Source organism: Steroidobacter sp. (genome assembly GCF_036402275.1).
In the GTDB taxonomy this organism is placed as follows: domain Bacteria; phylum Pseudomonadota; class Gammaproteobacteria; order Steroidobacterales; family Steroidobacteraceae; genus Steroidobacter.
Map to the genome: position 1 here is coordinate 115,344 of NZ_DASWTF010000018.1, position 42,668 is coordinate 158,011.

The window sequence follows — 42,668 nt, forward strand, 5'->3', positions numbered from 1 at the left end:
GCGCGTCGGGCACCAAATTAATGACGACGCTGGTCTACGCGCTCAAGCAACGTAACAAGCGCTATGGCCTGCAGACCATGTGCGAAGGCGGCGGCATGGCGAACGTGACCATCATCGAGCGCTTGTAAATCAACTCTCTCGGCAAGGTAGCTATGAAACTCGATTCTTCGATCTCGGCCGTCGTCACTGGCGGCGCTTCCGGCCTGGGCGCGGCGACGGCTCGGGCACTGGCCGCGAACGGCGTCAAAGTCGCGATCTTCGACATGAACGTGGAAAAAGGCGAGGCGCTCGCCAAGGAACTCGGCGGCGTGTTCTGCAAGGTCAACGTCACCTCGGACGCCGATGTCGATGCGGGGTTCGCCAAGGCTCGTGCGGCCATCGGCCAGGAACGAATCCTGATCAACTGCGCCGGCACCGGTAACGCCGTCAAGACCGCGAGCCGCGACAAGACCACGGGCGAGATCAAACACTTTCCGCTGGACGCGTTCGACAAGATCATCCAGATCAACCTCGTCGGTACGTTCCGCTGTATCGCCAAGTCCGCCGCCGGCATGCTCACGCTCGATCCGGTCGATCAATACGGCGAGCGCGGCGTGGTCATCAACACTGCGTCCGTGGCGGCACAGGATGGCCAGATCGGCCAAGCCTCGTACTCCGCATCCAAAGCCGGCGTGGTTGGCATGACATTGCCGATCGCGCGCGATCTCATGGGCGAAGGCATCCGCGTGAACACCATTCTGCCCGGCATCTTCGATACGCCGCTGATGCAAGGCGCGCCCGAGAATGTCAAAGCGGCGCTCGCTGCATCCGTACCGTTTCCGAAGCGCCTAGGCGCGCCGGAAGAGTACGCGTCGCTCGCGCTGGAAATGTGCCGTAACGGCTATTTCAACGGCGAGTCGGTCCGCCTCGACGGCGCCATTCGCATGGCGCCGCGCTGATTTCACCGTAAAGGACTCGCATGCGTAGAACGATCTTCGAGCCCGAGCACGAACAGTTCCGTGAATCGGCGCGTCGATTTTTTCAGAAGGAAGTCGGCCCACACGGCGAGCGCTGGCGCGAGCAGGGCTCGGTGGATCGTGAGGCCTTTCTGAAGGCCGGCGAGCAGGGCTTTCTGTTGATGTGGGCGGATCCGGAGTACGGCGGCGCCGGCATCTCCGATTTTCGCTACGAGCAGATCCTGATCGAAGAGAACGGCCGCTGGGGCGAGAGCGGCTTTTTCATGACGCTGCACTCGCGGCTGGTCGCGCCCTATCTCGGCCATCTCGGCACTCCGGAGCAGAAGAAGCGGCTGCTGCCCCGTTGCGTTTCTGGTGAAGCCATCCTCGGCATCGCCATGACCGAGCCTGGCGCGGGCAGCGACCTCGCCGGCATGAAAACGCGCGCGGAGGATCGAGGCGACCATTGGTTGTTGAATGGCTCGAAGACTTACATCTCCAACGGACAGATCGGCGACGTCTTTATCGTCGCCGCTCGCACGGATCCGGCGCGCAAGCACGGACTGAGTTTGTTCATCGTTGAGCGCGGCATGGAAGGTTTTCGCCGCGGTCGCAATCTGAAGAAGATGGGGTTGAAGGCGCAGGATACGTCCGAGCTGTTCTTCAACGATGTGAGGGTGCCGAAGGAAAATGTGCTCGGTGAGGCTGGCAAGGGGTTTCAGTATCTGACCACGTTCTTGGCTGAGGAACGCTTGATCACCGCCGTGGGCTCGCTGCAGGCGGCGCGGACGGCGTTCGAGATCACGCTGGAGTTTGTGAAGGAACGCAAGGCGTTCGGCCAGCCAGTCGGCACGTTCCAGAACTCGCGCTTCAAGCTGGCGGACATGCAGGCGCAGATCGACGCCCTGCAATGCTTCATCGATCAATGCGTGATGGAACACAACGCCGGCCGCCTCGACAGCGTCACGGCCGCAGAGGCGAAGCTGCTCACCACGGAGTTAGAAGGCCGCGTGGTCGATGAGTGCGTGCAGCTCCACGGCGGAGCTGGTTACATGGACGAATATGCGATCTCGCGCCTCTACACCGGCGCACGCATCAGCCGCATCTTCGCCGGCAGCAACGAAATCATGCGCGAGATCATCGGCCGCTCGCTGGATCTCGACGACCGCAAACTGCCCAAAGGTTCGTAGTGCCGCCGCGCGTGGATAATCCCGCCTCATCCGGTCCGCGAACGCTTTAGTAGCGCTTCGATCGCCCATGCGTGGTCGTAAGTTTCGCCGTCCCAGCGAGTCGCGGCCGTGTGGCGGTCGATGTGTAACCCTTGTTGTTTATGTGTGGCGACCAACTGGTGCCAGTCGCTGAGTGGCTGCGTGTGGTTTGGTAGCGTGCTGTCGAAGGATTCACCGGTGGGTGTCACGAAACGAATCGCGCCGTCGTCGAGGACCAGGACCACGACGTTGCCCTCGTGTACCCGTCGGTGGTGAAAGCGGCAGAGACTTACGAGGTTAGAAAGCTTTGTCTCTCCGCCATGTGCCCAATACTGGATGTGGTGGCCATCGAGATAGCGCGTGTTCGGGCATCCCGGGAAGCGACAACAGCCGCGATCACGCGATCTCATCGCGCGGTGGAGTGCCGGCGGGATACTGCGCGTTTTCCGGCCCACATTGAGCGGCTCGCCGTCTTCGTTCTCAACGATTGGAACAACGCTGCAATCACAGGACAGCCTCCGCGCGGTTTCCGCAGCAACGCTCGGCCCGTGCTCGAAGTGACATTGCCCGGCCGTACTGTCTCGTAGCGTTTCGGCATCCACATACACCACGATGTGATTGCGCTCGCCGCCTTTGAGCGCTGCTGGGCCTTGGGCGAGGAACGTTTCCGCCATGATGGCGAGGGCATCGACTTTGCGGGCCGATGAATGGATGCGCCATTTAACAGATGACGTTTCCGCAGAAACGTCCTCCTCCGTTGGGATCTCTTCGCACGCGGCCTCGATGGCTTTGATAAACATCTGCCCCGCCTCGGCGGGCAACCGCGCCTTGATCACAAGCATGCCATCTTCATCATGAAACCAAGTGAGCTTCCGGTCGAGCTGCTGTTGCGCCTCGCGCCCCAATTCCTCCGCTTCCTTGCAGCGGCGGAAGTCACGCACGATGCGCTCTACATGCACGGCCGTGCCATGCAGCGCGTACATGAGTAGCGTGTCTTCAGTGTTGGGGCATGCGACGCGGGTCAGCGCGCGTACCTTCGCATAGCTCAACTGCCCGCGCTCCATTGCCGCTGCAATCTTCGGTAGGTTCAGCAATGCATGCGCCGTGCGCACCTTCTCGCGCGCCGCGCCCATGTCGATGCCGCACTTCCAATTAAGCCAGTGCGCGCAAGATGCGCTGGCGCCATCGCTCCAGCCTTTGCGGCGGTCCCACTCGGCGATCAGCATTAACAAACGATAGTTGGCCGCATTGAGATGGCCGGCGAGCTCGACGATTTGATGGCCGAGGTTCTGGAGCGATTGCCAGTCGGCCGCCCGGGCTTCGTCTTGCTCGGTTCGGTGAACACTTTCCATACTCATGGTGCAGTCTCCGCAGAACTTTTCGTTCCCATCTCCATCGCGCCTCTGCCGCCACGTTCAGATCGGCAACAGAGGCGCGACTTGGCGTCAACACCTCACGCCATGTACACAAGCCTCGGCTCTCTCACCTGATACAGCCCACGGCTCGCGGGCTCCGACCCGCCTTCGCCTGGCTCTCCACCGCCCCGCTGCCGAAGCGCCTCGATCAACGGCTTCAGGTTCACGAGATCCAACATCACCGCCGCCTCGTCCACCCAGCCTTCCAGAGCCTTCGCCACCTCGGCGTGCAAGACTCCGTCATCGACATCCGAGTACAGCAATACGTCTGATAAGCAATGAAGCGTCGCGCGCACCTGCATCAGCAGGCTTCTCACGTTCTCCACGGCTTCTTCTAAGGTGCGCGGCTGACTTGGCGGTGGTGGTGCTAGTGGATCGCCACTACTGAGCGGTGCCGTGCTCGGCGTCACGGCGGTGGTTGTGGATTGTTTGCGTCGTGAACGGCGCGGCTTGGAAGTATGATCGCTCGTAGCCATGTCATCCTCCTCGAAGGGTGATTTGGTTAGGCGTTCGGCGGTGTTCTAGCACCGTCGAGCGCCGACTTTGATGCATTGAACTCACTCGCTGGATCGACTATGCAGGCCGCTCGAAAAGTAAGGATGGGTTTCGGGCGGAGATCGATGTGCCTAAGATCAGGCACGGGTTCGATCGTATCTCGGCGCTTCGTTACTGTATATAACAACAGACCGCAATCGAGAAAAATGTTTCATCGCTCCGCGCACTTCGCGCGCGCGACTACGCGTGAGAGCGCGCACAAAGAAAATCGACCTGTCCCCTTTTGCCGTATTTTGGGGGTTACCGTCGGATGCCGATCCGTACTACATTGCTCCTGCAGGCGGTTGGAGACCGAGATGAATCAGAGCGTGACATTGGCAATGGCGTTGATCTTCGGAGCATCCGAGGTGTCGCTGGCTATCGCCAAAGGTCGCGGCAGGCAGGATGCTGCATCGGATGCAGGGTCACTCCGGCTCATCTGGATCATCGTGGCCGTGAGCCTGACGGTGGCGTTCCTTGTCGCAGGCTCATCCCCGAGGGCCGATTTCGCGATGTCGAGCTGATGCGGGCATTGGGTGTCGTCATCTTCGTTTCCGGCGCAGCCCTCCGCTGGTATGCCATCTTCTATCTCGGGCCCTACTTCACCGTGGATGTGCGCGTCGGCGACACGGGGCCGTATCGGTTCGTTCGTCATCCCAGTTATACGGGGGTACTCCTGGAGTTCCTCGGGTTCGCGCTCTTCATCGGCAATGCTTGGTCGATGCTACTGCTGGTGCCGGTAGCGATTGTTTTCTCGTATCGGATTCGAGTCGAGGAGCGCGCGCTCGAGCAGGGATTGGGGGAAGCGTATGCGAGCTATCAACGGCGGACGAAGCGACTGATCCCGTTCGTGTACTAGTCAGGATGCTTCTGCTATACCTCGCAGGCAGCTAAATGACTGGGTGCGGGAAAATTACAGATCGGCTCAAATCGATTTAGTCGAAGGGATACTCGCAGTGCCACGTTTGAGTAAACCTTGCGGCGTCTGTTTTTGTTGTTTCACATATACGGTATAGCTCTTCCTCCGTATCAAAGGCATACAAAACGTAATTTCTAAAGTCCGACGGGTTCAGGCCGTCGTTCTTTTCAAATACTCGTTTAGCGATGCTGAAACATACAAAACAATACCTGTTATTCTTTGCAAGCTGGATGAAATCGTACGATTGAGACGTTATATTGTACTTGCCAATCACATGCACTGCCGCCCATGAAACAGTTGTTTCATTGTCTTCTGTTTTTTGGGCTATCGCAGAATATGAATCATGACTAAAAAAAGCCATGTGAATCCTTTCGTCTAATTTATTCATTGGTAAGTTGAGGTAGCGCGGCCGAGCCGCTTTTCCCGCCATCAGGTATGAAATTGTAGATATGACCCGAATGCACGATCGTCCGTCTGAATGTGCGCGTCGGTAAGCTCGAGACTCGGAAGTATGGCTGGTGGCGGCGTGGAAATAAACCTGCGCCCATTTTTGTATCGAATCAGTCACGGCGATCGCCGAGTAAGCGATGAGCGGCGGCTGAGAACGGGGACAGATTTGATCGGTCCCCTTTTGCCAAGCTCCTGTCACTGACCCGCGGCAGACGCGGCGTCAAAAGAATTTAGCCGTATGTCGGCGAGGCGCACCGCCGACCGTCTTTCAGACGTGGCAATGTTGCTACGTACAATCCAAGGAACCACAGCGATGACTCAGCCCTCCCCTGCAGCCCTCTGGACCGGGCGCGTGCTCAAGGGATTATTCGCCCTGTTCATGCTTGGTGCCTCAATCGCTCCGAAGCTGCTGAATCTGCCCGTGGCGCATGAGACCATGGCGCAGCTCGGATGGCCGCCGGGCTACGTGATGATGATCGGACTCATCGAGCTTACGTGCGTCGTGCTTTATCTGATTCCGCGCACCGCACTGCTGGGTGCCGTGCTGACGATGAGTCTGCTGGGTGGCGCGATGGCGACGCAGATTCGGATCGGAAACCCGCTCTTTAGCCACATCTTGTTCAGCACATATTTGGCGCTGTTCATGTGGGGCGGGTTGTGGCTGCGGGACATGCGGGTGCGGACTGTGCTTCCGCTCCTCAGATAAGCTGGTACGGAGTTACTTACCGTCCAGTGCTCGTCCCAGAGCCACACTCGGCCATGTTCCTCGTAGAGTGAAGCCCATGAGCACCGCAACTGAAATACAGTTCGGCCGCTCCGTTCTTGCAAGTACCCTGGCTTACTTCGCTTTCCGAACGGGCAGCGGCACGCTGCAGACGTCGATGCGGCCGGCGGGGACTTTGTACCATTCGTCCTGCCGATTGCGACGAGACTCCACCAAATCCGCGAACGTGTGCGTATCCGTTCTCAACACCTCAAGGTTGGTGCGCTCGGCGGCCGGAACATCGGCGGCCAGGCGAATCTGCATGATGGGCGTGCGTTCTTCGGGTTTCTGATAGAAACCCATCGCGCCTCTCCCGCGCGGCATGGTTGAAAGCACATCCATGCCTTGGAGCACACGACCGACCACTGCGATATTCCGGTCGAGCATACGAATGGCGTGGCCGTTGACGACATACAGCTCCGCACCGCTGCCAGTGTTCACATCGTTGTCGCGGCCGGCGCCGACCATGCCATAGCAGTGAACAAGCCATGCGGATCCCTGCGCTGACTCACGCGCGGCGGGGAAGCCGTTAACGAAACCGGTTTGCGCCGCATAGGTGTCGGGATCAGGTAGCGCGGTGAACTTGAGGCCCGCAGCCGGACGCGTGAATTCTGGCGTCAAGGTCGGCTTCGCCTCACCGAACGATTTCTGCGCGTTCGCCTCGCCCCACTGCACGACGAAATTGTCTTGCGAGCGCGTGATCGCGAGACCATCGAAATACTTCGCTCGCGTCAGCGCGCGCAAGTTGGCCGCATGCTTTGGCGCGAACTCTGGCTGCAGCTCGATCACGATGCGGCCCGCCGCCAGGTCCATATACAAAGTATTTTCCGGATCGACAGGCCGCCAGTCCGACGGCTTCGACGCGGCGAGCACGTCCGCCATCGTGCGGCCAGCGGCACTCGACGGCAACGACGCAAACAGCAAAGGCAGAGCAGCGAGTACAACGAGGCGCAGAGGTTTGATCACGGCCAGTTCCTTGTGAGAAGTGGCCGTGACTATCGCATCCGCGCCTCGTTCAAATCAAACCAGCGGAACGACGATCATGCGGCGAATCGAGTCGCGACATGGCCGCCGCCGAAGCACTGATCAAGAAGCCTGACTGCGCATCGCCTTCAAGCTGCCCGCCTTGTAACCGCCCGCCGGAAGATTGAATGCGATGTTGAGCCGATTCCAACCATTGATGCCCACCACCGCCATGGTCAGACGCACCAGCTCTTCGTCACTGAACTGAGCCTTGGCCTGATCGTAGACCTCGTCGGGAACGTGCTGATGCTCCAGCCGAGTCACCGCCTCGGTCCAGGCCAGCGCCGCTTTCTCGCGCTCGCTGTAAATGGACGTTTCACGCCAGACGCTGACCAGATACAGCCGCTGCTCGGTCTCGCCTTCCAGACGTGCATCCTTGGTGTGCATGTCCAGGCAGTAACCGCAGCCGTTGATCTGCGAGGCGCGGATTTTGACCAGCTCGAGCAATGGGTGCTCCAGCGTGGAATTCTCGTACGTGGTCGCCAGATTCAACATGGCCTTGAGCACGTCGGGATGCTTCATGATGTTGTACGGACGGTTCTGACTCATGGCGCTCTCCTCATAAAGGGTTGTTACGCCCCCTAGACGAACGAGCCCCGCGAGTTGTGACAGCCCCCCCCCTAGGACGACCAACGCAAAGAGCCGACGTCGAGCAAAAACGCCTTCTGATTGACGGAATGGTCCTCGTCATCTCCGGCCAGCGTCACGATCGTGCCGCCAGTGATCCGGATGACGCCCGAATCGAGCAACTGCGCCCGATGGCTGTAAATCCACCCCGGCGCGGCGCCGGTCGCCCTCAGCCGCTCGATATGGAAGTCCTCCAGGTGCAGCCGGAAGATCGGCGTCTCGCCATAGCGGCGTTGTTCGAGATAGCCGAGACCGCCAATGATGTAGATGCAGTCCTCGAACAAGGTCGCTGTGTGAAAGTCCGTCGGCGGAAACTCGGCTTCGCGATAACCGTAGATGCGAATGGCCCCGTTGCGTTCGTGCACGAAGACATCGTTGTAGATGCAGAAGTCCGGATCGTAGTGATCCTCGTGCTCGCCGCCGATCTGAACGATGCGGCCATCGGGTAGGAACGTCATCGACTGTCCGAAGCGTCGCGCGCACCACACGGGACGCTCATGTTTCCGGCCCGTAGCGAACCACTCCGCCGCCGCGTAGGCCGAAACCCCGGCGCGGATCATGCTTTCCCAGAACGGCTCGTGGAACTGCTCCGGGTTCCCACGCCCGAAACGACGTGTCATGGCGCGCTCGAACTGTTCCTGCGACGCGGTCAGCAAATAGACATCGGGGTCGGGATCCAGCCCAAGAAACGCCCTGCGGCTCTCGTCCGAAATCCGGGCCGGATCCGCGCCGGCGCGCAGCAGTCGATACGCGACGTCAGCCGAGGTGGCCGAGCGCAGGGCCGTCGATCCATATTGCTCCGCCTCGATGTCGACACCGAGTTCGAGCAGAGCGTCGACGCAATTCGCCGCCCCGTGCTCGACCGCGTGAATCAGCGCAGGCGTGCCGAATTGATCTGTGTCACTCACGTCGCATCCGTGTCTCAGCAACCAGCGCAGCACGTCGGGTCGATCGATTTCGATGGCGTGGAATATGGCAGGCGTTTCGCAATGACTCCGCGCGGCCACGTCGGCTCCGGCATCGCGCAACAGCTCTGCTTTGGCGATATCGCCGGCACGGATCGCCAGCAGATAAGGCGTCATTTTCCAGGTGTCCCGCCGCTCCAGATCGCCGTCGTGCAAGTGTGCTTGGACATCGGACAACGACCCGTAGGCCACCGCATGCATCAACGGCGTCCATTTCAAATGCGCGGGGTCGGCGCCGGCTTCGATCAAGAATCGAACCGCATCGAAGCGCCCCATCCTGGACAACACCCGCAGAGCCGTTTCGTTGTAGTCGGAAACCCCGTTGAGTGGCGCGCCGTGAGCGATGAGCAGCTTCAGTGAGTCGATCAGGCGAGCATCTCGATATACATCGCGTCCATGCACGGCGGTAATCAACGCGTCGTAGCCGTTCGCCGCGGCGGATTTCACATCGAGCCCGGCCGCGAGTAATGCAGGCAGCATTTGCGGATCGCCACCCGCGAGCGCCAGCGATAACAGATTCTGTTCGGCGACGTTGAGCCACGCGCCGCGCCTCAACAGCTCTTGAACGATGGGCACACCGCCGGTCGGCAGCTGCACCGCATACATCAGAGGGGCTTTGCGACTCGCATCGAATTCGTTGAGCTCGCGGGCGGACAGTGGCGGCAAAGCCCGGATGGCGGCGAGATCGCCCGCACGCACCAGTCGATGCAAACGATATTTGTCAGGCGCCGGCACGCGTAAAGTCCGCCAGCTTGTCCGGGTTGGCGACGGTGTAGTAGGCGTAGATGCGCTGGCCGTCCGTATCCAGGGTCGAGACCGAGTGCAGCTTGCCGTTGAACGAAGTGGCCAGACCAAGCTCGCCGTTGATGCGCACGATGCGTCGGTCGACCTGCAGAGATCTGCGGCGGAAGATCATCGCGAACAGCTGCGCGATGCGCTCGGCGCCGTGGAGGATGCGACGGACCGCGACTGCCTTGCCGCCGCCGTCGGAGATCATGCGAGCGTCGGTGGCGAACAGCGACTTCAGCTCGTCGATGTTGCCGTCATTGGCGGCAGTGATGAACCGTTCCAGCATGCGCCGGCGGGTTTGTTCATCGACTTGAAAGCGGCGGCGATCGGCGGTCACGCGTTCGCGAGCGCGATGCACGAGCTGCCGGCACGCAGCCGGGCTCTTGCCGAGCATCTCGGCGATATCGTCGTAGTCGCAATCGAAAGCGTCGTGCAGGACGAAGGCCGCCCGCTCTTCGGGCCCGAGGCGCTCGAGCAGGTTCAGGAAGGCAATGGAAAGATCGCTCGCCTGCTCGGCCTTCGATTCGGGCGTGACGGGGTCGATGTCCGCCAGCGGCTCGGGCAACCACGGGCCGATGTAGACCTCCCGCTGCGCCTTGGCCGAGCGCAACCGGTCGATGGACAACCGGGTAACGATGGTGGTCAACCAAGCCTGCGTGGAACGCAGTTTGTCGTGCTCCGATTCAGTCCAGCGCAACCACGCATCCTGCAAAACATCTTCCGCGTCCGCGCGCGAGCCCAGCATCCGATATGCAATACCGAACAGCCGCGAACGTTCAGCAGCGAAGGCATTGACGGTCGGATCGGCGCTCATGTTTCAGCTCCCGACGCCGCCCAGGGTGGCGGCGGCGCTCTGAACGTCACCGGTTGGCGGCTCACTGGATGCCTGAACGTAATCTCAAACGCATGCAGACACAACGGCGGCGCATCGACGCCGAGCGTCTGCGTCTCGCCCACTTCGCTGCCTGCGAAATAGGCAGGATCGCCGCACACCGGCCAGCCGAGATGCGCGGCATGAATGCGAATCTGATTGGTGCGCCCGGTGCGAGGGCGTGCTTCCAGCAGAGCCGTGCCATCTGCGAAACGCTGCAGAACGCGGAAGTCGGTATGAGACGGTAGCCCGCTGACTAGATCGACACTACGCGAGCCAATCTTCCCTGGCTCCTTGCTGATCGGCGCGTCGCAAGCGAACTCATCGGCCTCGGGATGGCCGTTGACGCGGACCAGGTACACCTTGTCGACCTGCGCCTGCGCGAACTGATCCTGCACCAGCGCGGCGAAATGGCGAGTCCGAGTCAGCACCTGCACGCCCGTGGTATTAGCGTCCAGACGGTGCGCGGGCCGCAGCTTCTGCGGCGAGTACACGTCGTGAAGCAGCCATTGCAAAGTATTGCGATAGAAGCGCCCGCCAGAGTGAATCGGCAGCGGCGCGGGCTTGTTCACGACCACGATCGCTTCATCCTCATGAAGGATGCGCACGTCCATATTCACCGCGGGCTCGATGACCGCCGGCAAGCGATGCAAATAACGCTCGCCCGTCTTCACTCGATGCGTGGCGGCGACCGGCTCTCGATCCGCCGTGAGAATCAAGCCGTCCGCGCACTTCTGTTCCCAGACTTCGATGGGAATGTATCGGACGACTCGGTACAGCGCCTCGACGACGGTCTTGCCATCGCAATCCACCGGCACATTCACTGGCTTGAAGTGATCGTACGGCTGACTACCGGGCAGCGGCGTCACGAGCTTGCGGATAGTTTCATGCCGCCGCGAGATATTCACTGCCATCTGCTCGGCCGGCGTCTTGAAACAATAAGGACAGGAACGGCCCGGCACATAGTGCGGATGTTCCTGCTCTTCCTGCGTCAGCGGCGACTGGCACTGAAAACATTGCGCCGACTGCGTTTCGCTCAGCTTCGGATCGAGCCCCACGCGCTGATCGAACACGAAACATTCACCGTCGTAGTGCTCGCCACCCACGTCCTCGAAATATTTCAGGATGCCGCCATCGAGCTGCAGGATGTTCTTGAATCCCGCCTGCTCCATGTACGGCCCGGCCTTCTCGCAGCGGATGCCGCCCGTGCAGAACATGACCACCGTCTGCTCTTTCAGCTCCTCCGGCAGCTTCGCGACCGCCTCGGGAAAATCACGGAAATGATCGATGCCGATAGGCAGCGCGTTCTTGAACGTGCCGAGCTTGATCTCGTAGTCGTTGCGAGTGTCGAGCAGCGTGATCTTTCGACCTTCGTCGAGCCATTGTTTCAGCTGCGCGGCGGGGAGCTTCGGCGAAGTGCGCCTGGCAGGATCGATGCCCGGCACGCCGAACGCGATGATCTCTTGCTTGATCCGCACCAGCATGCGGCGAAACGGCTGATGATCCGTGTGGCTGAGCTTCGGCTGCAGATCCTCGAGCCCCGGCCAGCTGCGCAACTCGCTCAGCAGCCGTTCGATCTGCGGCCCGGCGCCGGCCACGAACAGGTTGATGCCTTCCGGGCTCAGCAAAATGCTGCCTTTGAGCTCGGCCTCGGCGCAAAGCTTTTGCAGTTTCGCGCGCAGCGACTTCAGGTTGTCGAGCGGCAGAAACTTGTAAGCGGCGATGTTGACGATGGGGTTCATGGAGGGTGCGCATCTTACGGGCTTTGCGGGCCGGCATGGTAATGTGGCCGACCTGGCCAACCCGGCAACGTAGGGTTGGCGCTACACTTAATTTAGGGGAAATTAATGCAGAGAACCAAGCTGCTCGCGACCCTGGTGTCGGCCTTGTTGCTGCCGTCCCTGGCGCCTGCCCAGGAACAGGCGACCCGGCCGAATCCGGCCCAGACCAGCCAGACTAGCCAACCGGGTCGCTCGACCGTCGACGCCTTTTTCGCGCGGTTCACCGACGAATGGGTGCGCGCCGATCCCGACCTGGCCACCGGCTCTAGATACTTTTCCGGCGAGGAGCAGAACCGGCTCGAGCAGCAACTCACACCTCGCACGCGCGCCCATACGCTCGAACGCATCAAGATGGCGAAGCGCGGCCTCGCGGAGCTGCAGAAATTCGATCGCAACAAGATGAACGATGCTCAGCGCGTTTCCGCCGAGTTGATGCAGTGGCAGCTCGAAAACGTGGTCGCGGGCGAAGCCTACCTGGACTACGACTTCCCGCTCGATCAGTTCAGCGGCGCCAATGTCGGACTGGTGGAATCGCTCACGCTGCGCCATCCGTTGGTGAAGCCCCAGGATGCATCCAATTACGTGACCCGCATGAAGCAGGTCGGCACGCGTATGGACGAAGCAGTGGCTGAAGCGCGCCAGCTGGTCGCCAAGAAAATGCTGCCGCCCCGATTCATCGTACAGACCACGCTGCAGTCGATGCGCACCTTCAGCGACGCGGCCCCGGCGCAGAACCCGCTGGTGACCGCGTTCGCCCAGCGCATTCAGAACATCGAAGGACTCAGCACGGCGCAACGCTCCGAGCTGCAGGCGGAAGCGACTCGCATCGTCACCGAGCAGGTGTATCCATCCTGGCGTCGCGCCATCGCCCTGTTGGAAAGCATTCTGCCGAAGACGACCGATGACGCCGGGTTGTGGCGTTTCCCGGGCGGCGACCAGGCTTATTCCTATGCGCTCGGCCGCTTCACCACCACCAAGCTCACGGCGGATGAGATTCATCAGATCGGTTTGCAACAGGTGGCGCGCATCGAAGGCGAGATGGACAAGATCTTCCGTCAGCTCGGTCGCACCCAAGGCACTGTTGCGGAGCGCGCCAAGAAGCTGCGCGACGACTTGTCTTATCCCGATCCCACATCGGACGCGAGCCGCGCCGCCATCATGCGAGACATCGACGGCATGATCGCCGACGCGCTCAAGCGCAGTCCTACTCTGTTCGACCTGCAACCGAAGGGACCGGTCGTCGCGCAGCCTTTCCCCCGGTTTCGTGAGGCGGCCGCCGCGGCGAACTACAACCGCGCGCCGCTCGATGGCTCGCGCTCGGCGATCTTCCAGATGCCGCTGCGGCCTCAGCGCATGACCAAGTTCGGTCTGCGCACGCTCGTCTATCACGAAACCGTTCCGGGCCATCATTTCCAGATCGCCATCGAGCAGGAAAACACCGATCTGCCGAAGTTCCGGCAGGCGCGCGTGCTGGGCGGTATTTCGGCGATGTCCGAAGGCTGGGCGCTGTACGCCGAAAATCTGGTCGCCGAGAACGGCTGGTACGAGGGCGATCCGGAAGGATTGCTCGGCATGCTGGACGCGCAGTTGTTTCGTGCGCGGCGACTGGTCGTGGACACCGGACTGCACGCCAAGAAATGGACGCGCCAGCAAGCCATCGATTACGGCGTCGAGGCCAGCGAGGTCGAGCGCTACGTCGTGTATCCCGGCCAGGCCTGTTCTTACATGATCGGCCAGCTCGAGATCCTGAAGCTGCGCGATCGGGCTCGCGCCGCGCTGGGCGATAAGTTCTCGCCTCAGCAATTTCACAACGTCGTGCTGCGTACGGGCACTGCGCCACTGGAGCTGCTGGGACGCGAAGTCGACCGCTACGTCGCGGGCGCCTCAGCGAATTGAAATGGCAGCTCAGGACTGGCGTCGATCATGACGCCAGTCCTGTTTCGACTTCTTAGCTGATCGTGCGGGAGATGACGTTCGAGAGCTTGCTCTCGTCGCCCGTCGCGGTGAATGCACGGACGGCGAAGTAATAAGTGCCGCGCGGCAGGTTCTGCACGGTGAAGGTATTCTGACCGGCGCTCGCCACTTCGACCGAGTTCACCATCGCGTTCTGGTTGGTGCCGTAGTGAATGCGATAGCCCGCCAGATTCTGCAGCGTCTCGCCGGACTCGGTGCGGGTCGGCACATCCCAGGAGAGCGACACACCCGGACCGGAAGCAGCCTGCGTGGGCGTCGTGCCCGCCGCGCCGACGCTGATCGAGAACGCCGTGAGCGAAGCGCTGGCCTTGCCATCGCTGACCGTGATCACGATGTTGTCGGTGGTGGTCTGCGCGGACGGAGTGCCGGAGAGCTGGCCGGTGGCCGTGTTGAACTGCGCCCACTCGGGCTTGTTCTGAATGGTGAATGCGAGGGTATCGCCGTCGGCGTCGGTGGCTTGCGGCGCCATCGAGTAGTTGGCGCCGACGCTGGCCTGCGTGACCGGGGAACCGGAAATCGTCGGAGCGGTATTTGCACCGCTGCTAGCGGAAGCATTGGCGGAGCCACCGCCGCCGCCACCACCGCCACAGCCGGCAGTCATCAATCCTGTAACGACCAGCGCAACCAGCCCGCCACGCTGCGCCAACTTCCCGAGATTCGCCTTCTGCATCTGACAGCCCTTGTTACATCTGCCGGCGCTTCCGCGCGCGGCGTGAATTTCCAAGGGCGTGACGCGGTCGCTCTCATCGCGACCTGACGAATCATCGGTGTACTTGCGTACACATAGAACAGCCGTGCCTCCTCGGCACAGTGTGTTCTCGCTAATTCGGCAGCCCCGCTGTCATCGGGCGTGAGCCCTTTAGACCGGTAGCTTTGCGTCCCCGACTTTCGACGGGTTTGCCCTTGACGGTAGCGAGCCTCGAATACTCCCTTCGAGGTGGCGATAGCCTATGGTTGCGCGCACACACGCGCCGCCGGCACGGCTGTCACCTGTTTTCAGTCAGACGAAAAGCTTTCTAAACTCCTCGACCCGCTGCGGCACTCGCAATCCATGCAAGTCCTGTTAGTGATCATTGGCAGCCAGTTTCGCGCTTTCGCGGCCCTTTACCCATCGGGGAGGCGACCAATGTCTTGACGCGGGATGGAGCATAGCGACCCCCGGCGAATACTCAATCCTGTCTGCGAATAGCGGCAACGTCGCTGTAAGCCGACGTTTGCGTGGTCGAGGAAACAAACATCGGCGCTGTGGATTGTGAGTCAGGGTGCCGGAGAAATGTGGCTTAGGTCACATTTCTGCGGTGACTCGCTAACAGGATGAGCGCGATTTGAGCCTGCGTTTATAGGCCTTTTCGCGATGACAGGCGGCTCGCACCGTGTGGCGCGGGCCGCTGTTTTTCAGCGACGACGGTTGGTATCGCGGGGGCCGCGGGGCTTCGGCTTCGCGCCCCTCGATTCGGTCTTACTGCGAAATTTCGGCGCGCTCGGACGCTCACGTCGGAGCTTTTCGACGTGCGTTTTCAGGGCTCGGCTTAACTGCAGCGGCTGCCCGGCGACCCGGACTTTCTGCAACGTGCGGAACACGTCTTTGGGCATGCCCGCGGGCAGGTCGACGAAGCTGTGATCGTCACGAATGACCACGCGACCGATATGCCTTCCGTCCAGGCCCGCCTCGTTCGCAATGGCGCCGACGATGTTGCCCGCCTTCACACCGTGCGCGTGGCCGACTTCGATGCGATAAGTCTCAGTGTCCTCGTCCCCACCACGGCCGCGGCTTTCCCGCCTGTCCTCGCTGAAGTCACGAGATGGCCGGCGCTCTCGCGCCGGCTCGTCTTCGCGCGATCGACGCTTCGCCGCGCGCGGCGCGGCGGTCTCTTCGCTACCGGCGTCGGCATTGATATCGCGAGCTACATCAGCTTGGCCACTCTCAACCTCACCTTGGCCAGCAGGTGCCTGACGATCGGCGAACTCCAGCGCCCGGCGCTCGCGGCGATTCAGCGGCCGCGGTGTTTGCTCAGCCTGCTCCGCTTGCTCAGGCCAGGCGGCTTGTTCTGATCGGCCAGCCGGTTGGTGCTGATCCTGTTCGGGCCACGCTTGCTCGGAGCGCGCGGCCTTTTCTGATCGGCGGGGCCGCTCGGGCCGCTCCGATCGCTCAGACCAGGCGGCTCGTTCGGACCGACCAGCCGGTTCGTGCTCAGCCGGTTCGACGCGTTCCGACTCCAGCCGTGCGGCGCGTTTGGCGTATTTCTCATCCCGCGAGGCGCGGTCTGGGCGCGGGGCGCGCTCGCGGCGTGGGCGGGAATCGGAAGTGTCCTGTTCGTAAGGCCGTCCAGAAGGTTCGAGCAACAGCGGGGTTGCGCCTTGGGCAATGCTGGCAAGGGCTGCCGCGATCTCAGCGGCAGAGACATTGTTGTCCCGCTCGTAACTCTCGATCAGCGGCAGGAACGCCTGGCCTGCATTGGCCGCGATAGCGGCCGTGAGCTTCTCATTGAACTTGGCAACACGACGCTCGTTCACATCCTCGATCGTCGGCAGCTGCATCTGTTCGACGTTCTGCCGCGTGGCGCGCTCGATGATGCGAAGCATGTTTCTTTCGCGAGGCGCGATAAACAGGATCGCCTCGCCACTGCGCCCCGCCCGCCCCGTGCGCCCGATACGATGCACATACGATTCGGGATCGTAAGGAACATCGTAGTTCACGACGTGACTCACGCGCTCCACGTCCAACCCGCGGGCAGCCACATCGGTTGCAACGACGATATCGATCTGCCCCGACTTCAGCCGCGCAATCGTGCGCTCGCGCTGAACCTGCGCGATGTCGCCATTCAAAGCTTCGACAGCAAAGCCGCGAGCAGACAACCGTTCCGCCAGCTCCTCCGTCGCGATCTTGGTGCGGGTGAAAACGATCATCGCGTCGAACGATTCGGCCTCGAGAATGCGCGTCAACGCATCGAGCTTGTGCATGCCGCTGACGATCCAATATCGCTGCCGGATCTGGCTCGCCGTCGTTGTCTTACTCTTAATCGTGACTTCCGCGGGATTGCGCAGATGATGCTGAGCGATGCGTCGAACCTGCGGCGGCATGGTGGCCGAGAACAACGCGATCTGCCGCTCGGCCGGAATCTGCTCCAGAATCCATTCGACGTCGTCGATGAACCCCATCCGCAACATCTCGTCGGCCTCGTCGAGCACGAGATGACGCAAGGACGAAAGATTCAGCGTGCCGCGCTTGATGTGATCCATCGCGCGCCCCGGAGTGGCCACGACCACGTGCACACCCCGGCGCAGGCTGTGCAGCTGAGGCGTGTAGCTCTGGCCGCCATACACCGGCAGTACGTGAAATCCCTTCATATAGGTGGCGTAGCGCTGGAACGCTTCGGCGACCTGGATCGCCAACTCGCGCGTCGGCACCAGGACCAGCGCCTGAGGCACAGCCTCGCTAATGTCGATCTTGGACAGGATGGGCAGCGCGAAGGCCGCCGTCTTGCCGGTGCCGGTCTGCGCCTGGCCGACCACGTCGCTGCCGGCAAGGAGATGCGGAATGGTGGCCGCCTGAATGGGCGAAGGCGACTCGTAACCTACGTCCTTCAGGGCCTTGAGCACGGCTTCGGCCAGGGCGAGGTCACTGAAAGCGGGGCTTTCGCCCGGGGTCTGATCGGAAGGAGCGGGCAAGGAAACCTCGGACTTCGCGGGCGCGGACTGCGGAAAAGGCGCGCGAGTTTACACATCCGGCGGCCGGTCCGCAGGAAACAATCAATTTCGCCGGCCGTGCGGCCTTATGACAGCCCGTCCTCGAGCCTCAGCGCCGCACCATCTTCTGCAACAACTGCTCGAGCACCCGAGAAGGTTCATCGCTGCGGCCCGTGTGCACCGAGGAGGTCTGAATCATCGTGCTTCGCGGGGCCACCAGCCAATGAAAACGCTCCCGCGGCGTCATCCGGCCGATGGGGCCCGAGCCCGCGCAGATCGCCGGAATGCTGGCGAGATTCTCGCGAACCAGGTCGAGATCGATATCCGGAGCGAGCGCACGCAGGCGCGCCTCGTCCAGCTCGATGCGTGCGGCCAGGTACTCCAACGCCGGACACGACACGATCACGCCGACGTTGACGAATTCTTCGCGCTCGACCCGAGGGACGACGCGAATGATGGCGTAGTCATACGAGCACGGAGCGCGCACGCTTCACCTCGTCGAAAAACAAGTGCGGGCCCTGCAGCCGACGCAGCAGATATTCGCTGTAAGCGGTTCGATATTCGGCTGCGCTCGAAAAAGTCGCATCCCCGCGCAACAACGCGTCCGGGATCAACGCGACGATGTGTTGAATGACTTCGGGCGTGATGCGAGTGAGCATGGCTTCATGCGCTTCATCCAACGCGCTGGCGAACGGCAGCAGGACGTGATCGCGAATCATGGGAAACGCATCCCGACTTCGCTCCAGATATTGCGCCCAGGAATGATGAAAGTACAAAGCCGCGCCGTGATCGATGAGCCGCAGCTGGCGATGCCACACCAGCATGTTGGTATTACGCGCGGTGCGGTCGACGTTGGTGACGAACGCGTCGAACCATACGATCTTCGAGGCGAGCGCCGCGTCAGGACGAAACACCACCGGATCGAACGTGATCGCGCCGGGCAGATAATCCAGCGCCACGTTGAGTCCGCCGCTGGCGCGAATCAGGTCCTGGATCTCGGGATCGGGCTCAGTGCGAGCCATATCGGGATCGAGCTCGATCAGCACGATCTCCGGAACGGGTAACTCGGCGGCGCGGGCGATCTCACCGGCCACGAGCTCGGCGATCAGCGCTTTCGGCCCCTGCCCCGCGCCACGAAATTTGATGACGTACATGCCCTCGTCGTCGGCTTCGACGATGGCAGGCACGGAGCCACCCTCGCGCAGAGGCGTGACATAGCGGGTGACGACGACGGTTCGCAAGCTGGGATCCACACTGCCGGCGGGCGGCCGGCAGTATAGGCCAGCGTGTGCAGTTAGACGATGCCGCCGCCGAAACTCTGCGCCGCGGGCCGCCGTTCCGCGCAACCGAGGCGATACTGACTCCGGCGATAGGTGCCGATCGGATCGATGGCCGCGCCCTTCTGCAATCGGGCGCGAGCAAGAATGGGCTGCACGTCGGTAGTGAAAGCGCGTTTCAACGTTTGCGCGGCCATCAGCGCATCGTTTTGCTGCTGGTAATCGGCGAGTGCCTGGCGGTCCACAAGCAGCGCCTGCGCATAGGCCCGCTGCAACTCGATGGCGCTGGTCATCAGGCTTTCGATGGGATCGGTGACGTTGTGCGACTGATCCAGCATGTGCGCGGGATGGAAGTCCGGCGCCTGCCGCCACTGCGCGTCCACCAGCTCGTTGAAGATCAGGAACAGCCGGTACGGATCGATGCACCCTGTATCCAGATCGTCGTCGCCGTATTTGGAATCGTTGAAATGAAATCCGCCCAGGCGTCGTGCATGCACCAGCCGGGCGACGATCATCTCGATGTTCACATTTGGTGCATGGTGGCCGAGGTCGACCAGGCAGAACGCCTTCGGGCCGAGCGTTTGCGCGGCCATGAGCGAGCTGCCCCAATCCTGAATGACCGTGGTGTAGAAGGCAGGCTCATACATCTTGTGCTCGATGAGCATGCGCCAGTCGGACGGCAACGCCGCGTAGATCTGCGCAGTCGATTCCAGATAACGTTCGAACGCGCGAGTCAGGTGCTGCTGCCCGGGGAAGTTCGCGCCATCGCCGATCCACACTGTCAACGCCTTGGAGCCGAGCAACTTGCCGATGCGAATGCAATCGATGTTGTGCTCGACGGCCTGCGCCCGCACGTCCGGATCGGTGTGGGTGAGGCTGCCGTACTTGTAAGAGAGCTGCTGCCCGGGACGATCCTGGAACGTATTTGAATTGACCGCATCGAAACCGAGGCCCAAGGCCGTCGCGCGCTGACGTAGCGCCGGCATGTCGTCCGTGTGATCCCAAGGCAAATGCAGCGATACCGTCGGGGTCGCGCCAGTGAGGCCGTGAATGACGGCGCAGTCCTCGAGCTTGTCGAACACATTGCGCGGCTCGCCCTTGCCCGGAAAGCGTGCGAACCGAGTGCCGCCGGTACCGACGCCCCACGAGGGAATCGCCACTCCGAAACTCGCTACATTGGCGGTAACCGCCTCGATGTTGACGCCGCGACGCTGCAGGATCGCACCGAGCGCTGCGTAATCGGCGTCGAGGTCCCCTCGTAGTCGAGCGTTGTCCTCTGCGATGAAAGCACGATCGCGCGGATCCGCGTAATTATTGGCCATGACATCCCCCCTAATCCCTCACGAGATCGGGCGGGACGCTAGCTCGTCCGATCTCCCTATCGCAATACTCGGCAACTAACGCGTGAACGCGGCCGCGTTGCCGGCATCGACATTGATGATATTGCCTGTCGATTTCGCCGCGCGTTCCGACGCGAAAAACGCGACGGCTTCAGCCACGTCTTCCGGAAACACACTGCGCTTCAGCAGGCTGCGCTCACGATAAATCGTTTCGAGCTCGTCCGTGCTGGTTTTGTACTGCTGAGCGCGCTGTTGCGCCCACTCACCCTGCCAGATGCGCGAGCCGCGCAACACTGCGTCAGGGTTAACGACGTTGACGCGAATCCCAGCTGGCGCGCCTTCCAGCGCCAGACAGCGGGCAAGATGCAACTCAGCAGCCTTGGCCGTGCAGTAAGCAGCAGCACCCGGCGAAGCCGCCAGCGCGTTTTTGGACCCGATGAACACGATCGAGCCGCCGATGTTCTGCGCCTTCAGCAACTGGAACGCCTGGCGCGAGACCAGGAAGTAGCCTGTGGACAGGATGTCCATGTTCTTTTGCCAGGTCGCGAGACTGGTCTGATCCACCGGCGAAGCCGAGGCGATGCCGGCGTTGGAAATGCAGATGTCGAGGCCGCCGAATTTCCACGCGCTGTCGCGGAAGCTGGCGATGACTGCGTCTTCACGCGTCACGTCGACCCAGCAGCTCGACACCACATCGTTGCCGTATTGTTTCTTCAGCCCGATCTCTGCCTCATGAAGCGCGTCATGATCGATGTCACAGAGCACGACGCACGCGCCCTCGTCCATCAATCGTCGCGCGGTCGCAAGCCCGATGCCGCCCGCACCGCCGGTGATCAACGCCACCCGACCGGCCAGCGGCTTTGGCTTCGGCATGCGCTGTAGCTTGGCCTCTTCGAGATCCCAGTATTCGATGTCGAAGGCTTCCTGCTCGGGCAAGCCGCGATAGATCGACACCGCAGCGGCTCCACGCATGACGTTGATGGCGTTGATATAGAACTCGCCAGCGATGCGGGCCGTGGCCTTATCGGCCGCGAAGGTGATCATGCCCACGCCGGGCACGAGATAAACCACGGGATTGGGATCGCGCATCTTCGGCGAGCCGGGGCGTTTGCAGCGCTCGTAATAAGCGGCGTACAGCTCGCGATATTTCTCGATCGCCGGCTGAACGCGAGCGGCGAACTGCTCGACCGATTCGTTGGCAGCGTCGAACGGCAGCACCAGCGGCCAGATTTTGGTGCGCAGGAAATGATCGGGGCAGGACGTGCCCAGGTCGGCGAGCGCCTGCAGCTTTTCGCTGCCGACGAATTCCAGCACCGCGGCGCTGTCGTCGAAGTGACCGACCTTGCGCGTGGAGCTCGAGATCAAGCCACGAATGCGCGGCATGATCGCCGCCGCCACTTCGCGGCGCTTTTCCAAAGCCAACGGCTGAGTCTTGAACGCGCCAAACGGCTGCTTGCCGCTGCTCTTCTCGGCGAGCCACAAGGTCGCGCGATTGATCACGTCGAGCGTGTTTTCGTAACACGCCTTGGCCGTGTCCGCCCAAGTGAAAACACCATGCGCTTCGAGCACCACACCGCGCGCTTTTGGGCTCTCACGAGTGAACTTTCGTAGCGCGAGGCCAAGCTCGTAGCCGGGACGGATCCAGGGCAACCAGCCTACTTCGTCGCCGTAGATTTCTTTGGTGAGCGCCTTGCTGTCGGCAGCCGCGGCAATCGCGATCAACGCGTCAGGGTGCATGTGATCGACATGCGCGCGATCCACGAGACCGTGCAAGGGAGTATCGATGCTCGCCGCGCGCGGGTTCAGATTGAACGTGCAATGTGAATACAGAGGCACCAGGACGCTGTCGCTGTCCGAGCCTTTGTAGAACGGCTCGAGCGACAGGAACTTGTCCATGTACAAGGTGGCGAAGCCGTCGAGCTTCATGGTGCCCAGGTCGCCGCCCGAGCCCTTCACCCACAGCACCTGAACGTCCTTGCCGGTGAGGGGATCCTTTTCAACGACTTTGGCGGAGGTGTTGCCGCCGCCGAAGTTGGTGATGCGCTTGTCCGAGCCCAGCAGGTTGGAGCGGTAGAGCAGCAGCTGCGCCGGCGTCATTCCGGCTGCCACCGCATCGTTCCAGCGGCTTTCGAGCAGCAACGAAGACGACTCGGCTTGCGCCGGCTGGACCACACTCATCTAATCTCCCCCGCAGGCAGTTGAGCGCGTTCCGGGCAACAGAAATCATCCCGGAGGGCGTGAAAAGCCTGTTTACCACACGAATCGATCATATACAATCAGATGCAAGCATATTCGATCAGCGGTGTGACCGAACCGGTTTTTCGCGAATCGATGCTTGCGCAGGAGGCTCCATGCTGGAACGAGAGCGCCATAGCCTGATTCTCAAGCTCGTCGAAGAACGCTCCATCGTCAGCGTCGGCGATCTGTTGGATTTGCTGGGCGCGTCCGAGGCGACCATTCGCAGGGATATAAACACCCTGGCCGAGCGCGGCGAGGTGAAACGCATCCGCGGAGGCGCGGAAGCCGTTCGTCCCCGACATCAGCCGCATCTGGTCGGCATGCCGTTTTCATTGAGTCAGGACATCAGCGTGCCGCAGAAGCGCGCCATCGCTCGCGCGGCGGCGGAGCTCATCACTCCTGGTGAAAGCATCATCATCAATGGCGGAACCACCACGTTCGCGTTGGTGGAATTTCTGGCCGAGCACGATCTGGACATTCTCACCAATTCGTTTCCGATCGCGGCCAAGCTGCTCGCCACCAGCCGTAATCGCATCACCCTGCCGGGCGGCACCATCTTCCGTGAACAGAACATCGTGCTGAGCCCGTTCGACAACGACACCATCGAGAACTTCTGGGGCAACAAGCTGTTCACCGGCTGCTACGGCCTGAACCGCTTCGGCATCATGGAAGCCGATCCGTTGATCGTGCAGGCGCAGACCAAGCTGTTGAAGCGCACCGAGGACGTGATCGTGATGGCCGACAGCAGCAAGCTGCGGCAGAAGTCGTCGATGATCGTCACGGGCCTGGAGCGGATTTCCACCATCGTCACCGACGACGGCGCGAAGCCCGAAGAGCTGGATGTTTTCAAGGCGGCAGGCATCAAGGTGATCGTCGCCACGGTGAGCGAGGAAGACGGGTTGCAGAAACTCGCCTGAGTTGAGATCACGACAGCACCGCAAAAACGGGCTGTCGAAAAAGCGGGGGATGAGGATGCGTAGAAGAGCAATGCTCATGGGCGCGGACGAAGCGGCCGCCGAGCTCAACGGTGGGGCCGGCCGGCGCGGACCTGATACACCTCTATGTCGCAACCTCTGATCGCACTGCTCGACATCGGTAAGACCAACGCCAAGCTGTGCGTCATCGATCCGCAATCGGGGGCTGAGATCCGGGGCAGCCGGCGCGCCAATGCTGTGATTCAAGGACCGGTCACGCGCGAACTGGATGTCCATGCGATCGGCGAATGGCTGTTGGAGGCACTGCGCACGGCGCCCCATCGCGAGAGGATTCGCGTCATCGTACCCGTGGCGCACGGAGCGGCGGCGGTACTGCTCGACCGTGACAATCGCGTGATCGCGGCGCCCGATTATGAGGATCCATGCTTCGAGCAAGTGAACGCGACTTATCGAGCGCAGCGGGATTCATATGAAAGCTCTTGCTCGCCGGATTTACCTTTGGGGTTGAATCTAGGGCGGCAACTGTTCTTCCTGCAGGACGCACAACCGGAGTTGTTCTCGCGGGCCGCGCATGTGCTGTTGTATCCGCAGTACTGGGCGTGGCGATTGTCTGGCGTAATGGTCAGCGAAGTCACCTCGCTCGGTTGTCATTCGGATTTGTGGCTGCCGCGCGAAGCAAGCTTTTCCAAGCTGGCGCGGCATCGCGGCTGGAGCGATTTGTTTCCTCCGCTGCGACTTGCTAACGATGTGCTCGGGCCAATCTCACCGGCGATTGCCGCCGCCACGGGACTGGATGCGCAATGTCAGGTTACCTGCGGCATTCACGATTCCAACGCGTCGTATTTGAAGTTCCTCATTGCGAGGGATCGCGAGGAGCCGTTCACGGTCATCTCCAGCGGCACATGGACCGTGGTCATGAGCAATCGCGCGGACCTGTCACGGCTCCGAGAAGATCGGGACATGCTCGCGAGCGTCGATGCATTCGGCTCGCCGGTCGCTACCGCGAGATTCATGGGTGGTCGCGAGTACGAAACAATCGCTGGATCGGACACGCGGCCAAACCTGCCCGCGCTGCTCAACGTCATCGAGCGTCAGGCCATGGCGCTGCCCGCGTTCGCGAGCGGCGGACCGTTTGCTGGATGCCAAGGCCGCTTGTTGAATGCAGAGAACCTGTCGGGATCGGAGCGGGCTAGCGTGGCAACGCTCTACGTGGGACTGACGAGTGAGTTGCTGATCGAGATGTTGGGTGCGGAAGGCGACGTGCTCATCGACGGGCCGCTCGCGACCAATGAGTTGTTCGGCTCGGTGCTCGCCGCCTGTTTGCCAAACCAATCGGTCTGGCTCAGCCCGGGCGACGGTGGCAACACTCGGGCGGCCTGTTACCTCGCTGGATTTCCAGACGCGCCGACGCAGCACATGTCGGCTGCCGCGCCGCTTGCTGCCAAGTCGCTGGCGGCGTATCGCGACGCCTGGCGAAGAGCGATATCGCGCTGATGCAGCTAGCTATCCGTTAAGTGTCCCGCTTCGGCCCGAACGTTGGCTCTTTGGACTCTCTTTCTTTTTCGCCATCGCCATCGGCTTTGGAATCTTTCTCTTTGCTCTTTTTCTTGTCCTTGGCATCCGCCGCGGGCTCACCGATCTCTCCGAGGTTCTCGCGCACGGCTCGCACCGAGATGCTGCCCTCGAGCGAGCGCGCGAACGCGCTGACGAAGGCGTTACGCAACACGCTGACGATGGTTTCCATGATGCTCGTCTTGGGATTCTCGATGGTGCCAGTAAAGGGAATGCGCGCGGCGACCTGTTCCTTCTCGTCGTTCTCCAACACGTTGGCGGCGAAGTCGACCAGGCCTTCCCAGATGCGCTTCAGGAAGTTCTCCTCGGGTTCTTCGCTGCTGTAGATGTTCACATTCTGGAGCACGGGCTTGGCGTAGCCCTTGAACTTGCCGTCGGCCGCGGCGAGCTCCAGGTACAACTCGAAGTCGCCCGCCTCGGCATCCGCTTTGATGTATTGACGCAGCCAGGGATTCACCTGGGGCAGCTTCACGTTGCGCAGCTGCAGATTCACGTCGAACGTTGGTTTCGGCGCCAGCGGATCGACACTGCCGCCGATGCGCGCCGATCCACCGTCGAGCACCTCCGCGTCCGCCTGGAAATTCGCGAATGTTTCTTTGCCGGTGTGGGCCACGTTGGTCAGATTGGTCAACTCACCCTGGACCTTGGTGGCCTTGATGGCGTCGGCGGTGTCGATGCCAGGCGCGGTAAACGTGATTGTGCCGTTGTGGACGCGCACCGTATTGAAACGGAACGGGAACAGCTCCTCGAAGCGCTCGGCCCAGTTCACGCCTTCGCCGGTCTGCGATTGCTCCTCGGTCTTGCCCTGCACGAAGTTCAGATTGGGCGAGAAAAACTGGCCTTCGGCGACCAGCGAGCCGCGCATCAGACTGCGCCATTCGACGGAGAAATCTATGCGATCGCTGCTGAAGAATGGGACGGGCTGCCCGGAGCCGGTTTTCACGATTTGTATGTTATCGATGCGATAGGCGCCGCGGATGAGCGAAAGGTCGACGTCGCCGACGTGGCCATCGTAGTCTTCCAGCGCCATGAGCTGGGCGTTGACGCGATCGCGAACCAATGTAGGAAGCGCCGCGCGGATGGCGATCGCAACGACGACCAGCACCAACGCCGCAATCAACCATTTGTCCCGCCGCCGCATGATCACACCTCAGCGTCTGCCGCCGACGCCCCGTCGGTGATAGCCGCTGTCATGTAACTTCGTCACGCCGTCACCGCGCCCGATTTGGAGTCCCAACGCGCGCCATGAGGCATCGGTTTCGGTGTAGGGAGACTTTGCCGCCGCTTTCCCGCAAACTTGCGCCTTTCACTGGCCATTGGATCAACGAGGTTTGCTCATGAATGCAAGGCGTCTGGCAATACTGGCGCTTGCCACCAGCGTGGCGTTGGCGGGCTGCGGCAAGAAGGAAGGCTCCGACTCGGCTGCCGCGCCTACCGGCAGAGATGCGCCGGTGATCCGGATCGACGGCTCCAGCACCGTTTTCCCCATCGCCGAAGCGGTGGCTGAAGAGTTTCAGGTTGGAGAGCGTGGAGCGGTGCGCGTGACCGTGGGCTTGTCCGGCACTGGCGGCGGCTTCAAGAAGCTGTGCCGCGGCGACATCGATATTTCCAATGCGTCGCGTCCCATTCTCGCGGAAGAAATGGAGATGTGCCGCGCAGCCGGCATCGGCTTCATGGAGCTACCAGTCGCGTTCGACGCCATCACCGTCGTGGTCAACGTCAAGAACGACTGGGCGAAGTCCGTCACCATCGCGGACCTGAAGAAAATGTGGGAGCCGGCCGCGCAGGGCCAGGTCGCCCGCTGGAATCAGATCCGTCCCGAGTGGCCGGATGCGCCGTTGATGTTGTTCGGACCGGGCGCGGACTCGGGAACATTCGACTATTTCACCGAGGCCGTCATGGGCAAAGCGAAGTCCAGCCGCGGTGACTACACCGCCAGTGAGGATGACAACGTGCTGGTGCAGGGCGTGGAGAACAACACGAACGCGCTCGGTTATTTCGGCTACGCTCACTACGCCTCGCACAAGGACCGCATGCGCGCCCTGCCGATTCAGAAGGACGACGGCACGCAGGCATTGCCGAGCAATGCCACCGTGCTCGACGGCACCTATCAGCCGCTATCGCGACCGTTGTTCATTTACGTGAGTGATAAATCGGCGCAGCGCCCGGAAGTGCGCAAGCTGATCGAATTCTATTTGACCGAAGGCCCCGCCCTCGCGGAGCAGGTCGGTTTCGTCTCGCTGCCCGAGCATGCGGCGCAGATGTCTCTCGAGCATTTCAAGGCCAACCGGCTGGGCACGGTATTCGGCGGCGTGCCCGAAGTCGGCGTCACCATCGACGAACTGCTCAAGCGCGAAACCAAGCAGTGATCGTCGGCGACGGCTTATAACGGATCTCTCTCAGTTACTTGCCGCTGGTCGCGGTGGCCGGCGGCTTTCTCTTTTCGTCTACACGGATGTACTGGCGTCGCGGCTCCAGGGCGGCTGCTTGAGACGTGCCCTATCCCGAGTTTCGTATTAGAGTCCGGCACGCCGGGGAAAACTAATATCAAGCGGCACAGACAGCGAAGGAATCCGCCCATGTCCGAGAATAAAGCCGAGCGAACTACATTCAACGAAGTGTTATGGACCGAGCTGCAGGCGCTGCGGCCGGAGTACTGCGAGTCGCATCCGTTCCAACCGGCGAAATTCGATCCGCAGCGGCCCGACGACGCCGGCACCGATCCTCAGTTCCAGGAGAACCTGCGCGAGCTCTATCGGATGATCGGCACCCTCGACGCCGACTCCGACAGCGGCAAGACGCAGCCGCCGTTGTCGGCATTGTGTCTGTCGGGCGGCGGCATTCGCAGCGCCACCTTCAATCTCGGCGTGTTACAGGCGCTGGCCAAGCACAAGCTGTTGCCCGAGTTCGATTATCTGTCCAGCGTGTCCGGCGGCGGCTATATCGCCAGCTGGCTGCAGGCGTGGATGCATCGGCAACAGGAGCAGGCCGGCACGGCCAAGGAAGTGTTCGAAGAGCTGGGTAATCGCAGCGAGCAGCCAGTGAATCCGCTCGCGCCGGAGCCGAAGCCCGTCGATCATCTGCGGCAGTTCAGTAACTACCTCACGCCTCGGCTCGGCCTGTTCTCCGGCGACACGTGGACCGCCGCGGCCACCGTCATGCGCAATCTGCTGCTGAACTGGCTGGTCATCCTGCCGTTGCTCGCGGCGATCGTCGTCATTCCACAAGGCGTGTATCTGCTCGTGCAGAGCACGGTCAGCCCCGGCTTGGGCCGGCAACTGATGTACGCCTCGCTGGTCGCCGAGTTGCTGGCGGGTTTCTCTGTTTACTATCACCGCCGATTCGTGCGCGACCCGGACACACCCTCGTCTCGCTACGCCGTGTTGTGCGTACTGCCGGTTGTCGCAGCGGCCGCGCTGCTCTCGTTCACTGGGTTGGGTTATGCGAATGGACCGGCCGTCGTGCTCGACGCACCCTTCTGGTCGGAGGCCAATGGTCCGATCCTGATGTTCTCGGCGCTCTGGTGCATGGTGGTTCCGTTGCTGGGTTGGATGGTGGTGGAGTTGTTCTATCGACTGCGCCATGACATCGCGCCAGAGACTCGGCACACCGAAAAATTCGAGCTCGCCGCGCTGGTGATTTCTGGCCTGGCCATCGCTCTGTTGTTTGCTGTGACCGTGCGCGGCTTGTTGCTGCCGTTCTACAATCATCCGGGCCTGTACGTCATGCTGACGTTGCCGGTGCTGCTCGGCTTGTATCTGCTCGCGCGCACGTTGTTCGTGGGATTGGCCAGCATGGCCGAAACATTCGCTACGGGTGCGAAGCCCGCGCTGGTCAATGACGGGGACCGCGAATGGTGGGCGCGAATGTCGGGCTGGATCCTGGCAATTGCCCTGGGCTGGATCGTCGTCAGCGGCCTGTGCCTGTTCGGCCAGTTCCTGCTCGACAAGGTCACCGACGCGGCCAAACCTTTCGTCGCCGCGGCGGGTGGCATCTCAGGCGTGGTGGCCGCGCTGCTCGGCAGTCGAGACAGAACGTCGACCGAATCCACCGAACCTTCCCTGATGCAGCGAATCGGTCTGGCGTTGGCCGCGCCGATCTTCATCGTCTGCGTGGTGCTCGCGATGTCATGGGGCACGGCGACACTGGGCGGCTGGATCGTGACCAATGCCAACGTGGCCGCGGAAAGAATCTTCACCGATCCCATGCTGCGTCAGGCGGGCTTGCGCAACACCGGCTTCGAATGGTTCTGGGCGCTGCCATGGCTGTTGCTGCTCGCCGCTTTGACGATGGGCCTGGTCGTTAACGTGAATCGCTTCTCGTTGCATGGTTTCTATCGCAATCGTCTGGTGCGCGCCTATCTCGGCGCCTCGCATACCGATCGCAAACCGGATCCATTCACGGGCTTCGATGCATCGGACAACTTACGCATGCACAAGCTACGGCCGGGCAAGGGCGCGCAGCGACTCATGCCGCTGATCAATGTCACTTTGAATCTACTGCGCGATGGCAACCTCGCGTGGCAGGAGCGCAAGGCCGAATCTTTCTCCATCACGCCGTATTTCTGCGGCAACTTCCATGAAGGCTATCGGGCGTCGGATGCGTACGGTGGCCAAGGCGGCATCTCGCTCGGCACGGCTGTCACGATCTCGGGCGCTGCTGCGAATCCGCACATGGGTTACTGCTCGTCACCGGCGCTGGCGTTCGTGATGTCGTTGTTCAACGTGCGCCTCGGCGCCTGGCTGGGCAACACCAATGCGCAAGGCGAAAAGGTTTATGACCTGCCCGGTCCCCGGCAGGCGCTCTCGCCCATGCTCGGCGAGTTGTTCGGCTACACGACGCCGGACTTCAAGTACGTGAACCTGTCGGATGGCGGGCACTTCGACGATCTCGGCTTATATGAAGTAGTGCTGCGACGCTGCCGATACATCGTGGTCAGCGACGCCGGCTGCGATCCGGACGCCAAGCTGGGCGACCTGGGCAACGCCATTCGCAAGATTCGTATCGATTTCGGGATCCCCATCCGTTTCGAGAAGGAAATCGAGATCTATCCGAACAGCAACGCCAAGCAGGGCCTGTACTGCGCCACTGCGCGGATCGAGTACGACGCCGTCGACAAGGGCACGCAGCCGGGCCGGCTGCTGTACATCAAACCCACGCTGCGAGGCCGGGGCGAGCATCCTGTGCCCTACGACGTGTACAGTTACTCGAGAACGGTGGACGCGTTCCCGCACGAGCCCACCAGCGATCAGTGGTTCAGCGAATCGCAGTTCGAGAGCTACCGCGCGCTGGGATTCCATTCGCTGGAGCAGATTCTGCGAGGCTCGTCGCCGCAGGATTTCGCTGACCTCTTCGCTCGCGTCGCCAACTATATGGGTCCGACAGGCAAGCGGCGCGCGTTCAAGGAGCGCGAGACGCTGCCGCTGTCGCGGACGTTGTTGGATGATGAATGATGGTTGTCGGCCATGCCCTCACGGCGCGACATTCTTTGGTTGTTCGGAGTGGCAGCGTTGGGTCTGCCCAAGAATGGTGAATCTGTGACGATGGCGAACCCGGTGCGAGTGCGGACGATCACGGCGGGCGTGGAGCTCACGCCGGCTTTCGAGTTGGATCGCGTGGAACGAGCCGTTGGGTTCCTGACTCGCAGTAAGGCGACGTTCGAGGCCGCCGGCTACGAAGTGCAAACGATTCGAGTCGCAACCAACCCCGTCATAGCATCGCTTTCTCCGGCTGCACGCGCGAAGGCATTGGATCAGCTGCGTCGAATCGATGAAGTGGTCGCTGCGCAGGGTGCGATCTTCAACATCGGACCTGTTCTCACGGAGAATCGCGCTGACGACAGCCTCGTCGAGTGGTCACAGGAGTTGGTGCGTGCCACGCAGACCATCAGCTTTTCCACTGCCATCGCTACTCCCGATGCTGGCGTGATGCCAAACGTCGCCGCGACGACGTCGAAGATCATGGTCGCGCTGGCGCGCGCGTTGCCCGATGGGCTCGCCAACTTCCGTTTCGCAGCGGCGGCAAACATTCCCGCGGGGACGCCGTTCTTTCCGGTGGCTTGGCATCAGGGCGCCGAGTCGTTTGCAATCGGCATGGAGTCGGCCTCTGTTGTCGAACGCGCCTTCGCGTCGCTGCGCGAAGGCGACGATGCGAGCGAGAAACTTCGGAACACGTTGAACGAAGTCCTCGCGCCCGTCGAGAAGCTCGCCGCCGACATCGCGCAACGCGAGCGTCGCCAGTATCTCGGCATCGATACTTCCCCAGCGCCCGCCAAAGATCGCAGCATCGCCGCCGCCATCGAGGCACTGACTCACTCACCTTTCGGCACGGGCGGGACGCTGGAAGCGTGCTCCATCGTTACCGCTGCTTTGAAATCAGTGGCCATTCATACTTGCGGCTATTCCGGTTTGATGTTGCCCGTTCTCGAAGATCCGCTGCTCGCTCAGCGCGCCGGCGAGAATCGCTATGGCATCCGCGACGTGCTGCTCTATTCCAGCGTGTGCGGCACCGGACTGGACGTCGTTCCGATTCCTGGCGACACCTCCGCCACGAGCATCGCTGGTCTGCTGCGCGATGTCGCCTCGCTGGCCACTCGTCTTCGCAAGCCGCTCTCAGCCCGACTGTTCCTCGTGCCCGACAGAAAAGCTGGCGAGATGGCCCGCTTCGATGACCCGGTATTGACCGACTCGGTCGTGATGAAACTGGATTAACTGGAAGCAACAGCCCGCGATCGCGCCCGAGCGCGCGACACGCGAGCGGCGATGCGCAGTCCGAGGGTGAACACGATGAGCGCGGCGGCGGGAATGTAGGCGGGAATAATTGCCGCGCGAGACAAGTAGCTGTTGGCGAAGATGAACCAGATGTAGTACGAACCGACAGTATGCAGCGTCGTCCATGCGCGGCGGCCGATGAGCCGGGCGGTGGCATCGAAAGAAGTCGCCGTCATCAGCGCAATGAAAACATACGCGATGCCTCCGAAAATCCAGGTGACGGAATCCGCATGCGCAGCCAGCTCGGCAGGCGCGATCCGGCCGAGAGCGAGAATCGCAAGTAGATGGACAAAATGAGACACGGCGAAAGATACGCCAAGGTAGCGGCGGTTGCGCAACTGCCAACGGGTCCAGGCATTGGGCCAGAAGTGACGAGCCGCGGAGGCCGTGAAGGCCAGAGAAAACAAAGCGAACGAGGTGCGCGCGGTCGCACGAATGATGCCGCGAATGCCTTCCACTGGAGCAGACGCGGTCATCGCCTCGATGGTGACGACCAGAATCAGCGCGATCGCGACCGCGCCGACAATGGACCAGCCCTCCCAGGCTCTCGTGGACCTGGACCTGTCGTCCATAAGCCTCCGCCACCCCATCCGCTGGGCCTCCTCGATGTTTGAACATCCCCCCTCTTGTGCTAACGCATCATACTCGTTTCACCGGCACCTGCTCGCTGTTGACCGACTGTCCATGGCGCGCCCTTCGCCGTCGCTCTAAAGTTGCCGCGCTCGTCACGAATTCGAGTCTGCAGCCACTGTCACGAAGTGACGACGGAGGATGGATGAGGACCCTTTTTGTCAGTCTCACGCTGGCGTGCATGCTCGCCCTCTCTCTTCCTGCCGACGCGGCCACGGCCAACTCCCCTTCGGAAGAAAGCGTCACCGCCGTTTGGAAGGCGCAGCAAGTGAACTTCGAATTCCGCGGCCATAGCACGACCTACTCGTGTAGCAGCCTGGAAGACAAGCTGGTGATGATCCTTCGCACGGTCGGCGCACGCGAGGACGTGCAGCTGCATAGTTACGTTTGCGATGAGCAGTTGGGCGTGGCCCGATTCCAGGTGTCGATGCAGTCACCCGTGGTTGCCTCTGAAGAAAACGTTCGAGAAGCCACGCAGCGCGATTCGAAAGACGAGCTGATCGCCCGAGTGAAAGGGGAGAAACTCTCCAGCGCCGCCGACCTGGAGCGTTTTCCAGCCGTGTGGAAGACGGTGTCGTTCGCTCGCGATCGGCACATGCGACTGGAACGAGGCGACTGCGAGTTGGTTCAACAACTGCGGCGACAGATCCTGCCGCGCATGTCGGTGCGCGTGGTGAAAGACAACGTGCACTGTTCGACGGGCCTGGGGCACGTCGGACCGCCGCGCCTCACCGTTTCCGCGCTGGTTCGTGCCCCCTGATTTTTTTGACTAGGAGTCCTCGATCATGTCGCGAATCCGTTCGGCCAATGTTTCCAAGGCGAACGGTTTGGTGATCATTTGCATGCCGGGCGACAGCAGGTCGTTGCTCACCGCCGCGTTGTGCGCATAGCCCGTGATGAACAGCACTTTCAAATCCGGACGATGCGAGCACGCCGCGTCGGCGAGCTGACGGCCGTTGAACCCCGGCAGACCCACGTCGGAGATCAGCAGGTCGATGCGGACATCCGACAACAGAATCGCCAGACCGCTCGGCCCGTCGACGGCCTGCAACGATCGATAACCCATCTCGGCGAGCAGGTCGACGACGAGGTCGCGCACCACCTGCTCGTCCTCGACCACCAGCACGACCTCTTCGCGCGCACTCGGCTGCAGAGTGATCGGCGCAGGATCCGGTTCGTGCGACGTCTCGTGCTCGCCGTGATAGCGCGGCAGATAAAGTTTGACCGTGGTGCCCTTGCCCACTTCGGACTGGATCTTCGCGTAACCGCCGGACTGGCGCGTGAATCCGTAGATCATCGACAACCCCAGCCCGGTGCCCTGGCCGATGGGCTTGGTGGTGAAGAACGGATCGAACGCTCGACTGACCACTTCGGGGGGCATGCCGACGCCGGTGTCGGTCACGCAGATGCAGATGTAGTCGCCCGGCATGACGTCACGCAACTTCGCTTCATGCGCATCTTCGAGATGGGCGTTGCTGGTTTCGATGATGAGCTTGCCGCCGCCGGGCATGGCGTCCCGCGCGTTGATAGTCAGATTCAGCAGGGCGCTCTCCAACTGATTCTGATCGCAGCGGGTCAGCCACAGCTGCGGATCTTCCACGAACTCCAGGCCGCTCGTCTCGCCCAAAGTCCGTCGCAGTAACTCCTCCATGCCAAGGATCAGACGATTTGCATGCACTGGCCGCGGATCGAGCGCCTGCCGCCGTGAGAATGCCAGCAGTCGGTGCGTCAACGCTGCCGCTCGATTCGCGGCGGTCATGGCCGCCGAAACATACGCGTTCACATCGATCTGCTGCCCGCGCGCGAGTTTTCTTTGCATCATGTCGAGCGAACCGATGATGCCGGTCAACAGATTGTTGAAGTCGTGCGCGATGCCGCCAGTGAGCTGACCGACGGCTTCCATTTTCTGCGACTGACGCAGCGACTCTTCGGCCTCCGACAAGCGCTGCTGATCTCGAACCCGCTCTGTTACATCCTGCGCATATTGGAACGCGCCGATGGCTCGGCCGCTTGGATCACGCAACGAGGTGTACGTGATCTCGTAGTGACGCATTTGGTCGCTCTCGCTGGGTGCGGTGGGCTCGACCAATGTGAATTCTTCGCCGGCCAGCGCGCGGCTCCAACGACTGCCGGACAGAGCCAGTTGTTCGCGACTGCTCTTCATCAGTTCGAGAAGATTGTCACCTACCGCCGGACGCACACCGATACGAAGCTCGAATCGATCGGCGTAGGCCTTGTTCAACGCCAGGAAACGATAGTCGTTGCCTACCGCCGCCACCAGCGCCGTCACGGAGTCCAGCAGCTCGCCCCACAGCTTGCGCTGGGCAATCGCATCCTCGACGCGTTGTTCCAGAGTCGCGTTGAGCTGTCGTAAAGCGTTCTCCGCTCGCGCGCGTTCGACAGCCTCCCACATGCGTTCGGCGGTCTCTCGCGCCAGTGCGACTTCATCATCTGTCCAGCGACGCGGCTCGGCCTGATGAACATAGAGCGCGCCGACCAGCCGCCCGCCTTTGATCAGCGGCACGGTGATGGCGGCGCGAGCGCCGATTCTTCGATAGATGTCCGCCTCGGCGGCGTCGTTGGTCAGAGGATCGTTGAACGCATCTTCGAGCCGCGCGGTATGGCCGGCCTGCAACTCTCGAACGAGCGCCTGGCCAAAATCATTGAGCCGGTGCCGGCCCGCCAGGCTGGACATGCCGCCGTTCGTCCAATCGCAAACCACCAAGCTGGTCTTGCCGGATTCCTCCACCTCGCCGTAGCCGACGCGCCCAGCGCCCAATTGCCGCCCGACCATTTCCGCCGCCGTCAGCATGATTTCCGCGGCATCGCTCAAACTGCGCAACTTGTCGCTCAACGCCAATTGAAACGCGAGCTGTCGCTCCGCACGGACCTTCTTGGTCGTTTCCATGCACAGGACCATGACGCCGCCAACGTTGTTGGGAGCGCTGGCTTCGTCGATGGGACTGAAGCTGTAGGTCCAATAGATTTCCTCGCGCTTGCCGAAACGCGGAATGACAACGAGATGATCTTCGGCCCAGGCCGCCCCCGCCCCGGACATCACACGCTCGATCTGCGGCCCCATCACGGACCAGGTTGCGGACCAGACCTCGCGCAGCGGCGCACCCAGCATGGCGGGATGCCGTTCCGGCCCCAGCGAGCTGCGGTAGCCGTCGTTGTAGAAACAAAGGAGCTCAGGTCCCCAGAAAATACAGGCCGGATGCTGGGTGGTGAGCAGGATGCGCAGCGCAGTTCGCAGTCCCTGGGGCCAGCGCCGCGGCGGACCCAGTGAGGTGCGGTCCCAGTCGAAACCACGGATGAGATCGCCGAGCTCGCCTCCCCCGCTGAGAAAGTCGGCAGATCCGTCTACGCGCATGACAGGCGAGGTGCTCACATGTAAAGCGTGCCGCCTCCGCCCGCCTCGGTCAACGCGGATTCATCACCCTTTCAACGCGATTTTCCGTGACTGCAAACATTCGCTGCGATAGCGCAGAATGTCATCGCAGCGCCTGATATACCAAGTTGCGCAACAGCGAGCGATAGTAGGTGCGCAGCTGAATATCCGATGCTTGTAACATCATCACGGCGACCAGTTTTTCTTGCGGATCCACCCAGAAGTAGGGCCCCGTGGCGCCGCCCCAGAAATAATCGCCCACCGAGCCGGGAACCATGCTGCGGCCGGCTTCCTGGCGCACGCCGATACCCAATCCATAGCCTTGTCCATATTGGGGCAGCGGCGCCGTGAGCCCCAGCTCCATGGTGAAAGCGCCATAACTCACATCAGGCGGAAGATGATTGCTGGTCATCAACTCGACGCTCTTTCGTGACAACAGCCTTACACCGTCGAGCTCGCCGCCATTCAGCAACATCTGGGCGAAGCGGGCGTAGTCCTCGGCGGTCGACAACAAGCCACCGCCTCCGGAAAACCACTTCGGCGGCTTGGCGGGGTTGTAACCGATCACCATCGGCGGCGCGCCGGGGGCGGCCTGCGGTTGCGCCAGTCGCGTTGTTTGCTGGTCATCGAGCAGGAATGCGGTGTCTCGCATGCCGAGCGGCCGCGCGATGCGCTCGACGATGAACCGATTCAGGTCCAGGCCACCCTGCACTTCCACGATGCGCCCGATCACGTCGTTCGACATGCCGTACTCGAACGCGGCGCCTGGCTGAAACGCCAGCGGCAGTTGCGCCAGCTTGTCGATCAGCTGCGCGTTGGTTTGCTGATCGTCCATGGTGCCGGCCGCACGGTAGGCTCGTTGCACCAAAGAGTCACCGAAGATTCCGTAGGTCATGCCCGAGGTGTGACGCATCAGGTCCTGCACCGTGATCTCGCGCCGTGCCGGCTCGATCATCAATCGCCGCTCGCCGCTGCCGTCCTTGATCTCGACGCCCACCTGCAGGTTCGTCAGTTGCGGCAGGTAGCGGGACGCTGGATCCATCAACTGCAGTTTGCCTTCTTCGGCCAGCATCAGCGCCGCCACAATGGTGATGGGCTTGGTCATCGAAGCGATGCGAAAGATCGAATCGGGCCGCATGATGCTGTTCGCCGCCCGGTCCTGGAAGCCGAAGGTTTGCAGATAGGCGACTTTGCCTTGTCGCGCGATCAATACGACCGCGCCAGGGATCTTGCCGCTCGCGACATCGGCGTTGAAGGTGTCGGTCAGACGTTGCAAACGTTGCGATGAAAGCCCTACTGCTTCGGGCTTGGCCTTGGCCAAAGACGAGGCCAGCGTCGGGCCGGTGACGGTCAGCAGCGCAGCTGCCAGGAAACAAACAAGCTTTCTCATAATCCCGCTCTCAGACGATGCCGGTGGCGTAGTACACGGCGATCACGAAAAACACGGCCAAAGTTTTCACACAAGTAATCGCGAACACATCCTTGTACGACTGCCGATGCGTCAGGCCCGTGACCGCGAGCAGCGTGATCACCGCGCCATTGTGCGGCAACGTGTCCATGCCGCCGCTGGCCATCGCCGCTACCCGGTGCAGTACATCGGGCGTAATTCCTGCCGCCTGCGCCGCTGTCATGAAATGTTCGGACATCGCCGCGAGCGCGATGCTCAGGCCGCCGGAAGCGGAGCCGGTGATGCCCGCCAGCGTGGTCACAGTGATCGCCTCGTTCACCAGCGGGTCGGGAATGGACATCAGCGCGTTACGAATGATCAGGAATCCAGGCAGCGCTGCGATGACCGCGCCAAAGCCGTATTCCGACGCGGTATTCATCGACGCCAGCAGCGCGCCGCCGACCGCGTTCTTCGTACCTTCGGCGAACTTCGTCACTACAGGACGGAAAGCAAACAGCAGCACCGTCAGAATGCCCATGAGCAGCGCGCCCATGACGGCCCAGATAGCCACCACACCGGACAGCTGCGTGACGAGCGGCTTGGCGAGCCCTTCGAGCTGAGTTTCTATTGTCGTCTCGTAGAAGCGCGGGATGAGCCGGGTGAACACCAGATTCGCAATGCCCACGACGAGCAGCGGCAGAATGGCGAGCAACGGATGGGTCGAGTTGCCCGTCGCGACTTGCTCCGGCTCGTTGCTGTGGCCTGTGCCATAACCTTCGCCCGCGCTCAGCGCCTGACGGCGCCGCCAGTTCAGATACAACAGACCGCAGGTGAGAATGAACGCGCCGCCGACGACGCCTAGCAGCGGCGCTGCCCAAGTCGTGGTGCCGAAAAATGTGGTGGGAATGATGTTCTGAATCTGCGGCGTGCCGGGCAGGGCGTCCATCGTGAACGTGAACGCGCCGAGGGCAATCGTGCCCGGGATCAGGCGCTTGGGAATATCGCCGCGACGGAACATTTCGGCGGCGAACGGATAAACCGCAAACACCACAACGAACAGCGAGACGCCACCGTACGTCAGCAGCGCGCACACCAGGACGATGGAAAGGATCGCCCGCTCCTGCCCCACCAGCCGGATCACTGCCGCGGCGATGGACTGCGAGAACCCGGACAGCTCGATCAGCTTGCCGAACACCGCGCCGAGCAGGAACACCGGAAAATAAAGTTTCAGGAACCCGACCATGCGTTCCATGAACAGGCCGGTGAACACCGAGGGCACGGCGGCCGGATCGGTCAGCAGCACCGCCAGCAGCGCGGCCAGCGGCGCAAACAGAATGACGCTGTAGCCGCGGTAGGCGGCCAGCATCAACAACACCAAGGCAAGCACGACGATCGCGAAAGTCATTGCGCCTGTCACGGCGCAATCGCTCTCCGATGCCGCCGCCCCCTAAAACAATTAATTCATCAGGTGATGATTTTCGAGCGAGCTTGCCCTGGCTGGGCGGGAGTGTCAACCGAGACGGGGGCTCAACGCCCCGGATCGAACCGATAAGCTGCCTCCTCCGTGCGGACATATCCAGCGGCGGGAGCCACAAAGTGAGTCCCCACCACCAACACGGGCTGATCGGCCCATTCGGCCAGCAACCGGCGGCGGGTCGCGAGAGCCGCGTGGTGATCCGAATCGAACCTGGCCAGCAGCTCAGGCCGCGCGATCTGACACGGGTGATGCATCATGTCGCCCGTGATCACCGCGCGTTGGCCCTGCGATTCGATCGCCACGCAGACGTGCCCGGGCGTGTGGCCAGGACTCGGCAGCAATCTCACTTCCGGCGACAGTGCGTGATCCGGCTCCACCAACTGCACGAGCCCGGCATCGAACAACGGCTGCACCGAGTCGCCCATGGCGACGACCTGCTCGTCGTCTTCCTTGTCCTGCACCCAGAACTCATATTCCTGCCGCGCCATGAGATAACGCGCACGCGGGAATGTCGGCACCCAGCGATCGTTCTCGAGCATGGTGTTCCAACCGATGTGATCGATGTGCAGATGAGTGCACACCACCGCGGTCACGTCCTCTCTGCTCCAACCCGCGGCGGCCAGGCGTTGTAAGAAGCCGGTTTTGAGGCCGATGCCGCGAGTCATGCGGCGAGGCTTGTCGTTGCCGACGCACGTATCGACCACGAGTTTGAGACCCGGCGCTTCCACCAGCACCGCCTGCACCGCCATCAGCAGATGCCCCTCGGGCGAAACATAGTTGGGCCTGAGCCAGGCGATTTGCGCCACGACTTCAGGAGTCGCGCCGATGATCACACTCCGGTCGGGGTCGTACACCGCCGGCGATTTGAACTCGACGACGCAGGAAATCCTGACATCGCCCACCTGCCAACTGTTCATGCTCGGCTCCTCGTGCTGATCGCCAACGGTACCAGCTACACTGGTCGGATGGATAACATCACGCACACCATCATCGGCACGCTGGTCGGCGAGGTTGCCGCTCGCGTCGCGCCCAGCAGGAGGAGCACGCTGCCTGCCGCTACCCGCCGCAATCTGTGCGTCACGCTGGCCGCCGTCGGCAGCAATCTGCCCGACTCCGACCTGCTGTATTCATTCTTCGGCGGCAAGCTGAACTACCTGCTGCACCATCGCGGTCACACGCACACCGTCGTGATCGCGCTGCTACTGGGTATTGCCGTGATTGCCATGACCCGATGGTGGATCCGACGACGAGGCCTGCAGGCGTCAGCCGAGGATTACGGAGTGCTGGCCGCGGTGCTGTTGCTCACGCCATTGCTTCACATCGCGATGGACTTCACCAATAACTACGGCGTGCATCCATTCTGGCCCATGGATGGTCGTTGGTTCTATGGCGATTCGGTGTTCATCATCGAGCCGCTGTTCTGGGCGGCCTGCGCGCCGCTGGCTTTTGTATTCAAAACTCATGTGGCGCGGTTTGCGGTGCTGCTGCTCATGGTGGCTGCGATCGCGTTGTGCTTTTTCAGCGGCATGGTGCCGCAGGTGCTGGCCGTGGGATATGCGTTGCTGGTGGCCGCGATGTTGCTGATCGGGCAGCGTGCGCCCACGCATATCGCGCTGGCCGCGAGTGTGTCGCTGTGGATCGGAGCGACCGCGATGTTTGCATTGACGGCGCGGACCGCGAGAGCTCACATCGACGCCATCGCCGCTCAGCAGTTTCCCGAAGGGACTTTGGTCGATCGCATCGTCACGCCCATGCCCGTCAATCCGACGTGTTGGGAAATCATGCTGCTGCAGAAGGAAGCGGACAACGCAGTGTTACGGCGGGCGATGCTGGCGTTGTGGCCTTCATGGGTGACCGCCGACAAATGCCTGACGCGGAGCCTCGATCTCGCGATCACCGCGCCGCTCGTTCCGGTCACTGCCGCCAATACAGAGCAGGTGAAATGGTATGGCCAGATCAGCACGCCGATTGCACGACTCGCCAGTGTGGCCGCAACCAACTGCGAAGCGGCCGCCGCGCTTCGGTTTATTCGCATGCCTTGGCTAGCGGACGTCAATGGCGAACTGATCCTTGGGGATATGCGTTATGACCGGGAATCAGAGCTGGGCTTCGCGGAGGTTGCGCTTCAGAACGCGCCGAGCTGCCCGTCGTTCGTGCCCGGTTGGGTCGAGCCCCGGCAGGATCTGTTAAAGCAAAGCGCAGTGGATATGAGCAGCGCGCGCAGTCAGCCTTGAGACTGCGCCTCATAGTGGAATGCGGTCGTTACTTGCGCTTGGCCGTGAAGGTGCCTTCGCCGAATTGACCGAACACCGCTCTGCCCCTCATGGTGTCGCCTTCGACGGTGCCGGTGTAGTCGAGTTTGAGATCCGTTCCCTGCACGTTGATCGTGAAATCGAACGCCACGGCCGCGCCGCTCACCGAGCCTGTGTAGTCGACGGTACCGGCCTGGCCAGTGATGGTTCCCACCAGCGCGGAGCCGGACTGTCGCACGATCATCTCCGCGTCTTGCGCGCCCATCTGGCTCTCGGTCGTCAACACCCAGTTACCCGACAGATCCGCGCTCTTCGGTTGAGGTTGCGAAGCCGGTGGCGTGCTCGAGCAAGCGCCGATCAGAAGCGCGACGGAAGCCAGGAACCATGCACGTATGTTCTGCATTCGTCTCTCCCTGTGATGGGTGCGGAGCTTAGCGCAGGCATGTGTCCCGTGCGTTATGGGTCGGTCACAAGAAAAGTCAGGATCTTGTCAGCAAGGATTCGATAAGCTGGCGCCGTGTCCAGGGGTCCATGCAGGCCCAGCCATTGCTCAAGCCATAGCCAGGTGTCATCCATGAATCGAGTGCTTCGTTCCACCCTCGTCGCGACTTTGCTGGCCCCCGCCCTTGCGCTGATGGCGCAGGCTTCCGAGCCGACCAACGTCAAGGAACTGCAGAAGGCCCGCCACGATCACTACCACGAGCTCGGCGACAACTTCAAAGTGGTCCGCGACCAGGTGCGCACCGATAAGCCGGACCTCGCCGCCATCAAGACCGCCGCCAAATTCGTGAACGACGCCGCGGGCGAGCAGGAGAAGTGGTTCCCAGCGGGCTCCGGCCCGGAAGCCGGCAAGACGCAGGCGCTGCCTGAGATCTGGAGCAAGCCCGCCGAGTTCAAGGCGGCCATGAAAATGTTCAGCGACGCCGCTCCGAAGCTGCAGACCGCCGCCAACAGCGGTGACGTAGCCGCCATCAAGACCGCGTTCGGCGACGTCGGCAAGTCGTGCAAGAACTGTCACGACAAGTTCCGCGCCGAAGAGCACTGATCGACGCTCAGATCGAACGTCAGCAGATGACATTGCGCCCGGGCGAGCACCAGCTCCCCGGGCGTAATTTTTTTCTCGGAAAGAGCACAGGTTTGGCAGGAAGGAACGGCAAACCAAACTGACCCTTCGGCGGCGTCGGGAGTGACCTACCTCCTCCCGGCATTGTCGAGAAAGAGGGACCTTTTCGACAAAGTGCGCCCAGGGACGGGACCCGACGACGCCGCGCGATAGCGCGGCTGAGGGGGAGCACGGTGCCGGGAGGAGGTAGGTCGCGGTATGGTCCAGGTTCATCCTTTACACATCAGTCCAGGTTCATCGTTTACACCGGTGTAGTTCACGCTTGGCGAACCGAGGAGGTTTTGCCATGGCCTGGAACGAGACCGATGCGATGGATCAACGATGCAAGTTCGTGC

Annotated in this window: 35 protein-coding genes and 1 riboswitch (1 of these 36 only partly in view); of the genes, 15 read left to right on the forward strand and 20 right to left on the reverse strand. The window is 61.8% G+C overall.

All coding sequences use genetic code 11. The features are described 5' to 3' along the window. The 3 genes in view from VGD45_RS10230 to VGD45_RS10240 are tightly spaced (at most 24 nt apart) and all read left to right on the forward strand, a layout consistent with a single transcriptional unit that may run on beyond the window. Positions 1-128, forward strand: partial view of an acetyl-CoA C-acetyltransferase gene (locus tag VGD45_RS10230; RefSeq protein ID WP_331155190.1) — the end only. The gene continues 1,045 nt to the left of window position 1, outside the view; the window shows 128 of its 1,173 coding nt (coding positions 1,046-1,173); its start codon lies beyond the left edge, outside the window; the stop codon is at positions 126-128. A gap of 24 nt (positions 129-152) precedes the next feature. Next, positions 153-938 (forward strand): SDR family NAD(P)-dependent oxidoreductase, encoded by a 786-nt coding sequence (locus VGD45_RS10235; protein ID WP_331155191.1) that lies wholly within the window; start codon positions 153-155, stop codon positions 936-938. Between the two features lie 20 nt (positions 939-958). Then, a complete protein-coding gene (locus VGD45_RS10240) occupies positions 959-2,125 on the forward strand; it encodes an acyl-CoA dehydrogenase family protein (protein ID WP_331155192.1) in 1,167 nt (388 codons plus the stop codon). A 26-nt stretch (positions 2,126-2,151) separates the two neighbouring features. Here the strand turns inward: VGD45_RS10240 and VGD45_RS10245 are convergent, their stop codons facing one another. Next, complete coding sequence (locus VGD45_RS10245; protein WP_331155193.1) at positions 2,152-3,501, reverse strand: HNH endonuclease; 1,350 nt, start codon at positions 3,499-3,501, stop codon at positions 2,152-2,154. A 95-nt stretch (positions 3,502-3,596) separates the two neighbouring features. Next, positions 3,597-4,034 carry a hypothetical protein gene (locus tag VGD45_RS10250; protein WP_331155194.1) on the reverse strand — a complete coding sequence of 146 codons (438 nt, stop codon included), beginning with the start codon at positions 4,032-4,034 and terminating at the stop codon, positions 3,597-3,599. 375 nt (positions 4,035-4,409) lie between these two features. Here VGD45_RS10250 and VGD45_RS10255 point away from each other — a divergent pair, with 375 nt between their 5' ends. From VGD45_RS10255 to VGD45_RS10265, 3 genes are all read left to right on the forward strand, one after another. Next, positions 4,410-4,616: a hypothetical protein gene (locus VGD45_RS10255; protein ID WP_331155195.1), complete on the forward strand. Its 207-nt coding sequence runs from the start codon at positions 4,410-4,412 to the stop codon at positions 4,614-4,616. Further along, the gene (locus VGD45_RS10260) at positions 4,616-4,951 is read left to right on the forward strand and encodes an isoprenylcysteine carboxylmethyltransferase family protein (protein WP_331155196.1); all 336 of its coding nucleotides are present in this window, start codon (positions 4,616-4,618) and stop codon (positions 4,949-4,951) included. Before VGD45_RS10255 ends, VGD45_RS10260 begins: the two co-directional genes overlap by 1 nt. Positions 4,952-5,774: 823 nt before the next feature. Next, positions 5,775-6,167 (forward strand): DoxX family protein, encoded by a 393-nt coding sequence (locus VGD45_RS10265; RefSeq protein ID WP_331155197.1) that lies wholly within the window; start codon positions 5,775-5,777, stop codon positions 6,165-6,167. 132 nt (positions 6,168-6,299) lie between these two features. Here the strand turns inward: VGD45_RS10265 and VGD45_RS10270 are convergent, their stop codons facing one another. From VGD45_RS10270 to VGD45_RS10290, 5 genes are all read right to left on the reverse strand, one after another. Further along, positions 6,300-7,190: a peptidylprolyl isomerase gene (locus tag VGD45_RS10270; protein ID WP_331155198.1), complete on the reverse strand. Its 891-nt coding sequence runs from the start codon at positions 7,188-7,190 to the stop codon at positions 6,300-6,302. 120 nt (positions 7,191-7,310) lie between these two features. Then, complete coding sequence (locus VGD45_RS10275; RefSeq protein ID WP_331155199.1) at positions 7,311-7,796, reverse strand: carboxymuconolactone decarboxylase family protein; 486 nt, start codon at positions 7,794-7,796, stop codon at positions 7,311-7,313. Between the two features lie 71 nt (positions 7,797-7,867). Continuing rightward, complete coding sequence (locus VGD45_RS10280; protein ID WP_331155200.1) at positions 7,868-9,574, reverse strand: ankyrin repeat domain-containing protein; 1,707 nt, start codon at positions 9,572-9,574, stop codon at positions 7,868-7,870. Then, positions 9,561-10,442, reverse strand: coding sequence for an RNA polymerase sigma-70 factor (locus VGD45_RS10285; RefSeq protein ID WP_331155201.1), 882 nt, complete (start codon positions 10,440-10,442; stop codon positions 9,561-9,563). Before VGD45_RS10285 ends, VGD45_RS10280 begins: the two co-directional genes overlap by 14 nt. Beyond that, a complete protein-coding gene (locus tag VGD45_RS10290; protein WP_331155202.1) occupies positions 10,439-12,241 on the reverse strand; it encodes a sulfurtransferase in 1,803 nt (600 codons plus the stop codon). The genes VGD45_RS10285 and VGD45_RS10290 overlap by 4 nt, the downstream gene beginning before the upstream one ends. A gap of 105 nt (positions 12,242-12,346) precedes the next feature. Between VGD45_RS10290 and VGD45_RS10295 the strand changes: the two genes are divergently transcribed. Continuing rightward, the gene (locus VGD45_RS10295) at positions 12,347-14,176 is read left to right on the forward strand and encodes a DUF885 domain-containing protein (protein ID WP_331155203.1); all 1,830 of its coding nucleotides are present in this window, start codon (positions 12,347-12,349) and stop codon (positions 14,174-14,176) included. A gap of 52 nt (positions 14,177-14,228) precedes the next feature. Here the strand turns inward: VGD45_RS10295 and VGD45_RS10300 are convergent, their stop codons facing one another. The 6 genes from VGD45_RS10300 to VGD45_RS10325 form a co-directional block, all read right to left on the reverse strand. Continuing rightward, a complete protein-coding gene (locus tag VGD45_RS10300) occupies positions 14,229-14,924 on the reverse strand; it encodes a putative Ig domain-containing protein (protein WP_331155204.1) in 696 nt (231 codons plus the stop codon). Between the two features lie 155 nt (positions 14,925-15,079). After that, positions 15,080-15,166: riboswitch (cyclic di-GMP riboswitch) on the reverse strand. 483 nt (positions 15,167-15,649) lie between these two features. Next, complete coding sequence (locus VGD45_RS10305; RefSeq protein WP_331155205.1) at positions 15,650-17,923, reverse strand: DEAD/DEAH box helicase; 2,274 nt, start codon at positions 17,921-17,923, stop codon at positions 15,650-15,652. A gap of 127 nt (positions 17,924-18,050) precedes the next feature. Then, positions 18,051-18,428 (reverse strand): DUF3037 domain-containing protein, encoded by a 378-nt coding sequence (locus tag VGD45_RS10310; protein WP_331155206.1) that lies wholly within the window; start codon positions 18,426-18,428, stop codon positions 18,051-18,053. Beyond that, positions 18,406-19,182 (reverse strand): HipA family kinase, encoded by a 777-nt coding sequence (locus VGD45_RS10315; RefSeq protein ID WP_331155207.1) that lies wholly within the window; start codon positions 19,180-19,182, stop codon positions 18,406-18,408. Before VGD45_RS10315 ends, VGD45_RS10310 begins: the two co-directional genes overlap by 23 nt. A gap of 53 nt (positions 19,183-19,235) precedes the next feature. After that, positions 19,236-20,540, reverse strand: a complete 1,305-nt coding sequence (gene rhaI / locus VGD45_RS10320; RefSeq protein WP_331155208.1) for an L-rhamnose catabolism isomerase — start codon at positions 20,538-20,540, stop codon at positions 19,236-19,238. A gap of 75 nt (positions 20,541-20,615) precedes the next feature. Then, the gene (locus VGD45_RS10325; RefSeq protein ID WP_331155209.1) at positions 20,616-22,736 is read right to left on the reverse strand and encodes a bifunctional rhamnulose-1-phosphate aldolase/short-chain dehydrogenase; all 2,121 of its coding nucleotides are present in this window, start codon (positions 22,734-22,736) and stop codon (positions 20,616-20,618) included. Positions 22,737-22,909: 173 nt separating this feature from the next. Between VGD45_RS10325 and VGD45_RS10330 the strand changes: the two genes are divergently transcribed. Continuing rightward, positions 22,910-23,713 (forward strand): DeoR/GlpR family DNA-binding transcription regulator, encoded by an 804-nt coding sequence (locus VGD45_RS10330; RefSeq protein WP_331155210.1) that lies wholly within the window; start codon positions 22,910-22,912, stop codon positions 23,711-23,713. Positions 23,714-23,857: 144 nt separating this feature from the next. Continuing rightward, complete coding sequence (locus VGD45_RS10335; RefSeq protein ID WP_331155211.1) at positions 23,858-25,225, forward strand: FGGY-family carbohydrate kinase; 1,368 nt, start codon at positions 23,858-23,860, stop codon at positions 25,223-25,225. 16 nt (positions 25,226-25,241) lie between these two features. On the opposite strand, the gene VGD45_RS10340 is transcribed toward VGD45_RS10335, so the two are convergent. Next, positions 25,242-26,444 carry a DUF748 domain-containing protein gene (locus VGD45_RS10340; RefSeq protein ID WP_331155212.1) on the reverse strand — a complete coding sequence of 401 codons (1,203 nt, stop codon included), beginning with the start codon at positions 26,442-26,444 and terminating at the stop codon, positions 25,242-25,244. A 196-nt stretch (positions 26,445-26,640) separates the two neighbouring features. Between VGD45_RS10340 and VGD45_RS10345 the strand changes: the two genes are divergently transcribed. From VGD45_RS10345 to VGD45_RS10355, 3 genes are all read left to right on the forward strand, one after another. Next, positions 26,641-27,672 carry a PstS family phosphate ABC transporter substrate-binding protein gene (locus VGD45_RS10345; protein ID WP_331155213.1) on the forward strand — a complete coding sequence of 344 codons (1,032 nt, stop codon included), beginning with the start codon at positions 26,641-26,643 and terminating at the stop codon, positions 27,670-27,672. A gap of 210 nt (positions 27,673-27,882) precedes the next feature. After that, entirely contained in the window at positions 27,883-30,756 is a 2,874-nt protein-coding gene (locus VGD45_RS10350; protein ID WP_331155214.1) for a patatin-like phospholipase family protein, read from the forward strand. A 12-nt stretch (positions 30,757-30,768) separates the two neighbouring features. After that, positions 30,769-32,013 (forward strand): DUF711 family protein, encoded by a 1,245-nt coding sequence (locus VGD45_RS10355; RefSeq protein WP_331155215.1) that lies wholly within the window; start codon positions 30,769-30,771, stop codon positions 32,011-32,013. On the opposite strand, the gene VGD45_RS10360 is transcribed toward VGD45_RS10355, so the two are convergent. Then, positions 32,010-32,645, reverse strand: a complete 636-nt coding sequence (locus VGD45_RS10360) for a hypothetical protein (RefSeq protein WP_331155216.1) — start codon at positions 32,643-32,645, stop codon at positions 32,010-32,012. The two genes, VGD45_RS10355 and VGD45_RS10360, sit on opposite strands and share 4 nt — an antisense overlap. Positions 32,646-32,848: 203 nt before the next feature. Here VGD45_RS10360 and VGD45_RS10365 point away from each other — a divergent pair, with 203 nt between their 5' ends. Continuing rightward, positions 32,849-33,463: a hypothetical protein gene (locus VGD45_RS10365; RefSeq protein ID WP_331155217.1), complete on the forward strand. Its 615-nt coding sequence runs from the start codon at positions 32,849-32,851 to the stop codon at positions 33,461-33,463. A 9-nt stretch (positions 33,464-33,472) separates the two neighbouring features. On the opposite strand, the gene VGD45_RS10370 is transcribed toward VGD45_RS10365, so the two are convergent. The 4 genes from VGD45_RS10370 to VGD45_RS10385 all read right to left on the reverse strand — a co-directional run bounded on the left by VGD45_RS10370 (position 33,473) and on the right by VGD45_RS10385 (position 39,875). After that, complete coding sequence (locus VGD45_RS10370; RefSeq protein ID WP_331155218.1) at positions 33,473-36,094, reverse strand: GAF domain-containing hybrid sensor histidine kinase/response regulator; 2,622 nt, start codon at positions 36,092-36,094, stop codon at positions 33,473-33,475. Between the two features lie 103 nt (positions 36,095-36,197). Then, positions 36,198-37,484 carry a serine hydrolase domain-containing protein gene (locus VGD45_RS10375; RefSeq protein ID WP_331155219.1) on the reverse strand — a complete coding sequence of 429 codons (1,287 nt, stop codon included), beginning with the start codon at positions 37,482-37,484 and terminating at the stop codon, positions 36,198-36,200. A 10-nt stretch (positions 37,485-37,494) separates the two neighbouring features. After that, on the reverse strand, positions 37,495-38,886 hold the full coding sequence (locus tag VGD45_RS10380) for a GntP family permease (protein WP_331155220.1): 1,392 nt from the start codon (positions 38,884-38,886) through the stop codon (positions 37,495-37,497). A 122-nt stretch (positions 38,887-39,008) separates the two neighbouring features. Then, entirely contained in the window at positions 39,009-39,875 is an 867-nt protein-coding gene (locus VGD45_RS10385) for an MBL fold metallo-hydrolase (protein WP_331155221.1), read from the reverse strand. Between the two features lie 48 nt (positions 39,876-39,923). On the opposite strand from VGD45_RS10385, the gene VGD45_RS10390 reads away from it, so the two are divergent. Next, on the forward strand, positions 39,924-41,192 hold the full coding sequence (locus VGD45_RS10390) for a metal-dependent hydrolase (protein ID WP_331155222.1): 1,269 nt from the start codon (positions 39,924-39,926) through the stop codon (positions 41,190-41,192). A 28-nt stretch (positions 41,193-41,220) separates the two neighbouring features. Here VGD45_RS10390 and VGD45_RS10395 read toward each other — a convergent pair whose 3' ends face one another. After that, on the reverse strand, positions 41,221-41,613 hold the full coding sequence (locus tag VGD45_RS10395; RefSeq protein WP_331155223.1) for a hypothetical protein: 393 nt from the start codon (positions 41,611-41,613) through the stop codon (positions 41,221-41,223). Between the two features lie 171 nt (positions 41,614-41,784). Between VGD45_RS10395 and VGD45_RS10400 the strand changes: the two genes are divergently transcribed. Continuing rightward, positions 41,785-42,255, forward strand: a complete 471-nt coding sequence (locus VGD45_RS10400) for a cytochrome c (RefSeq protein ID WP_331155224.1) — start codon at positions 41,785-41,787, stop codon at positions 42,253-42,255. The last annotated feature ends 413 nt before the right edge of the window (positions 42,256-42,668 follow it).

Coding starts and splice junctions, on each gene's coding strand:
- VGD45_RS10235 (WP_331155191.1), top strand. CDS start 153: ATGAAACTCGATTCTTCGATCTCGGCCGTCGTCACTGGCGGCGCTTCC.
- VGD45_RS10240 (WP_331155192.1), top strand. CDS start 959: ATGCGTAGAACGATCTTCGAGCCCGAGCACGAACAGTTCCGTGAATCG.
- VGD45_RS10245 (WP_331155193.1), bottom strand. CDS start 3,501: ATGAGTATGGAAAGTGTTCACCGAACCGAGCAAGACGAAGCCCGGGCG.
- VGD45_RS10250 (WP_331155194.1), bottom strand. CDS start 4,034: ATGGCTACGAGCGATCATACTTCCAAGCCGCGCCGTTCACGACGCAAA.
- VGD45_RS10255 (WP_331155195.1), top strand. CDS start 4,410: ATGAATCAGAGCGTGACATTGGCAATGGCGTTGATCTTCGGAGCATCC.
- VGD45_RS10260 (WP_331155196.1), top strand. CDS start 4,616: ATGCGGGCATTGGGTGTCGTCATCTTCGTTTCCGGCGCAGCCCTCCGC.
- VGD45_RS10265 (WP_331155197.1), top strand. CDS start 5,775: ATGACTCAGCCCTCCCCTGCAGCCCTCTGGACCGGGCGCGTGCTCAAG.
- VGD45_RS10275 (WP_331155199.1), bottom strand. CDS start 7,796: ATGAGTCAGAACCGTCCGTACAACATCATGAAGCATCCCGACGTGCTC.
- VGD45_RS10285 (WP_331155201.1), bottom strand. CDS start 10,442: ATGAGCGCCGATCCGACCGTCAATGCCTTCGCTGCTGAACGTTCGCGG.
- VGD45_RS10290 (WP_331155202.1), bottom strand. CDS start 12,241: ATGAACCCCATCGTCAACATCGCCGCTTACAAGTTTCTGCCGCTCGAC.
- VGD45_RS10295 (WP_331155203.1), top strand. CDS start 12,347: ATGCAGAGAACCAAGCTGCTCGCGACCCTGGTGTCGGCCTTGTTGCTG.
- VGD45_RS10300 (WP_331155204.1), bottom strand. CDS start 14,924: ATGCAGAAGGCGAATCTCGGGAAGTTGGCGCAGCGTGGCGGGCTGGTT.
- rhaI (WP_331155208.1), bottom strand. CDS start 20,540: ATGGCCAATAATTACGCGGATCCGCGCGATCGTGCTTTCATCGCAGAG.
- VGD45_RS10325 (WP_331155209.1), bottom strand. CDS start 22,736: ATGAGTGTGGTCCAGCCGGCGCAAGCCGAGTCGTCTTCGTTGCTGCTC.
- VGD45_RS10330 (WP_331155210.1), top strand. CDS start 22,910: ATGCTGGAACGAGAGCGCCATAGCCTGATTCTCAAGCTCGTCGAAGAA.
- VGD45_RS10335 (WP_331155211.1), top strand. CDS start 23,858: ATGTCGCAACCTCTGATCGCACTGCTCGACATCGGTAAGACCAACGCC.
- VGD45_RS10340 (WP_331155212.1), bottom strand. CDS start 26,444: ATGCGGCGGCGGGACAAATGGTTGATTGCGGCGTTGGTGCTGGTCGTC.
- VGD45_RS10345 (WP_331155213.1), top strand. CDS start 26,641: ATGAATGCAAGGCGTCTGGCAATACTGGCGCTTGCCACCAGCGTGGCG.
- VGD45_RS10350 (WP_331155214.1), top strand. CDS start 27,883: ATGTCCGAGAATAAAGCCGAGCGAACTACATTCAACGAAGTGTTATGG.
- VGD45_RS10355 (WP_331155215.1), top strand. CDS start 30,769: ATGCCCTCACGGCGCGACATTCTTTGGTTGTTCGGAGTGGCAGCGTTG.
- VGD45_RS10360 (WP_331155216.1), bottom strand. CDS start 32,645: ATGGACGACAGGTCCAGGTCCACGAGAGCCTGGGAGGGCTGGTCCATT.
- VGD45_RS10365 (WP_331155217.1), top strand. CDS start 32,849: ATGAGGACCCTTTTTGTCAGTCTCACGCTGGCGTGCATGCTCGCCCTC.
- VGD45_RS10375 (WP_331155219.1), bottom strand. CDS start 37,484: ATGAGAAAGCTTGTTTGTTTCCTGGCAGCTGCGCTGCTGACCGTCACC.
- VGD45_RS10380 (WP_331155220.1), bottom strand. CDS start 38,886: ATGACTTTCGCGATCGTCGTGCTTGCCTTGGTGTTGTTGATGCTGGCC.
- VGD45_RS10385 (WP_331155221.1), bottom strand. CDS start 39,875: ATGAACAGTTGGCAGGTGGGCGATGTCAGGATTTCCTGCGTCGTCGAG.
- VGD45_RS10390 (WP_331155222.1), top strand. CDS start 39,924: ATGGATAACATCACGCACACCATCATCGGCACGCTGGTCGGCGAGGTT.
- VGD45_RS10395 (WP_331155223.1), bottom strand. CDS start 41,613: ATGCAGAACATACGTGCATGGTTCCTGGCTTCCGTCGCGCTTCTGATC.
- VGD45_RS10400 (WP_331155224.1), top strand. CDS start 41,785: ATGAATCGAGTGCTTCGTTCCACCCTCGTCGCGACTTTGCTGGCCCCC.